The organism is Acinetobacter sp. ANC 4169, assembly GCF_002135355.1.
Taxonomy (GTDB): domain Bacteria; phylum Pseudomonadota; class Gammaproteobacteria; order Pseudomonadales; family Moraxellaceae; genus Acinetobacter.
Genome location: NZ_NEGE01000011.1, coordinates 57,672 through 115,342, shown reverse-complemented (window position 1 = coordinate 115,342; position 57,671 = coordinate 57,672). Strand labels below are relative to the sequence as shown.

The 57,671-nt window shown below is 43.2% G+C and carries 53 protein-coding genes and 1 riboswitch (2 of these 54 cut by a window edge); of the genes, 27 read left to right on the top strand and 26 right to left on the bottom strand.

The genetic code is table 11. The features are described from left to right. The 3 genes from B9T26_RS09990 to B9T26_RS09980 form a co-directional block, all read left to right on the top strand. On the top strand, window positions 1-1,284 hold the 3' portion of the coding sequence (locus B9T26_RS09990) for a DNA adenine methylase (RefSeq protein WP_086199549.1). It extends 9 nt beyond the left edge of the window; the window shows 1,284 of its 1,293 coding nt (coding positions 10-1,293); its start codon lies beyond the left edge, outside the window; its stop codon occupies window positions 1,282-1,284. A 28-nt stretch (window positions 1,285-1,312) separates the two neighbouring features. Continuing rightward, the gene (locus B9T26_RS09985) at window positions 1,313-1,972 is read left to right on the top strand and encodes a riboflavin synthase (RefSeq protein WP_086199548.1); all 660 of its coding nucleotides are present in this window, start codon (window positions 1,313-1,315) and stop codon (window positions 1,970-1,972) included. A 112-nt stretch (window positions 1,973-2,084) separates the two neighbouring features. Next, window positions 2,085-2,630 carry a VTT domain-containing protein gene (locus tag B9T26_RS09980; protein WP_086199547.1) on the top strand — a complete coding sequence of 182 codons (546 nt, stop codon included), beginning with the start codon at window positions 2,085-2,087 and terminating at the stop codon, window positions 2,628-2,630. 94 nt (window positions 2,631-2,724) lie between these two features. Here B9T26_RS09980 and B9T26_RS09975 read toward each other — a convergent pair whose 3' ends face one another. Genes B9T26_RS09975 through B9T26_RS09965 form a run of 3 tightly spaced genes read right to left on the bottom strand, consistent with a single transcriptional unit; the run spans window position 2,725 to window position 5,234 of the window. Next, window positions 2,725-3,357 (bottom strand): hypothetical protein, encoded by a 633-nt coding sequence (locus B9T26_RS09975; RefSeq protein ID WP_086199546.1) that lies wholly within the window; start codon window positions 3,355-3,357, stop codon window positions 2,725-2,727. A gap of 28 nt (window positions 3,358-3,385) precedes the next feature. Next, entirely contained in the window at window positions 3,386-3,793 is a 408-nt protein-coding gene (locus B9T26_RS09970; RefSeq protein WP_086199545.1) for a DNA polymerase III subunit chi, read from the bottom strand. Further along, window positions 3,786-5,234, bottom strand: a complete 1,449-nt coding sequence (locus B9T26_RS09965) for a leucyl aminopeptidase (protein WP_086199544.1) — start codon at window positions 5,232-5,234, stop codon at window positions 3,786-3,788. The genes B9T26_RS09970 and B9T26_RS09965 overlap by 8 nt, the downstream gene beginning before the upstream one ends. Before the next feature lie 158 nt (window positions 5,235-5,392). Here B9T26_RS09965 and lptF point away from each other — a divergent pair, with 158 nt between their 5' ends. The 4 genes from lptF (at window position 5,393) to B9T26_RS09945 (ending at window position 10,446) form a co-directional block, all read left to right on the top strand. Continuing rightward, a complete protein-coding gene (gene lptF, locus B9T26_RS09960; RefSeq protein ID WP_086199543.1) occupies window positions 5,393-6,493 on the top strand; it encodes an LPS export ABC transporter permease LptF in 1,101 nt (366 codons plus the stop codon). 1 nt (window position 6,494) lies between these two features. Next, complete coding sequence (gene lptG / locus B9T26_RS09955; RefSeq protein ID WP_086199542.1) at window positions 6,495-7,565, top strand: LPS export ABC transporter permease LptG; 1,071 nt, start codon at window positions 6,495-6,497, stop codon at window positions 7,563-7,565. A gap of 125 nt (window positions 7,566-7,690) precedes the next feature. Continuing rightward, window positions 7,691-9,238, top strand: coding sequence for a 2,3-bisphosphoglycerate-independent phosphoglycerate mutase (gene gpmI / locus B9T26_RS09950; RefSeq protein ID WP_086199541.1), 1,548 nt, complete (start codon window positions 7,691-7,693; stop codon window positions 9,236-9,238). Window positions 9,239-9,264: 26 nt separating this feature from the next. Beyond that, the gene (locus B9T26_RS09945; protein ID WP_086199540.1) at window positions 9,265-10,446 is read left to right on the top strand and encodes a S41 family peptidase; all 1,182 of its coding nucleotides are present in this window, start codon (window positions 9,265-9,267) and stop codon (window positions 10,444-10,446) included. A gap of 29 nt (window positions 10,447-10,475) precedes the next feature. Here B9T26_RS09945 and B9T26_RS09940 read toward each other — a convergent pair whose 3' ends face one another. From B9T26_RS09940 to B9T26_RS09930, 3 genes are read right to left on the bottom strand one after another with little or no spacing between them, the layout of a single operon-like run. Continuing rightward, complete coding sequence (locus tag B9T26_RS09940; RefSeq protein ID WP_413772766.1) at window positions 10,476-11,888, bottom strand: sigma-54-dependent transcriptional regulator; 1,413 nt, start codon at window positions 11,886-11,888, stop codon at window positions 10,476-10,478. A 19-nt stretch (window positions 11,889-11,907) separates the two neighbouring features. Then, window positions 11,908-13,473 (bottom strand): sensor histidine kinase, encoded by a 1,566-nt coding sequence (locus B9T26_RS09935; protein ID WP_086199539.1) that lies wholly within the window; start codon window positions 13,471-13,473, stop codon window positions 11,908-11,910. Between the two features lie 27 nt (window positions 13,474-13,500). Continuing rightward, complete coding sequence (locus B9T26_RS09930) at window positions 13,501-14,136, bottom strand: response regulator (RefSeq protein WP_086174145.1); 636 nt, start codon at window positions 14,134-14,136, stop codon at window positions 13,501-13,503. A gap of 220 nt (window positions 14,137-14,356) precedes the next feature. Between B9T26_RS09930 and B9T26_RS09925 the strand changes: the two genes are divergently transcribed. Then, complete coding sequence (locus B9T26_RS09925; RefSeq protein WP_143223013.1) at window positions 14,357-15,403, top strand: serine hydrolase; 1,047 nt, start codon at window positions 14,357-14,359, stop codon at window positions 15,401-15,403. A gap of 106 nt (window positions 15,404-15,509) precedes the next feature. On the opposite strand, the gene thrC is transcribed toward B9T26_RS09925, so the two are convergent. The 4 genes from thrC to xerD form a co-directional block, all read right to left on the bottom strand. Continuing rightward, window positions 15,510-16,649: a threonine synthase gene (gene thrC / locus B9T26_RS09920; protein ID WP_086199538.1), complete on the bottom strand. Its 1,140-nt coding sequence runs from the start codon at window positions 16,647-16,649 to the stop codon at window positions 15,510-15,512. Between the two features lie 62 nt (window positions 16,650-16,711). Then, window positions 16,712-18,016 (bottom strand): homoserine dehydrogenase, encoded by a 1,305-nt coding sequence (locus tag B9T26_RS09915; protein ID WP_086199537.1) that lies wholly within the window; start codon window positions 18,014-18,016, stop codon window positions 16,712-16,714. Between the two features lie 124 nt (window positions 18,017-18,140). After that, the gene (locus tag B9T26_RS09910; protein ID WP_086199536.1) at window positions 18,141-18,956 is read right to left on the bottom strand and encodes a DsbC family protein; all 816 of its coding nucleotides are present in this window, start codon (window positions 18,954-18,956) and stop codon (window positions 18,141-18,143) included. 95 nt (window positions 18,957-19,051) lie between these two features. Continuing rightward, window positions 19,052-19,969, bottom strand: coding sequence for a site-specific tyrosine recombinase XerD (gene xerD / locus B9T26_RS09905; RefSeq protein WP_086199535.1), 918 nt, complete (start codon window positions 19,967-19,969; stop codon window positions 19,052-19,054). Between the two features lie 171 nt (window positions 19,970-20,140). Between xerD and B9T26_RS09900 the strand changes: the two genes are divergently transcribed. The 5 genes from B9T26_RS09900 to ftsW all read left to right on the top strand — a co-directional run bounded on the left by B9T26_RS09900 (window position 20,141) and on the right by ftsW (window position 25,288). After that, window positions 20,141-20,401: a FeoA family protein gene (locus B9T26_RS09900; protein WP_086174140.1), complete on the top strand. Its 261-nt coding sequence runs from the start codon at window positions 20,141-20,143 to the stop codon at window positions 20,399-20,401. Then, on the top strand, window positions 20,398-22,257 hold the full coding sequence (feoB, locus tag B9T26_RS09895; RefSeq protein WP_086199534.1) for a ferrous iron transport protein B: 1,860 nt from the start codon (window positions 20,398-20,400) through the stop codon (window positions 22,255-22,257). The genes B9T26_RS09900 and feoB overlap by 4 nt, the downstream gene beginning before the upstream one ends. A gap of 51 nt (window positions 22,258-22,308) precedes the next feature. After that, a complete protein-coding gene (locus tag B9T26_RS09890) occupies window positions 22,309-22,560 on the top strand; it encodes a DUF6587 family protein (protein ID WP_086199533.1) in 252 nt (83 codons plus the stop codon). A 163-nt stretch (window positions 22,561-22,723) separates the two neighbouring features. Then, a complete protein-coding gene (gene murD, locus B9T26_RS09885) occupies window positions 22,724-24,070 on the top strand; it encodes a UDP-N-acetylmuramoyl-L-alanine--D-glutamate ligase (protein WP_086199532.1) in 1,347 nt (448 codons plus the stop codon). A 21-nt stretch (window positions 24,071-24,091) separates the two neighbouring features. Then, the gene (gene ftsW, locus B9T26_RS09880) at window positions 24,092-25,288 is read left to right on the top strand and encodes a putative lipid II flippase FtsW (protein WP_086199531.1); all 1,197 of its coding nucleotides are present in this window, start codon (window positions 24,092-24,094) and stop codon (window positions 25,286-25,288) included. 23 nt (window positions 25,289-25,311) lie between these two features. On the opposite strand, the gene B9T26_RS09875 is transcribed toward ftsW, so the two are convergent. From B9T26_RS09875 to B9T26_RS09845, 7 genes are all read right to left on the bottom strand, one after another. Next, window positions 25,312-25,536 carry a zinc-ribbon domain-containing protein gene (locus tag B9T26_RS09875; RefSeq protein ID WP_086174135.1) on the bottom strand — a complete coding sequence of 75 codons (225 nt, stop codon included), beginning with the start codon at window positions 25,534-25,536 and terminating at the stop codon, window positions 25,312-25,314. Window positions 25,537-25,590: 54 nt separating this feature from the next. After that, window positions 25,591-26,511: a tRNA glutamyl-Q(34) synthetase GluQRS gene (gene gluQRS, locus B9T26_RS09870; RefSeq protein ID WP_171262982.1), complete on the bottom strand. Its 921-nt coding sequence runs from the start codon at window positions 26,509-26,511 to the stop codon at window positions 25,591-25,593. A 2-nt stretch (window positions 26,512-26,513) separates the two neighbouring features. After that, window positions 26,514-27,041 carry an RNA polymerase-binding protein DksA gene (gene dksA / locus B9T26_RS09865; RefSeq protein ID WP_086174133.1) on the bottom strand — a complete coding sequence of 176 codons (528 nt, stop codon included), beginning with the start codon at window positions 27,039-27,041 and terminating at the stop codon, window positions 26,514-26,516. A gap of 209 nt (window positions 27,042-27,250) precedes the next feature. Further along, window positions 27,251-28,060 carry a 3',5'-cyclic-AMP phosphodiesterase gene (cpdA, locus tag B9T26_RS09860; RefSeq protein ID WP_086199529.1) on the bottom strand — a complete coding sequence of 270 codons (810 nt, stop codon included), beginning with the start codon at window positions 28,058-28,060 and terminating at the stop codon, window positions 27,251-27,253. 10 nt (window positions 28,061-28,070) lie between these two features. Then, window positions 28,071-28,691: an NUDIX domain-containing protein gene (locus B9T26_RS09855; protein WP_086199528.1), complete on the bottom strand. Its 621-nt coding sequence runs from the start codon at window positions 28,689-28,691 to the stop codon at window positions 28,071-28,073. Between the two features lie 77 nt (window positions 28,692-28,768). Further along, window positions 28,769-30,664 carry a phosphomethylpyrimidine synthase ThiC gene (gene thiC / locus B9T26_RS09850; protein ID WP_086199527.1) on the bottom strand — a complete coding sequence of 632 codons (1,896 nt, stop codon included), beginning with the start codon at window positions 30,662-30,664 and terminating at the stop codon, window positions 28,769-28,771. Between the two features lie 112 nt (window positions 30,665-30,776). Then, window positions 30,777-30,909, bottom strand: a riboswitch (TPP riboswitch). Between the two features lie 91 nt (window positions 30,910-31,000). Continuing rightward, on the bottom strand, window positions 31,001-32,068 hold the full coding sequence (locus B9T26_RS09845; protein ID WP_205666415.1) for a hypothetical protein: 1,068 nt from the start codon (window positions 32,066-32,068) through the stop codon (window positions 31,001-31,003). A 275-nt stretch (window positions 32,069-32,343) separates the two neighbouring features. Between B9T26_RS09845 and B9T26_RS09840 the strand changes: the two genes are divergently transcribed. Further along, entirely contained in the window at window positions 32,344-33,696 is a 1,353-nt protein-coding gene (locus tag B9T26_RS09840; protein ID WP_086199526.1) for a TolC family outer membrane protein, read from the top strand. Window positions 33,697-33,790: 94 nt separating this feature from the next. Next, the gene (gene phoU, locus B9T26_RS09835) at window positions 33,791-34,507 is read left to right on the top strand and encodes a phosphate signaling complex protein PhoU (RefSeq protein WP_086199525.1); all 717 of its coding nucleotides are present in this window, start codon (window positions 33,791-33,793) and stop codon (window positions 34,505-34,507) included. Window positions 34,508-35,105: 598 nt separating this feature from the next. On the opposite strand, the gene B9T26_RS09830 is transcribed toward phoU, so the two are convergent. Next, window positions 35,106-36,908: an ABC transporter ATP-binding protein gene (locus B9T26_RS09830; protein WP_086199524.1), complete on the bottom strand. Its 1,803-nt coding sequence runs from the start codon at window positions 36,906-36,908 to the stop codon at window positions 35,106-35,108. A 148-nt stretch (window positions 36,909-37,056) separates the two neighbouring features. Here B9T26_RS09830 and B9T26_RS09825 point away from each other — a divergent pair, with 148 nt between their 5' ends. After that, on the top strand, window positions 37,057-37,689 hold the full coding sequence (locus tag B9T26_RS09825) for an alpha-ketoglutarate-dependent dioxygenase AlkB family protein (RefSeq protein WP_086199523.1): 633 nt from the start codon (window positions 37,057-37,059) through the stop codon (window positions 37,687-37,689). A gap of 181 nt (window positions 37,690-37,870) precedes the next feature. On the opposite strand, the gene B9T26_RS09820 is transcribed toward B9T26_RS09825, so the two are convergent. Continuing rightward, window positions 37,871-38,647: an IclR family transcriptional regulator gene (locus tag B9T26_RS09820; protein WP_086199522.1), complete on the bottom strand. Its 777-nt coding sequence runs from the start codon at window positions 38,645-38,647 to the stop codon at window positions 37,871-37,873. Between the two features lie 475 nt (window positions 38,648-39,122). Between B9T26_RS09820 and B9T26_RS09815 the strand changes: the two genes are divergently transcribed. Genes B9T26_RS09815 through B9T26_RS09805 form a run of 3 tightly spaced genes read left to right on the top strand, consistent with a single transcriptional unit; the run spans window position 39,123 to window position 42,461 of the window. Next, window positions 39,123-41,219 (top strand): FUSC family protein, encoded by a 2,097-nt coding sequence (locus B9T26_RS09815; protein ID WP_086199521.1) that lies wholly within the window; start codon window positions 39,123-39,125, stop codon window positions 41,217-41,219. Next, window positions 41,212-41,418: a DUF1656 domain-containing protein gene (locus tag B9T26_RS09810; RefSeq protein WP_086199520.1), complete on the top strand. Its 207-nt coding sequence runs from the start codon at window positions 41,212-41,214 to the stop codon at window positions 41,416-41,418. Before B9T26_RS09815 ends, B9T26_RS09810 begins: the two co-directional genes overlap by 8 nt. Before the next feature lie 32 nt (window positions 41,419-41,450). Continuing rightward, on the top strand, window positions 41,451-42,461 hold the full coding sequence (locus tag B9T26_RS09805) for an HlyD family secretion protein (protein ID WP_086199519.1): 1,011 nt from the start codon (window positions 41,451-41,453) through the stop codon (window positions 42,459-42,461). Window positions 42,462-43,106: 645 nt separating this feature from the next. Here the strand turns inward: B9T26_RS09805 and ruvX are convergent. Next, on the bottom strand, window positions 43,107-43,550 hold the full coding sequence (ruvX, locus tag B9T26_RS09800) for a Holliday junction resolvase RuvX (RefSeq protein ID WP_086199518.1): 444 nt from the start codon (window positions 43,548-43,550) through the stop codon (window positions 43,107-43,109). Then, on the bottom strand, window positions 43,543-44,097 hold the full coding sequence (locus tag B9T26_RS09795; RefSeq protein WP_086199517.1) for a YqgE/AlgH family protein: 555 nt from the start codon (window positions 44,095-44,097) through the stop codon (window positions 43,543-43,545). Before B9T26_RS09795 ends, ruvX begins: the two co-directional genes overlap by 8 nt. A gap of 385 nt (window positions 44,098-44,482) precedes the next feature. Here B9T26_RS09795 and B9T26_RS09790 point away from each other — a divergent pair, with 385 nt between their 5' ends. The 4 genes from B9T26_RS09790 to B9T26_RS09775 are packed head-to-tail and all read left to right on the top strand — an operon-like array spanning window position 44,483 to window position 47,909. Continuing rightward, complete coding sequence (locus B9T26_RS09790) at window positions 44,483-45,838, top strand: COG3014 family protein (RefSeq protein ID WP_086199516.1); 1,356 nt, start codon at window positions 44,483-44,485, stop codon at window positions 45,836-45,838. A gap of 19 nt (window positions 45,839-45,857) precedes the next feature. Beyond that, window positions 45,858-46,262 (top strand): YcfL family protein, encoded by a 405-nt coding sequence (locus B9T26_RS09785; protein ID WP_086199515.1) that lies wholly within the window; start codon window positions 45,858-45,860, stop codon window positions 46,260-46,262. Between the two features lie 13 nt (window positions 46,263-46,275). Then, window positions 46,276-46,875 carry a penicillin-binding protein activator LpoB gene (gene lpoB, locus B9T26_RS09780; RefSeq protein WP_086199514.1) on the top strand — a complete coding sequence of 200 codons (600 nt, stop codon included), beginning with the start codon at window positions 46,276-46,278 and terminating at the stop codon, window positions 46,873-46,875. Between the two features lie 50 nt (window positions 46,876-46,925). Further along, a complete protein-coding gene (locus tag B9T26_RS09775; RefSeq protein WP_086199580.1) occupies window positions 46,926-47,909 on the top strand; it encodes a CsgG/HfaB family protein in 984 nt (327 codons plus the stop codon). A 63-nt stretch (window positions 47,910-47,972) separates the two neighbouring features. Here the strand turns inward: B9T26_RS09775 and recN are convergent, their stop codons facing one another. After that, window positions 47,973-49,634, bottom strand: a complete 1,662-nt coding sequence (recN, locus tag B9T26_RS09770) for a DNA repair protein RecN (RefSeq protein WP_086199513.1) — start codon at window positions 49,632-49,634, stop codon at window positions 47,973-47,975. A 520-nt stretch (window positions 49,635-50,154) separates the two neighbouring features. Between recN and B9T26_RS09765 the strand changes: the two genes are divergently transcribed. The 3 genes from B9T26_RS09765 to B9T26_RS09755 all read left to right on the top strand — a co-directional run bounded on the left by B9T26_RS09765 (window position 50,155) and on the right by B9T26_RS09755 (window position 52,311). Next, the gene (locus tag B9T26_RS09765; RefSeq protein ID WP_086174114.1) at window positions 50,155-50,478 is read left to right on the top strand and encodes a pyrimidine/purine nucleoside phosphorylase; all 324 of its coding nucleotides are present in this window, start codon (window positions 50,155-50,157) and stop codon (window positions 50,476-50,478) included. Between the two features lie 130 nt (window positions 50,479-50,608). Further along, on the top strand, window positions 50,609-51,358 hold the full coding sequence (gene rlmB / locus B9T26_RS09760) for a 23S rRNA (guanosine(2251)-2'-O)-methyltransferase RlmB (protein WP_086199512.1): 750 nt from the start codon (window positions 50,609-50,611) through the stop codon (window positions 51,356-51,358). Between the two features lie 35 nt (window positions 51,359-51,393). Continuing rightward, a complete protein-coding gene (locus tag B9T26_RS09755) occupies window positions 51,394-52,311 on the top strand; it encodes a DMT family transporter (protein ID WP_086199511.1) in 918 nt (305 codons plus the stop codon). Between the two features lie 18 nt (window positions 52,312-52,329). Here B9T26_RS09755 and coaE read toward each other — a convergent pair whose 3' ends face one another. From coaE to pilB, 4 genes are read right to left on the bottom strand one after another with little or no spacing between them, the layout of a single operon-like run. Beyond that, complete coding sequence (gene coaE / locus B9T26_RS09750) at window positions 52,330-52,920, bottom strand: dephospho-CoA kinase (RefSeq protein ID WP_086199510.1); 591 nt, start codon at window positions 52,918-52,920, stop codon at window positions 52,330-52,332. A 15-nt stretch (window positions 52,921-52,935) separates the two neighbouring features. Beyond that, on the bottom strand, window positions 52,936-53,796 hold the full coding sequence (locus tag B9T26_RS15900) for a prepilin peptidase (RefSeq protein WP_086199509.1): 861 nt from the start codon (window positions 53,794-53,796) through the stop codon (window positions 52,936-52,938). Further along, window positions 53,796-55,022: a type II secretion system F family protein gene (locus tag B9T26_RS09740; protein WP_086199508.1), complete on the bottom strand. Its 1,227-nt coding sequence runs from the start codon at window positions 55,020-55,022 to the stop codon at window positions 53,796-53,798. The genes B9T26_RS15900 and B9T26_RS09740 overlap by 1 nt, the downstream gene beginning before the upstream one ends. Window positions 55,023-55,048: 26 nt before the next feature. Next, a complete protein-coding gene (gene pilB / locus B9T26_RS09735) occupies window positions 55,049-56,761 on the bottom strand; it encodes a type IV-A pilus assembly ATPase PilB (protein ID WP_086199507.1) in 1,713 nt (570 codons plus the stop codon). Between the two features lie 270 nt (window positions 56,762-57,031). Between pilB and tpiA the strand changes: the two genes are divergently transcribed. Then, window positions 57,032-57,671 carry the 5' portion of a triose-phosphate isomerase gene (gene tpiA / locus B9T26_RS09730; protein WP_086199506.1) on the top strand. Its footprint extends 152 nt past the window's final position, so the window shows 640 of its 792 coding nt (coding positions 1-640); its start codon is at window positions 57,032-57,034; its stop codon lies off the right edge, out of view.

Here is a 57,671-nt window from a genome sequence, read left to right as displayed (position 1 = left end):
GAGTCTTCGGTTTATCATAAACGTCGTCATTCAGCACGTACCACAGATGAATACCTTTTCAATCAGCTCGTTCCTTATTTAGGCAATAAACGCCGTTTATTGCATCTGATTTTAGAGGCACTTGAGAGCACGGGAACCTTAAATACTCATAATGGTCGGGCCCCGATTTTTGCCGACTTTTTTGCCGGTTCAGGGGTGGTTTCGCGTCTGGCGCGGCAAAATGGTTATCGCGTGATTGCCAATGACTGGGAGCCGTATAGCCACGCGTTAAACAGTGCGATTTTATCCTGTGTGGAAGCACCGGCATTTAAAGAGCTGGGTGGTTATCAAAAAGCCATTGATTATCTGAACCGTCTGCCCGAAGTCAAAGGCTGGGTCACGCATAACCTGTGCCCGCGCAATGATGAAATCTATGATCCGACCCGTGACCGTTTGTTCTTCAAACGCCGCAACGGCATGCGTATTGATGCGATTCGTCAGCAGATTGCTACCTGGCAGGCACAAGGTGCCATTAATGATGTGGAAATGTCGGCATTACTGGCTCCCTTGCTGTATTCAGCCAGTTTTGTCAGCAATACTTCAGGTGTATTTAAAAGTTTTCACCATGGCTGGGGTGGTAAAACCCAAACCGCTTTGGAACGGATTGAATCCTTACTCTGGCTGACGCCAAGCCGTTTCTGTGAAATCGGTGACCCGAAAAAACCGGCAGCGGAAATGTGGTGTGTCGATGCACAGCATCTGGCCAACCAGATGAGTAATTTTGAAGTAGATGTGGCTTATCTGGATCCGCCTTATAACCAGCATGCTTATAGCAGTAACTATCATGTACTGAATGCCTTGACGTTGTGGGATCAGGTGGATTTACCGAGTCCGGATACCAAAGGCTTCAAGAGCGGGATTGACCGTGCTTGGCGTAAAGAGCGTCCAAGCCAGTACAATTCTTCCAAGCATGCCAAAGAAGCCTATGAAAAATTATTGGCAACGATTAATGCACGTTATATTCTGACCAGCTATTCGACCGATGGTAATATTGAAGCGGGTGATTTGCTGCAGGCGAATCTGAAACGCGGCCGTGTAACCTTGCTCACTCAGGATGTTCCGCGTTATCGGGTCAGCAAGCAACGTCAGTCAGAACGTGCACGTGTACTCGAGTTTATCGTCATCACCGATACCCATGCCAAATCTGGCCCGCCGCTACGCCAATTATTAGGTCAGCTGTATCATTTTGCTGAACTGGGCGGTGTGGATACCACCGGTGTAAGTACCCAATTGGCATTGTGGTAAAACAAATACAGAAAATAGAGAACAAGTTATGTTTACAGGCATTATTGAAAGTCTAGGTAAAGTGGAAAGTGTACAAAGCGTGGGTGGTGATGTGCGTTTGCGTATTGGTACCAGCCTCGACATGTCTGATGTGCATTTGGGTGATTCGATTGCCACCAATGGTATTTGTCTGACCGTGATTGAATGGGGCGAAAACTGGTATGCAGCCGATGTCTCACGGGAAAGTTTAAACCGTACCACACTGGGTAACTGGAAAGTCGGTCAGCGCGTGAATGTGGAAAAAGCCATGTTACCAACCACCCGTTTTGGTGGGCATATTGTCAGTGGCCATGTTGATGCGGTTGGTGAAATTACTCTGGTGCGTGAAGATGCCCGTTCCATTTATTATGAAGTGACGGCTCCGGCTGAAATTGCCAAATATCTGGCAGAAAAAGGTTCGGTGACTGTGGACGGCATTAGCCTGACCATTAACCACCTGCGTGGCAATATCATCAGCCTGAACTTGATTCCGCATACCGCTGAACGGACCAATATTGGTACCTGGAAAACCGGTGCTAAAGTGAATCTGGAAGTGGATGTCTTGGCTCGCTATATCGAGCGTTTAATGCTGGGTGACAAGGCTGCCGACACCAACGAACAGTCAAAAATAAGCATGAATTTTCTGGCAGAAAATGGCTTCTTGAAGTAAAACATCCTAGAATAGAAAACAGTCTGATTGAAAAAATCAGGCTGTTTTTTTATTTTTAATGTTTATTTTTAATGAGTTATGCAAATAATGTGGTTGAAGTGAGTAGCTGAAGATGCTTGATTTTCTAATGCATATTGAACAATGGTTACCTACTTTACTGGATCAGTATGGCTTGTGGATTTATGCCATTTTATTTCTGATTATCTTTGCCGAGACTGGTTCAGTATTTATGTTTTTCTTGCCGGGAGACAGTTTACTGATCGCCATTGGTGCCCTATGTTCAACTGCAGATAATGTTCATTTATCTTCTATGGGGTTGTTATTGTTTATTGCCTCAGTATTGGGTTATATCGTCAATTACTATACCGGGAAGATTTTGGGATTTAAGTTTTTCCATGAACACTCACGTTTTTTAAAACCTGAATATATTGTCAAGACCAATCACTATTTTACCAAGCATGGCGGTAAAACCATTTTGATGGCACGTTTTATTCCTTTTGTTCGTTCATTTGCGCCCTTTGCTGCCGGGGCAGGGCATATGAATGTGTTCAGTTTTATGTTTTATAACATCACTGGCGGACTGGTATGGATTGGCCTGTTATTGGGAATTGGCTATGGTGCAGGCAATATGCTCGGAATTGCAGTAGACTTATTTTAATATCTGGATAATAAAAAATAAGTCCACCGAAGTGGACGCTTTTATTTTTAACTTCTCATACTTAAAAATGGCCTAGATGAGCCGGGATCAGCAATCAGGTTTTTGGCTTTTCCGTAGATAAATTAGAATTCTTTAAAATGTACTCAATTTCTTCCTGACTGGCCTGATGTAACTTGGCACGGAATACGGTCACCGCTTGTTCAATCAGGGTTTCGGCTTCCAGTTCCAGACGTAAACGCACACTTTCCAGTTCCGATAATATTTCATGGTCAGTAATCGAGATCATGCCCTTGGCAAAATTCAAGGCCGGGCCCGCAGGGTTCTTGTGATAGCGTGCAGTATAGGTTTGTGTTTCATGTTCTAAGTTTTGACGTATAAAAGACAAGGTGTGGACTTGCTCGGCAAATTGTCTTTCTTCATCTAACTGTAATGCCCGTGCATAAGCCAGCTGTTCAGCACGCTTTTTTTCCAAAGACTGTTCTAAAGCTCGTTGCTTGCGTAAACGAGCCTCTTCAATCAGTTGAGCCTTGCGATCTACATAGGCCTGTTCAATTTTTTCATAAGATTGCTTTTGTGCTTCTTTATCTTTTTCTAGCCACTTCTGAATATTGGTTTCAGGTTTCAGCACATTGCAGACACGGTGTAGGTCATCAATAAATGCCTGACGAACAGCCTCAGGTACATTTAACCAGCGCTGTTTAAAATCTTGACCGACATTTAATGCCACCCTATCTCTCCTTATTTCTATTGATCAGCTAAAGCTTGAAAGTTCGTGGCTCAATACCTAAGCGTCGATATTGTTTAAATTTCTCACGACCCAGTTGTTTTGCCGATTCATTATTTTCTATGATTTCTATAATGTGACTAAATTTATCAATCTGTTCAAGGGCTTGATTGTTAAAATTAAACACAATCCAGTCAGCCTGTTCAGGCAATCGGGATGAAATACAAATGCTGGCCTGTTCCTGATCAATGCCATGCGGAATGAAACTGCTCGGATCAAAACTCCACAATTGTTCATCGAGCTGCTGTTGCAATTCCGGGTCGGCACAATACAACCAGATATGTGCCGGCTGTTTCAGAATCTTGCGGCACAAACGGCAAGTGCTTTGCACTTGCCGTTCATTACTTTTTTCAAACAGGTAAAAGCTGACTTTAGCCATTCGACTGCGCACGGTTTGCGAGGAATTGAACCAGTAACGGTACAGGACGGCCTGTTGCACCTTTTGCCGTGCCAGAAGTCCAGGCTGTACCGGCAACGTCTAAATGTGCCCAGCGATATTCACGGGTAAAACGTTGCAAGAAACATGCTGCAGTTACAGAGCCGGCTTTAGGCCCACCGATATTGGCAATATCGGCAAATGGAGAATCCAGCTGTTCCTGGTAATCTTCAAGCACCGGCATGCGCCATACCCGGTCAAAAGAGGTCTGACCTGCAGCCGTAATTTCGGCAGCCAATTCGTCATCTGGGGTAAATAAACCGGACAGGACTGAACCCAAGGCCACTACACATGCACCGGTTAAGGTTGCAATATCAATTACCAGGGCAGGATTAAAACGTTTGATGTAAGTCAACGTGTCGCATAACACTAAACGGCCTTCGGCATCGGTATTTAAAATTTCAACGGTTTGTCCGCTCATGGTGGTCACGATATCGCCCGGGCGGGTGGCATGACCTGAAGGCATGTTTTCAGCAGCAGCAATGGCACCCACTACATGAATCGGCAGTTTTGCTTCGCATAATGCACGCATGGTACCAAGTACAGAAGCTGCACCACACATGTCGAATTTCATTTCATCCATACCCAGACCTGGTTTGAGTGAAATACCGCCCGTATCAAAAGTCACCCCTTTACCAACCAATACTACAGGTGCTTGCTCAGTATGCGCTTTATATTCAAGGGTAATCACACGGCCCGGACGGTCTGAACCTTTGCTGACCGCAAGGAAGGCATTCATGCCCAAGTCCGCCATTTGCTGCTCATTAATCACGGTCACTTTCAGCAAGTCCGGATACTGCGCTGCCAAGGCTTGAGCCTGTTCTGCCAGATATTCAGGGAAACAGATATTGCCTGGACGGTTGCCCAGGTCACGTGCCAAACTTTGACCCGACTGTACGGCATGAATCAGACCCAACTGTTGGGGGTTTAAAGTGCTGTTTGCAGCAATCAGATTGATCTGTTGCAGTACAAATTCATTTTTCTTGGATTTGTATTCATCAAAAGCATAATTGGCCTGAGTTAAAGCCAAGGCAAATAAATAATGCTGTTCGGGTGGCAATGCAGAAATATCAATACTGATTTGTTGGAATTTTTTTTGTGACGCTTTGATAATCGTTTGTGCGATTTTTGCTAATTTAGTCGGCTGAAGTTCTGCTGCCTTATCCAAGCCAATCAGGGCAGTATTTGCACACGCTGCGACTTTCCCGATAAGAGGCAAAGATTCAGTTAGGTTGGCTTTAAATTGAGCGGCTTCTATTAAAGTATTTAAATCATTGATTTCATAAGCAGTAGCTGTCTTTTGAAGCTGCTCAGAATCGACTAATATCAACAAATATGGGCTAGATGCATTCTCTTGGAATGACGTATTAATTGTCAGTTTCATGTTCTGTATTCATGCCTTTGAAAGATTGCAAACCATTAAACCATTGAAACATTTCTATGAATAGAGTTTCAATGCGCAACAACAGTATAGGTTTTATATTTTCACCATTCGGGTAAACTAGCGCTAGTTTTTATTTGCCTTTTTTTGGAAGAATTAATTTGATTATTCGGCGTTATCTGGTCAAGCAAGTGGTGTCTACATCCTTGGTGGTGATTGCCTTATTGACCCTAATCATGATGGGTGGTCGACTGATCAAGTATTTTGGTGTGGCGGCACAAGGTCGTTTAGATGTCAGTATTTTATTCAGTATTATTGGTTACCGACTGCCAGAATTTTTAACCTTAATTCTTCCACTCGGCTTTTTTATTGGCCTGATGCTGGTGTTTGGCCGTCTCTATGTCGATCATGAGATGGCAGTCATGAATGGCAGCGGCATCAGCCGTAACCAGCTGGGGCGTTTGCTGATCCCGTTGACGGTGGTTTTTCTTGCTGTGCAAACGGCGTTAATGGTGTGGATGTCTCCATGGGGACTGCGTCAGTTTGAAGAACTGACCACCAATCAGGCCGTCAGAACCGGTTTCGATCTGGTTCGTCCCAAAGAATTTATTTCTTCCGGTCCTTATACCATTTATGCCGGAGACCTGTCGGAAGACCGTCGTAATCTTAAAGATGTGTTTTTCTATCAACGCGCCGAAAAGCCGGGTAAACCTGATGTCATGATTCTGGCGAAAGAAGCCACTCGTGTAGAAGTGGCCAATGAAACTGCCAGTATTGTCGATTTATCTGAAGGGCGCCGTTATGAGATTTTCCCCGGCACACCCAAATATACCCAGGCCGAATTCCAGTCTTACCGTTTACGCCTAGAAAGCGATAAAGAAGCCAAATTTGAAAGTGCGGAAGTCGAAGCCTTGCCGATTGGCAAGCTCTGGAACAACCGTACTGATCCGGTGGTGGCGAGTGAATTGGGCTGGCGTATCTTTGTGCCATTTTCCATTGTTGCTGCTTTAATGCTGGCGATTGCACTGTGTGAAGTGAGCCCGCGTCAGGGACGCTATTTAAAATTATTCCCGGCCTTGCTGATTTTTGCCAGTTTGATTGTGGCACTCATGGCGGTAAAAACCCGGGTCAGTAAAGATGAAATGGGCATCTGGGCATATCCTATGGTATTGCTGGCCTATGCTGTTGCCGCAGCTCTGTTTTCCCGGAAGCAGAAACTGGCACCGAAAATCAAGAAACGAATTCAGCAGGTGAGGTCTTAAAATGTTAGCACGTCGAATAGTCGCCAAACATGTGACCAAAACCACGGCTTTGGCTATGCTGGGTGCAACAGCAGTACTCTCTGTGTTGCAAGTTCTGTTTACCTATTTGGGTGAATTGGGTTCACTCAACGAAAACTATGGGGCCTGGCAGGCATTTTTATATGTGTTATGGGGTGCACCGCGTTATCTGTATGAAATTTTGCCTATTTCTGCCTTAATTGGCGCTGTGTTGGGTTTAGGCACCTTGGCTTCCAATAGTGAGCTGGTGGTGATGCGTTCGGTTGGGGTCAGCCTGTGGCGTATAGTCGGCTGGGTGATTCGCTCAGCCCTGATTCTGGTAGTTTTATCCTTTGTGTTAAGTGAATGGGTGATTCCTTATACCAATGAACAGGCCAAAAGTGTCAAAGATCACCGTAGCGTCAGTTCACTGGGTGAAGTGAATGGTTACTGGACGCGCGAAGGCCAGCGCTTTATTTACATTGATTATGCCAACGCCAAAGGACAGCTTAAGCATGTTCAAGTAGTCGATTTTGATGATAATTATCATCTGAAAGGTGTACTGAATGCGGAGCAGGGCCAGTTCATTAAAGATGGTGACTGGAAACTGCAGCAGGCAACTCAAATGGATATTCTGCCGCAAGGCAATTCTACTCTGGCGAAAACAGCACAACTGCCGCTGGCTTTGGCCTTACAACCTAAATACGTGCATATGGTCACCATTGATCCGGAAGACTTATCTCCAAGTCAGTTGGTGAGCTTTATGAGTTATATGCATGAATATAGCCAGATTCCAAAAACCTACAAGCTGGCCTTCTGGCAAAAAGTCGGTTCACCTTTTGCCTTGATTGGACTGGTGCTAATTGCCTGTTCCTTTATTTTTGGCCCTTTACGTCAGCAGTCGATGGGTTTCCGTCTGGTGATTGCCTTATTTACCGGCTTGGGCTTCTTCTATCTGCAAGATTTCTTGGGCTATGCCAGTCTGGTCTATTCACCATCACCGGCCTGGTTTGTGTTTGTGCCGATTGTGCTGATGATGCTGGTGGGCGGTTATTTATTGCGCCGTGCCCGCTAAATGCTTAAATATAAAATGGTAAAAACAATGTGCATGATCAGCTTTAGTCATGATCTGCACATAGAGTCTTGACCGAAAATTCGGTAAGATATAACGATGAAATTGTAAACAAAAGAGTGTTCATTATGACGGATGCAACTGCTGGCAAAATCCCTCACGTTTTGGTAATCATGGATGGTGTGGGTCATCGCGAAGCGGTCGAGGACAATGCTTTCCTGGCAGCAAAAAGACCTAACTTAACTGCTATGCAACAAAAGCATCCCCATGGTTTGATTTCAGGTTCGGGCGAAGATGTCGGCCTGCCTGATGGTCAAATGGGCAACTCTGAAGTGGGACATATGAACCTTGGTGCAGGCCGTGTGTTGTATCAGGATTTCACCCGTATTACCAAAGACATTCGTACCGGTGCTTTTTTTGAGCATGAAGTGTTGATTGATGCGGTAGAAAAAGCTAAAGCGGCGAATGCTGCAGTACATATCATGGGCTTGTTGTCACAAGGTGGCGTACATGCACATGAAGACCAAATTATTGCCATGGTGGAACTGGCGCTAAAACGCGGTGCAAAAGTTTATCTGCATGCTTTCCTTGATGGCCGTGATACTCCACCAAAAAGTGCTCAGCCTTCTTTAGAAAAATTAGATGCGGTTTTTGCCCAGTATCCGGGTCAGGGACGTATTGCGACCATGATCGGCCGTTATTTTGCCATGGACCGTGACAACCGTTGGGATCGTGTAGAACAGGCCTATCGCCTGCTGACTGAAGGTGAGGCAGTACGTACCGCAGCAACAGCGGTAGAAGGCTTGGAGCAGGCTTATGCGGCAAATGAGTCCGATGAATTTGTGAAAGCCACCCGTATTGGCGAACTGGCTAAAATTCAGGATGGTGACAGTGTGGTGTTCATGAATTTCCGTGCTGACCGTGCGCGTGAAATTACCAAAGCCTTTGTGGAAAAAGACTTTGCCGGTTTTGAGCGTAAAGTGGTGCCAAACCTGTCTAAGTTTGTCATGCTCACCCGTTATCAAGCTACCATTGATGCACCTGTGGCCTATATGCCAGAAGCGTTGAAAAACTCGATTGGTGAGTACTTGTCTGATTTGGGTAAAACCCAGCTGCGTATTGCTGAAACTGAAAAATATGCCCACGTGACCTTCTTCTTTAGCGGTGGCCGTGAAGATGAATACCCGGGTGAAAAACGTATTTTGATTCCATCTCCAAGCGTGGCAACTTACGATTTGAAACCGGAAATGAGTGCTTATGAAGTGACCGATGAACTGGTTGCTGCAATTAATTCAGGTGAATATGACCTGTTGGTGGTGAACTATGCCAATGGTGATATGGTGGGGCATACCGGTGTATTTGATGCAGCAGTGAAAGCCGTTGAAGCGGTGGATACTTGCCTGGGTCGTGTATATGAAGCAGTAATGGCGAAAAAAGGCCATATGCTGATTACTGCCGATCATGGTAATGTAGAGCAAATGCAGGACTACCAAAGTGGTCAGGTTCATACTCAACATACCACTGAACTGGTTCCGTTTATTTATGTCGGCCCAACTTCTGCAACCATTGCTGAAGGTGGCGTTCTTGCAGATGTTGCTCCAACATTGTTGAACCTCATGCAAATTCCTGTACCTGCAGAAATGAAAGGTCGTAATTTGATTACTTTAAAATCATAAAAATTTTTGTATAAACAGGTGGATGGATGGCTTTACAGCGTTGGAAAAAGGTTGTCATTTTAACAACGTTATTCATGTGTATGAGCCATTCCGCCCTTGCTGCGGTAAAAGGCAAGGCTCAGCCTGTTTTAGATTTTGATGAGGAAGCCGAACAGAATTATGCTGAAGTTCCGGTAGAATCAATTCAGCAATTTGTCCAGATTTATAGCATCGTCAAAGAAAATTATGTCGATGACAAAAATGACGAAACCTTATTTCAGCAGGCCATTAAAGGCCTGGTGAGTGGTCTGGATCGTTATTCACGTTACTTAAGTCCAGAAGATTATAAGCAGCTGTTGCAATATACCGAAGGCGATATTGCCTCTGTCGATTTTGAACTGGCTTATGACCAGCAGTTGCATCAATGGGTGATTCAAGGTTTAAAGGATAATGCCGACTCAGCCAAGCAAGGTTTGCGTAATGGCGTAAGCGTTTTTAAGGTTGATGATCAGGAACTGAAAAAACTCAACCATGATCAGGTCAATAGCCTGCTGAATGGTTCGATTGGCTCTACCTTAAGTTTGCAACTGGCACAAAATAGCAAGCCACTGATTTTGGTGCGTAATAAAAAAATAGAAACCGATATTCAGGCTACGCTGCTGCATAATCAGGTACTGGTTATCAAAGTTAAAGTTTTTCAGCAAGATACAGCCAATGAAATCAAACGCTTGATTGAAGAACATTCTTCTCCACGTCTAAAAGCAGTATTGCTCGATTTAAGAAATAATCCTGGCGGCTTGTTGTCGGCTGCAGTTGAATCGGCCGACTTATTCTTGAATCAAGGCATCATCGTATCAACCAAAAGCCGTTCCGAAGGCGATCAGCAGTTTCAGGCCTTACCCAGTTTTGAATTTCAGAATTTAAAAATTGGTATTTTAATCAATAACCGTTCGGCTTCTGCCGCTGAAGTTTTTACTGCTGCCATGAAAGATCACGACCGTGCCTGGGTGGTGGGTGAAAAAAGCTATGGCAAAGGGGTGGTACAAAAACTGTTCCCGCTGTCCAATGGTGCTGCTTTACAGATGACGGTATCGCATTACTACACCCCGAAAGGGCAGATGATTGAAGGTGTGGGCATTCAGCCCAATCAACAATATCTGCTGCAACATGAAATGAAAGAAGAAAACTATCTGGAACATGTTGCAGAGATCATTCTAAGCCATAAATAAACGGCCTGCTCCTCAATAAATAAAACGACCTAATCCTCGTCGGTATCCAGGCCAAATTTTTTCAGACGATAACGCAAAGAACGGAAAGACATGCCCAGTTTTTTAGCAGCCAGTGTTCTGTTCCAATGGGTTAAATTCAGGGCATTAAGTAAAATATCTTTTTCAATATTTTCCAGATAAAGCTCTAAACCTTCATCAGGTAATTTCTTGGAAGAAATCAGGATATCACTGCGCAATGTATGCTGATCTTCCGCTGCTGCTGGCACTGCTGCGGTAGGATAACGTAAAGGTGCACTTTGCAAGTGTTGTAAGTCGATTCTTTCGTCATCGCTTAAGGTAATAGCACGTTCAATAATATTACGCAGTTCACGCACATTTCCGGGATAATACTGACTCAATAAAAAGCTTTTCGCACGATCAGTCAGCTGTTTTGGTGGAATATCCCATTCCTGACTAATTTTCTGAATAAAGTGATGTGCCAATAAAATAATATCGTCACCGCGTTCACGTAGCGGAGGCAGCACCAGATCCATGACATGGATACGGAAGAACAAGTCCTGTCTAAAGCGGCCTTGCTGAACTAGGGCTTCCAGGTCCTGATGACTGGCACTAATCACGCGAAAGTCGACATCAATTTCATTGTCTGAACCGACTGGACGAATGCGTTTTTCCTGTACCGCACGCAGCAGTTTAACCTGCATGCTTAAAGGCAGTTCGGCAATTTCATCCAGAAACAAACTGCCGCCATGGGCAGATTGAATCAGGCCCTGTTTGTCTTGTGTAGCACCAGTAAAGCTGCCTTTTTTATGGCCAAACAGTTCACTTTCCATTAATTCAGTCGGAATGGCTCCGCAGTTAATGGCAATAAACGGACCTTCATTACGGTTACTGAGGCGATGTACCAGATTGGCAATCACTTCTTTTCCTGTCCCGGATTCACCGGTAATAAATACCGGTGCCTGAGAGCGGGCAATTTTATTTAAGGTCACCCTTAACTGTTGAATTGGCAGGGATTGTCCAACTAATAATTTTTGCTCCAGACTGTCTTCTTTGGTCTGCAAATGTTCAAACGGTTTGTTAAAGGCTTTTTGCAGGAGTTGTTCCAGATGCTTCTGATTCACCGGTTTGTTGACAAAATCGAAGGCGCCAGCTTTAAGTGCTGCAATGGCAATTTCCATATTGCCATAGGCAGTCAGTACCGCCACCGGTATGGAGGGAAAATGCTGGTTAATCCATTCCACCAGTTGCAGGCCATTACCGTCTGGTAAATTTAAATCGGTTAAACAGGCATCATAGCGGTATTCAGACAGGAACTTTTTAGCCTGTTCAACACGATGCGCAATATGGGTTTTGATCCCGATACGAGATAAAGACATTTGCATGAGGGTACACAAATCTTCCTCATCATCCACCAATAAGACAAGTGGTTGTTGTTCCACAATACACCCCAGCAATTTAAATTTATAAAGCAACTCGCAGGCATTCTATTCGAAAGCATGCCCCTTGTTCTTGTTCTACATAGTTCAGTTTCGCCTGATTTGCTTCGCAAAAACTATGTGATAAGTATAATCCTAAACCAGTTCCTGTGATTTCGGTACTAAAAAAAGGTTGAAATAAATAAGCCAGATCCTTGGAGGCAACGCCGGCCCCAAAATCACGGACGTCAATACGGACATTGGTTTCCTGTAAGTAAACATTCAATTCGATATGTGAATGCTCAGGTGAATTATGTCGAATAGCATTGCGAATCAGGTTAATCAGAACTTGGCGAAGTTGTGCCTCGTCGAAACGAATAAAAATTTTACCCCGGACGGTAGATTTAATTTGAGTGGCAATATCCGCCAAATCTTCCTGAATCAGTAAGGGAATAAACTGTTTCAGCTCAATGTTTGAAGGATGGGTTTCTTTATTGCGCACCATATTCAGCGTGTCTTGTACAATCCGGTCGATACGCTGAGTCTGTTTGGAAATCATCCGGCTCAATGCCGCTTGTTGATGCTGATCGCTATCACTGAAAAGTTCATTGGCTTGTACAATAGCCGCTAAAGGATTGCGAATTTCATGGGCAATGCTGGCAGACAGTTGACCTAATGCCGCGAGTTTTAATTGTTGTACGCGTTGATTGAGCTTGGTGGCATCCTGCAACACCAGCAGGGTGAGGGTTTGATGCGGAACCATCAGTTTTTGCACTTCAATATGCATATGATAATGGCTGAGCTGCGACTCAAACTGGAATTTTTCTCCGTCCTGCAGTTGATCAAATTTAAGTAATTCAAATAAATCGGGCTGTGCCTTGTATAAGGGATATTTGTCATAGGCATAGAGTGGCGGAATGCCTAAAAGCAGGCAGGCAGCAGGGTTGCTCAGCACAATATGACAGTTTTCATCTAAAACCAGATAACCCAGTTCAATTTGTTCCAGAATATAGCGATTCAGGTTTTGCAGTCGGTTTAATTCCAGAGATTGAGAAAAATTTAAATTTTCAAGTAATTGGAAGCGTTTTACTGCAATTTGACCGCTGCCATACACCCCGAAAAACAGAAAAGCCAGTACCGCGCTATTGCCAATATTATTCAGTGAAGAAAAATCAAAAATACTGCCTAAAAAAAGCTGATAAATTACACTAATTACCGCAATTAAAGTAATGATTAGCGCCTTTTTGGCATTCAGTAATAACGATGCGGCAAAGATGGTAATCACAAACAGCAGACTTAATTGCAGGTTGGGACCATCTACCGCCAAGGTGAGCAAGCTTAAAGCAATCACATCGACAACAAATAACAGCGGCAGCTGCTGGGCAATTTTTAAACGTATGCTTTTTAGCGTGATTAACTGGATACAGTTTGTAAATACGTAGCCAATCAGCACATAAAGATAAAGCTGCGGATAGTGATAATCGGTATTTAAGTACTGGGAAGTGAGTAAAAAAATCAGCAGAAGACTGGTCGCAATAATGAGTCTATACGTGCTATACCAAATGCCTAAATGATATTGGTTAAACTCAAACGTATTGGTATATTGCGTCATGCATGTCTTCTAGCAGGCCCAAGGGCATTAAGGTTTAATCAGTCCATAGCGAATGGCCAGGTGAGTCAGTTTGACATCACTATCCAGATTCAGCTTTTCAAAGATGCGGTAACGGTAAGTGTTCACCGTTTTGACACTGACAAAAAGTTTATCGGCAATTTCCTGGGCACTAATACAATTGACCACCATCATCGCTACCTGCATTTCACGTTCCGACAAGGCATCAAAAGGAGATTGCTGGGTGTCGGAAAGATAGGAGCTGGCCAGTTGTTCGGCAATGTCGGCACTAAAATATTTTCCACCTTGCATGACCTTGTTAATGGCACGAACCATTTCGGTCACAGGCGCACCTTTGGTGATATAGCCTTTAGCTCCAGCTTTAAGCAATAAGGACGGGTAGGGTTCTTCAGCCAGGCCACTTACAGCCAGTACTTTGGTTTCAGGCGCAGTTTGCAATAGACGTCGGGTGGTTTCTACCCCGCCAATTCCCGGCATGTTTACATCCAGCAGAACCACATTGGGATGATGATGGCGGACTAAGTTAATCGCTTCTTCTCCAGATTCAGCCTGACCAATCACTTGAACATCCGCATGGTCTTCGAGCATACGGCAAATTCCGGTACGTACTAATTCATGGTCATCTACCACTAAAACTGTGATCACCTAGTTCTCCCTCATATCAAAAAATGCATTTTTTTTGTTACATAAAGCAAAATAAGCTTGCAATGAAATGACAAAATTAGCAATCCTATTCTTTATCTTTCAATTAAATGTTATACACAATGTTGTGAGCAACAAAAAGTGTTCATCTTTGTGTCTAAATGTAAGCATTTTTGAGGTAATACACAAATGTATATTGCCTCCTTGAGTTGAGTAAATCACCGTGAAAAATTCGAAAAAATCTTTAATGCATATGCTGGGCATTTCAATTTTGCTTAGCATGAGTTCAACCAGTTTTGCAGAGCTGGTGATGGATGCGTCTAAAGGGGCGGGACAGGCTGCGTTGAGCTGGTCCTCTGAGGATGCCAATCAATTATTAAACGGTGATGCTTCAGCTGAAGAAGTCTCTCCCCAAGGTGCTACTAAAATCACCACTTCCATACGTAGTTCGAATGGTGTGGTGACATATTCGGCACCTAAAACGGTACAGGTTTTAAATAATTCCAATTATAGCAACCAGCCTTCGGTTAATGCCCGCGCTGCACTGGTGATGGATGGTCAAACTGGCGAAGTACTTTATAGTAAAAATAGCAATACAGCTTTTCCAATTGCATCAATCACCAAATTGATGACAGCCGTGGTAATTGCAGATTCCCGTTTAAATATGTCAGAAAAAATTACTTTACAGCAAGCTGACTTTTCATGTTCGGGTTGTAAAAGTTCAAGTTCGACTTTACGCGCGGGTGACAGCATGAATCGTGCTGAGGTGCTATTGTTTGCTTTAATGAAGTCAGAAAATCCTGCGGCAGCAGCATTGGCACGAACTTATCCGGGTGGTCGCGCGGCCTTTATTGCAAAAATGAATTCTAAAGCCAAAGAGCTTGGAATGAATTCAACTCACTATCTTGAATCAACAGGTTTACATCCGGGTAATGTATCTTCTGCGCGTGATTTGGGTATTTTGGTGAATACGGCATCTCAATATGGCTTGATTCGCCAATTCTCAACTACACCAAGCTATGATTTTAACTTGGGTTATCGTGTATTAAAATCGAACAATACCAATGCCTTGGTACGTAATGGTGGCTGGAATATCAATATTTCAAAAACAGGTTATATCAATGAAGCAGGGCGTTGTGTGGTGATGCATACCACTTTAAATAACCGTCCAGCGGTGGTGGTGTTGCTGGGTGCAGATTCATCTGCTGCACGTACAAATGATGCAACCCGTTTAATGACTTGGGTAAGCCAGTTACCAAAACGTATCTGATATTGAATTTTGGGAAGTAGTCAAATTTACTCAACGTTTGAATGCTTCTAAATTAAAAAACCCTGCAATTGCAGGGTTTTTTCTTTCAATCTAAAAATCAAACAAATTACATATTAGAAAGAATAGAGTCTTTTACTTGATCCATTGTCGCATCGATAGACAACATCACGGCATCAGAACATTGTTTAATGGCAGTATCCGGGTCTTTCAAACCGTTACCTGTGACGGTACAAACAATCACTGAACCTTCTTTAATTTTACCCGCTTTAATGTCACGGATTGCACCACCCACAGATGCTGCAGAAGCAGGTTCTACGAATACGCCTTCGTACATTGAAAGTAAACGCTGTGCTTCAAGAATCTCGGTATCAGTCAGTTCATCAAACCAACCATTTGAATCACGAACTACGGCTTTCGCATGGTTCCAGCTTTGCGGGTTACCAATACGAATCGCTGTTGCTACAGTTTCAGGATTTGCTACAGGACCGCCACGCAAGAAGGGTGCCGCGCCAGCCGCCTGATAACCCGCCATGATTGGAAGACCGGCAGGTTTAGGGCCCGTAAACTGATCCGTTTCAGCATCATAGATCACTTGTTCAAATTCTTCTTTCGGCTGGTTAGCAACAGCTTCGGTATAACCCATCCAGTGAGCAGTAATGTTACCTGCGTTACCTACAGGTAGGCAGTGGTAATCAGGTGCACGACCTAAAGCTTCAACAATTTCATAAGCAATGGTTTTTTGACCTTGCAAACGGTACGGGTTGATTGAGTTTACAATCGTTACCGGTGCTTGGTCAGCCACTTCTTTCACCAGACGCATACCGTCATCGAAGTTACCGCGGATTTGCATGGTGATGGCACCGTACATCATGGCTTGTGCCATTTTACCCATGGCAATTTTGCCTTCCGGGATGAGTACGAACGCTTTGATGCCGGCACGGGCAGCATAAGCTGCTGCAGCAGCAGAAGTGTTACCTGTAGATGCACAGATAATCGCTTTAGAGCCTTCTTCAACTGCTTTGGTTACTGCCATGGTCATACCACGGTCTTTAAATGAACCAGTCGGGTTTAAGCCCTCGTACTTCACATAAATTTCAACATTTTTGCCAATAATGCGTGGAATGTTCTCAAGCTTGATCAGTGGCGTATTACCTTCGCCTAAAGAGATTGCACGAGTAGTTGCAGACACTGGTAAACGGTCGCGATAGCGGTCAACTAAACCAGTATAACGATTGGCATTAGACATGATGATGTTCCAATTGTGTGTAGAGCTTGGCGAGAGGAACGGAAATATTCCCCTCGACCCGATTAATTATCAAGCGATTCTAAACGAATTCGTACAATTTCGCCATGAATGAAGGGCAATGCTTGAATTTGTTGCAACGCTTCATCCATTTTTGATTCAACGATAGGATCAGTTAAAATCACGATCGGAATCAGGTCTTTTAAACGCGACTGCTGCATGATGGCATCAATACTGATGCCGGCACGACTTAAAATCGTGGTGACATCGGCGAGCACGCCCATTTGATCTTCGGCATTAATACGGATGTAGTAGCCTGTGGTCATTTGTTCACGCGTTAAAATTGGTAAATCCGTGAGGGCTTCAAAGGCCAATTGCGGAATGGTTCCTGCGCCATCTTCGGTATAAATAATATCACGGACAATGTCGACTACATCCGCGACTACCGCAGAAGCGGTTGGACCTGCGCCTGCGCCTGCGCCGTAATAAAGGGTTGGGCCAACAGCATTGGCTTGTACCAGAACCGCATTTTTCACGCCGTTGACATTGGCAATCAGTTGGTCATCTGGAATTAAAGTAGGATGCACACGTAATTCAATTCCGGCATCGGTACGACGTGCAATACCCAAGTGTTTGATACGGAAACCCAAGTCTTCTGCATATTTCACATCTTGTGCAGTAACTTTGCCAATGCCTTCTGTAAAGACTTTATCAAACTGTAGTGGAATACCAAATGCACATGAAGCCAAAATGGTCAGTTTATGTGCAGCATCAATCCCTTCGACGTCAAAAGTCGGATCGGCTTCGGCATAACCCAGTTCTTGTGCTTCTTTCAGCACATCTTCAAAAGCACGACCTTTTTCACGCATTTCACTTAAAATAAAGTTGCCAGTACCGTTAATGATCCCTGCTAACCAGTCAATTTTATTGGCAGCCAAACCTTCACGAATCACTTTAATAATTGGAATACCGCCGGCAACTGCCGCTTCATAGGCAATTTGCACGGCATTGTCTTCAGCCGCTTTAAATAGTTCATTACCGTGTTCAGCCAAGAGTGCCTTGTTGGCAGTCACAATATGTTTGCCATGTTTCATGGCTTCCATGATGACTTCATAGGCCGGATGAATTCCGCCCATAACTTCAACCACAACGTCAACATCAGGTTGACGTACAATTTCCAGAAGATCGGCACTTTGTTTGATAGATTCTGGAAGATCCAAATCAGGACGTGGACGACGTGTGCCTACATGGGTGATTTGAATTTCTCGACCGGTGCGACGTTTAATCTCAGCAGCATTTTCTTTTAGTAGTTTAAGGGCACCACCACCCACAGTACCAAGACCGAGGATTGCCAGACGAACTGGTTTCACGTCACACTCCAAATATGTATTCAACTTTAAGCGAAACTAGATCATAGCTAAAAAAACCGCCAGACTCTAGGGTAGATATCACTTTATCTCTACCTATTAAATTTAGTAAATGAATTGATAAAAATTAGTTATTTAAACGCTGCACCAATTCTTCGGGCGATAGATATCCACCCAGGTAAACACCCTCGCTATTATAAATCGCCGGAGTACCATTGACGCCCATATTCAAGCCTAATTGATATTGATCTTTCACTGGATTTTTACAGGTCGCTGGAGCAAGCGGTGCACCGGCAATCGCCTGATCGAATGCAGCTTGACGGTCTTCATTGCACCATACACTTTCCATGGCTGGCATGAACTGTTCGCCACGTGGCCATGCGATATAGCGCACTTCAATACCCTGGGCATTAATTTCAGCCATATGTTCATGTAATTTATGACAATACGGACAGCTGGCATCGGTAAAGACATAGATCACATGTTTAGTCTTGCCTTTGGCTTTATAAACCAGCAGATCTTCGGTTTTTAGGTTGGCCAGCAGTTTTTTGTTGGTTTCGGACTGCAGGCTTTCACTGACATTGTGAATTTTACTGTCGCCTAAACGCAGTACATCACCCTGAATAATGTATTTGCCATCGGCAGTGGCATATACAGATGACATGCCTTCGAGAGTGACCCAATACAGATTAGGGACTTCAGTCGCTTTAATATTTAAAATTTTGGCATTGATATTGGCTTTCTTGAAATGCTGCTGCAAGGTGTTGACCAAACGTTGCTGAGCATTGCGTTCTGAAAGGTTGGATGCTTCCCCGGTTGCAGGTGCGCTAGCGGTTAAAGTATTTTGCTTTTTTTCATCATTATTCGAATTGGAGCAGGCCGTTAATCCCAAGCCGGCAACAAGCGTACATGCGAGAAAAATTTTTGAACGGGTAAATAACATAAACAACCCTTTCTTGTAGGTATAAAAAACAGGTGAATAAGCATAACAAAAAAAAATGCCTGAAATAAAACTTCTTAGTCTGATATTTACTGCCGTTAAGCGCGCGGGTGATAAGTGGCATGTAACTGTTGCATGCGAACCTGAGCCACGTGGGTATAAATTTGCGTGGTGGATAAATCGCTATGCCCAAGCAGCATCTGTACCACACGTAAGTCGGCGCCATGATTGAGTAAATGGGTGGCAAAAGCATGACGTAGAGTATGCGGTGAAAGTTCGGCCTGAATCCCCGCTTGTAGCGCATAGCGCTTAATGGCATACCAAAAATTTTGCCGGCTCATGATGCCGCCATGCTGGGTTAAAAACACATAGTCAGTGGCAGATTTATACAGGCTGGCGCGTGCTTGCTGCAGATATTTTTCAATCCATTCACAGGCTACCTGTCCCAACGGAACCAGACGTTCCTTATTGCCTTTACCGACAATACGCAAATAGCCCTGTTTTAGATTAATCAGTTCCAGTCTTAAATTGAGCAATTCAGATACCCGCAGCCCGCAAGCGTAGAGGACTTCAAACATTGCCCGGTCACGTAAGCCCAGAGCGGTATTGATATCTGGTGCATTAATTAAGGCTTCCACATCGGCTTCAGATAAATCTTTCGGTAAGGCCCGCCCAATTTTAGGGGTTTTATGGGTTGCAACCGGATTATCACTACGTAATTTTTGCTCACGCAGAAATTTATAAAAGGAACGCAGGGCAGAAAGTGAGCGGGCAATCGAGCGCGGACTTTTTCCCTGTTGGGTCAGGTTTAATAAAACATCGGAAATGTCATCACTGCTCCAGTCTGGCATGGCAACAGCACTGCATTCACTACATTGAATTAAATCAGAGAGATAGGCATTACGAGTATGCGGGCTGACGGTTTGGGCAATTAAATAATCTCGAAAGCTCTGCAAAAAACTTAAATGTTCAGGAATGTTTACAGCTGCGGGAATACGAGGCTTTTTATTGAGCATGTCACTTCTACGTTAAATGAAAACCCCAAGTTTTTCTTGGTCTTGATCAATGTAGACCAATTTTTTTGCAATGTCGAACGCGGCATACAAGATGAGAATTGGAATAAACCTTACTTGGTAATTATTCTCATTTGTTTGTATACTGTAGCAAATATTTTAGGATTAGATGCGGTGCGATTATCTGATTTGAAAGTGAAACAAACGGCCATCATTAGCAAAGTGAATCGTACTTTGGATGGTGATACAGCTCAGACCGATCTGGTAGCGAGTCGTTTAGAAACTTTAGGTTTTGTACCGGGGACAAAAGTTCAGGTCATTACCAAAGGTATTTTTGGTGGCGATCCTATTCTGATTCAGGTGGGGTTTACCCGTTTCGCACTGCGCAAAGTTGAAGCTGAAAAAATTGAAATTGAAGAGGGGATCACTGCATGAGTGATGCGCTACGTATTGCCCTTGTAGGTAACCCGAACTGTGGTAAAACATCATTATTCAACCATTTGACCGGAACACGGCAAAAAGTGGCCAACTATGCAGGGGTCACGGTTGAACGAAAGGTTGGGCAGTTTAGCCTGCCTTCAGCGCGTGTGGTTCGTGTGCTGGATTTGCCTGGGACTTATAGTCTGAATGCGACCAGCCCGGATGAAGCCATCACCCGTGATGTGGTGCAGGGCAAAATTGCCGAAGAAGGTGATCAGGATGCTTTCCTGTGTGTGGTGGATGCCACCAACTTAAAATTGCATCTCGGTCTGGTTCTGGAAATGATCGAGCTGGGACGTCCTATTCTGCTTGTGCTGAATATGATGGATGAAGCACGCCGCCGTGGCATGCAGATCAATACGCAAAAATTATCGCAGCGTTTAGGTATTCCTGTAGTGGAAACTGTGGCGGTGCGTAATGCAGGAATTGAAAACCTGATGGGCGCGCTGGATGCTGAAACATTTAGAACGCCTAACACTGAACTGAGCGATGTCAAAATTTCCGGTTCAAATCATGAAAAAATTGCCCAGATTTTAAAAGATGTGGTGGTTTTCGTTGACCATGAAGATAAGCGTTCTGATTTTCTGGATAAAATTTTCTTGCATCCAGTGTTTGGCTTAATCAGTCTGGCCGTGATGATGTTTATTATCTTCCAGGCAGTATTCGCTTGGGCTGCGCCATTTATGGATGGGATTGAAGCAGTCTTCGGATGGCTGGGAGAAACCGTGGGTGAGCATATTGCACATCCATTGCTGAATAGTCTGGTGGTGGACGGCATTATTGCCGGTGCGGGCGGTGTAGTGGTGTTCTTGCCACAGATTCTGATCCTGTTTTTCTTCATTTTGGTATTGGAAGAGTCCGGCTATTTGCCACGTGCAGCATTCTTGCTGGATAAATTGATGTTTAAGGCTGGCTTAAGTGGACGTGCCTTTATTCCATTGCTATCCAGTTTTGCCTGTGCTGTGCCGGGCATTATGGCAACCCGTAGCATCAGCGATCCGCGTGACCGGTTGACCACTATTTTAGTTGCGCCATTGATGACCTGTTCTGCGCGTTTGCCGGTCTATGCCTTACTGATTTCAGCCTTTATTCCAGCAAAAATGGTGTGGGGCATGTTTAACCTGCAAGGTTTGGTGCTGTTCGCGCTGTATATGGCGGGTATTGTCAGTGCCCTGATTGTGGCGACTGTGCTGAAATTCTTCCAGAAAGACAAATCCCAACATGCTTTGTTGATGGAATTGCCAAGTTACCGTTTTCCGGATGTTAAAAGTGTCTGGATTGGCTTGCTCGACCGCGCCAAGATCTTCTTGAAGCGTGTGGGTGGCATCATTTTTGCCCTGTCTATTTTACTGTGGTTTCTGTGTACTTTCCCACAAGCCCCAGATGGTGCGACTGCCCCGGCAATTGATTATTCCTTTGCCGGTATGCTGGGTCATGTGATGCAGCCGATTTTTGCGCCATTGGGCTTTAACTGGCAGATCTGTATTGCCCTGATTCCAGCCATGGCGGCTCGTGAAGTGGTGGTTGCAGCACTCGGTACCGTCTATGCCTTGTCTGCAGCTGATGATGATGCGGTCGCACAAGGCTTATCGACTTTAATCAGTAGCGGTGATTTGGCATGGTCATTGGCAACCGGTTTATCTTTGCTGGTGTGGTTTATTTATGCGCCGCATTGTCTAGCGACGCTGGCAACGGTAAAGCGTGAAACTGGTTCATTCAAAACTGTAACGTTTATGACCATTTATCTGTTTGGACTGGCGTATCTCATGTCATTCCTGACTTATCAAATTGCTTCACATTACTTTGGATAATTTTACTTTGGATAATTTTGTCCAAAGCTAAACAAGTGAAAGGAGACTGAAATGATTGAAATTCTCATTGTGGCTGCTTTGGTCATTTGGAGTGCTGTGGTGGTGTTTAAGAAAGTTTTTCCGAAAGCATCATATTCAGTCTTCAGCTCGCTTTCGAACGGCTGCCAAAAACAGGGCTGGACCGTTCTGGCAAAATGGTTAAAACCTGCAATGGTCTCTGGCTGCGGTGGAAGTTGTGGATGTTCGGCCTCAGACAGTCCTGCCAAGAAAAAACCTGAAGTCCAGGCAGTAAAGTGGAAATAAAATCTACTGCCGGGAAAAAAATTGAAAACCGTCATTTTTATGACGGTTTTTTTACGCACTGACACAAAAAAGCCGAGATAAAGTCAAAACAGAAAAAGCATTCAAAACAGCAAAGTGCTAACATTTTGTCAGTTTTGAAAACGTAGCAAAAAATGGGGCAAAAATGTTAATACAGCGTGGTGGGTTAAAAGTCGTTGCAGGACTCGGAATTTCAGGTGTTGCAGCAGTAAATTTCTTACATGAAAATGGCTACCGCGTTGCAGTAACAGATTCTCGAAAGACACCACCCGGGCATGACCAGATTCCGGCAGCAGTGCAAACCAGTTTTGGTCAGCTCGATCAAGAGCTATTGTTGCAAGCTGAAGAAATCGTGATTAGCCCGGGGCTTGATCCGAAACTGCCTGAAATCCAGGCTGCGCTTGCCCAAGGCATTCCGGTGGTGAGTGAAATTCAGATTTTGCGCCGTGCAACCGATAAACCGATTGTGGCCATTACCGGCTCAAATGCCAAAAGTACCGTAACCACACTCATTGGCCTGATGGCGAAAGATGCCGGCAAAAAAGTGGCTGTGGGCGGTAACTTGGGTCGTCCGGCACTGGATTTAACCAAAGATGATCCGGAACTTTATATTCTGGAATTATCCAGCTTTCAGTTGGAAACCACCTCCAATTTAAATGCTGAAGTGGCTGTGGTGCTGAATATGAGTGAAGATCATCTGGACCGTCATGGCGACATGTTTGGTTATCATACGGCAAAACACCGCATTTTCCAGGGTGTGAAAAAAGTGGTCTATAACCGTGATGATTCTTTGACCCGTCCACTGGTTCCAGATAACACACCCATGCAGAGCTTTGGTTTGAATGCACCTGATTTAAATCAATATGGTATTTTAAAAGAAGATAATGGCAGCATCTGGCTGGCACGTGGTCGTGAACGTTTATTGAACAGTTCAGACATGTACATTCAAGGTACGCATAACGTTGCCAATGCCTTGGCATGCCTGGCTTTGGGTGAGGCAATTGGCTTGCCTTTAGAGAGCATGCTGGAAACGCTGAAAACTTTTAAAGGCTTAGAGCACCGCTGTGAATTTGTCAAAGAAGTGCACGGGGTTCGTTATTATAATGACTCTAAAGGAACCAACATTGGCGCAACCTTGGCGGCTATTGATGGTCTGGGTGCAGCGATTGAACCACAGGGCGGAAAAGTCGCTATTATTCTAGGTGGTCAAGGTAAAGGGCAGGACTTTAGCGCACTTCGTGAGGCACTGACGAAATATGCCAAAGTCGCTGTGCTGATTGGTGAAGATCGACCAGTCATTGAAACCGCAATTGAAGGTACAACCACTTTAATTCATGCCGAATCTTTAAAAGAAGCGGTAGAATTGTGCCAGCAACATACCCAAGCCAATGATGTGGTGTTATTGTCACCTGCATGTGCAAGTTTTGATATGTTCAAAGGTTATAGTGAACGCGGACATCAATTTGTCGATTGTGTGAATGCACTGGCTTAAAAGAACGATAAGGAAAGTTGTATGGCTGGGTTAGCTCAGACGACCATAAATAAAATTAATCAGGTCTACAATGAGTGGGGACCGAAAATCCCCGCTGAAGTTACGCCACGTAATGTACTGATTTTTTGTGTAATCACCTTGCTGTGTATTGGTTCAATCATGGTGGCATCGGCATCGATGCCCTATGCAGACCGATTACATGAAAATGCATTTCACTATGTGATCCGACACGGCATTTCCATTTTTGTGGCAGCTGTTGCCGCATTTTTGGCTTATAAAGTGTCGCTGAATATTTGGTTTAATAATACCTTTCCACTGTGGATCATGACCATTCTGCTGCTGGCGGTGGTATTGGTCGCCGGTTCCGAGGTCAACGGTTCCACCCGATGGATTCGTATCGCCGGTTTTACCTTGCAGGCATCTGAAGTGGCCAAGGTAATGATGGCGATCTTCACTGCGGATTATGTGGTGCGAAGGGCAAAAGAGGTGAGAAACAGCGCTTCCGGCCTGTACCGCTTAGTCGGCGTGATGATCATCACTGTAGGCTTAATCCTGCTGGAGCCCGATCTGGGTGCGACTGCGGTTATCGTCCTGATGATTTTAGGCGTTTTCTTCCTGGCTGGCGCACCGCCGATTCAGTTTATTTTCTTCCTGATCGCGATTGTATTAGCTTTGGCGGCTGCGATTATCTTTGAGCCTTACCGTTTACAACGTGCCTTATCCTTTACCAACCCTTGGGCGGATCCCCTGGGCACCGGTTATCAGTTATCTAATGCACTGATGGCCTTTGGTCGGGGTGAATGGATGGGGGTAGGACTGGGTCATAGTATTCAGAAAATGTCTTATTTACCTGAAGCACATACTGACTTTATGTTGGCTATTTTAGGTGAAGAATTCGGCTTCTTCGGGATCAGTACGGTATTGATCTTGTCCTTTATGATGGTGGTGTGCTGTATCAAAATCGGACACCGTGCCTTGCAGCACCAATACTTGCGTGCAGGCTATCTGGCCTATGGCATCAGTATTATCTTCTTGCTGCAAATCCTGGTAAATGCCGGGATGAATATGGGCATGCTGCCGACCAAAGGTTTGACCTTGCCGTTTATTAGTTATGGTGGTTCATCGTTAATTATGTGTGCAGTGATGATCAGCCTGATTTTGAAGATTGATGCCACCACACAAAAAGCCAATCCAAGCAAAGAAGAATCCAGCTTCTAGCCCCAAGCTGGCAATCAATTCGGCTAGGCATGGTTCAGTACCGTGCTTGGCATTTCAGTTCCACAATGCAGACATTTCACAAATTCTCCTTTTGCTTTTGAAAGGGGAATCAGTGGAATAAAAAATAAAGAAAAATAATTGCGTTGCTGTTTCAATTCATAAGCGCTGCGTGTTCTGCAGACTGGACAAAGAAACTGACTTTTCTCCACTACCTTGGTTTTAGGACCAATGCCAAATATAAAAAACATCTTCGGCCCGCCATTTCTGTTGTAGATTTTTTTAGCTTAACGCTAATCTAGATTTTATAAATAGCTGCCTTGTAGCTCGGTTGTATGTGGAATCAAGTCAATATTCCATTGAGCAATAGCCTGTTTCAGCATATTTTCTGGCGTGTCTACATCAACTTCTGGCTGATGCAAAGCGCGAATGGCCTGCTGTAGTAATTCAGGTGCGCGCTTGAGATCAAGCGCTTGCGCCAGATTCTGTTTAGAGAGTTTTTGCCCCTGATCATTCATCGCCAAAGGCAGATGCATATATTCAAGTTTGCGATAGCCTAGTAGCGAACCGAGCCAGATTTGCCGTTCGGTATTGTCTAGCAGGTCAGCCCCACGAACCACATGAGTCATGCCTTGTAAGTAATCATCGACCACCACAGCCAACTGGTAATTGATAATGCCATCACGACGTTTCAGCACAAAGTCACCGAGGTCTTGTTGCAGGTTGCAACAATGCTTGCCTTGCAGGCGATCAGTGAAGCAAATCTGTTGATTGGAGACTTTCAGACGGATGGCTTGCTGCTCAAAAGGCAGATGTAAATCTCGGCAGGTTCCGGCATAAATATGATTGGAACCGAGCATTTTACGGGTGCATTGGCAGGCATAGACCCAACCTTGCTGATGCAGCTGCTCAATCACAGACTCATAAATATCGAGGCGGTCTTTTTGGAAAATGATCTCGGCATCAGGTTCGAACTGGAACGCATCGATTGAACGCAGAATATGTTCTTCACTACCGGGGTAAATGCGAGGAATGTCGGTATCTTCAATCCGGACCAGCCATTGACCCTGATGGGCACGGGCATCGCAATAACTGGCCACAGCGGTAATGAGTGAGCCAAAATGCAAAGGGCCGGTTGGCGATGGCGCAAACCGGCCCATATAAGCCATCCTGTTATCCCCCTCCTTTATTAAAGGAGGGGTTAGGGGAGGATTATTGGATAACATCATTAACCGTTATTTTGTTTCTCTTTGATTTCTGCTAGCGTTTTGCAGTCAATACAAAGGGTAGCTGTTGGACGTGCTTCAAGACGACGCAGACCAATTTCAATACCACAAGTTTCACAGAAACCGTAATCATCGTTTTTAATCGCTTCAATTGATTGTTCAATCTTGCGAATCAGCTTACGTTCACGGTCACGAGTACGGAGTTCAATAGCAAACTCTTCTTCCTGGGTTGCACGGTCATTCACATCAGGCAAAGCTGTATTTTCGTCTTGCATGGTGTTTAAGGTGCGGTCTACTTCAGACATCAGCTCTGCTTTCCAGGCCAGTAAAATCTGGCGGAAATGCTCAAGTTGTCCTTCAGACATGTATTCTTCATTTTTTTTAGGCTGATAAGGTGCAATACCAAATAAGCTAGCAGTAGAACCACTTTCTGACGCTTTTGGCTTCGTTTTACGCACGCGTTTTGTAGATTTTTCATCTACAACATCAGTTTGTTCGTCCAAGACTTGATTTTGGTTGTCATTCGCCATATAGGGCATTCCTCATCATATACGTATTATCTATACGCAAAAAATATGGTGATATGCAAGTGTTTTTATCCAACCCTAAGGAGATTTTCCTTCGAGGGTCGTCATCATATAGACTTTTTTTGCTTTTTGATAGTCTTTGATGCTTGGATTCTATCGACCATGCTTCCTTTAGAAGGCATAAAGTAATAGAAAAAAAACAAAATGAAAAGTTAATAACCTGAAATTTCACTATTAATTTGTTGTCGTGCTGTTAGAACCCGATGAATTTGGGTTTCAAGCTCACCATTGGCTTTCAGATGCAGGACACGAAAACCTGGCGCTTCATCATCCAGGGCAAAATCTTCACTTAAGGGTTTGAACTGAACACAGGTGGATGGGGTAGAAAAAAACTGGATGTGCTGCCATTCATGCCAAGAATCCTGATGCACATGACCAAAAATAACCGCTTTGACATTAGTGTGTTTGGCCAGAATGTCGGTTAAATTTTCAGTGTTTTTCAGGATGTGCTGATCGATCCATTTTGATTGCATTTCAAAGGGATGATGATGACATGCCACGATCACGAATTGCTGTTGCAGTTTTGCTAAAAGCCTATCCAGTTGTTGCAGTTGCTCTTGCTCAATCCAGCCATCGGTTCGGTCTTGTACTGCACTGTTTAATAGCACAAAGCTCCATCTGCCAAAATGAATGGCCTGCGCCTCGTCCTTATTTTGGTAGAAAGGGAATAGATCCAGATCGTCATGGTTACCCGGAATTTGATAAAACGGGATTCCCAGCGTCTGCATAAAAGATAAATAACGGCTATAGGTCTCTGCGACCGGGACTTGAGCCAAATCACCGGTATGGATAATGGCATCGGTATTCGGATAGCGTTGCTGAATTTGCTTGATGACTGCATGAAAGCTGTGCTCAGGATTCATATGCACAAATTCTAAATCATCCTGATTCATCAGATGTGTGTCTGAAATCTGAATAATGGTCCAGTCTTGCTGGTCTTGATTATGCGGGTATAAAGTCATGTCCGACTCCTTAGACATTCCTTGTTGTTTTAATATGTTGTTGCAGCCATTGCAAGGCCATTATGACCGGCGCATTCTTTAAGCGACCATTGCTCATTAAAGTGGCTATTTGCTTATAATCAATAATATGCAATTGAATGTTTTCCCCTTCATCCGGCATGCCAAAGACTCCACCGTGTTGAGGCAGATGCGCTTCAGCACTGTATAAATGGAACAGTTCAGAACAGGCGCCTGCCGAAGGATAGAAGCTGAATAAGTGCTGTAACTGATCAATCTTACAACCCGATTCCTCCAGACTCTCACGGCGTATACAGCTTTCCGGCGATTCATCACCATCCAATACACCGGCAATCACTTCCAGTTGCCACGGAGAATCTGCATCGTCCATCGCACCGACACGGAATTGTTCAATCAAGGCAAATTTTTGCTGCGCATCATTATAAATCAGCACACCCGCAGCTTCAGGCCGGTGAATCAGTTCACGTTGCATGACCGGAGTGAATTCGCTCTGGTTAAATAAACGATGGCAGAGATTCACTTTTTCAACCTGAATGAAGCCACGAAAAAGATATTCACGGGACTGAATTTTGACTTGGTCGCTGTTATATGTGGCTTGTCTAATAATATTCATATAGCTCAGTCAGGATGAAAAGCATACATTCATCCTAACTGAGAATTTCATGAAAATAAAAGATTTTTTTTTAAGAATTACAGCTTGTGGTACAATTTTTGACCACGTTCATGGTAGCTGGTTTTCATGGCATTCAAACCTGCTTCAATCTCTGGATTCTGTTCTTGATGCTGTCCCTCGTTACGTTGATTTTTCGCATAATCCCTCACATTTTGAGTAATCTTCATCGAACAGAATTTAGGGCCACACATGGAACAGAAATGTGCAGATTTATGTGCTTCCTTCGGCATGGTTTCATCATGCATGCTGCGTGCAGTATCCGGGTCCAGACTCAAATTGAATTGATCTTCCCAGCGGAATTCGAAACGCGCTTTGGATAAGGCATTATCCCGCACCTGCGAACCCGGATGTCCCTTGGCCAAGTCGGCAGCATGGGCGGCAATTTTATAGGTGATGATGCCGTCTTTGACATCTTTCTTGTTCGGCAAACCTAAATGCTCTTTAGGTGTGACATAGCACAGCATGGCCGTACCGTACCAGCCAATCATGGCAGCACCAATCGCTGAAGTAATATGGTCATAGCCCGGAGCAATATCGGTGGTTAAAGGGCCTAGTGTATAAAAGGGTGCTTCCTTACAGACTTCCAGTTGCAGATCCATATTTTCTTTGATCATGTGCATGGGCACATGGCCCGGACCTTCAATCATCACCTGTACATCATGCTCCCAGGCACGATGGGTCAGCTCGCCCAAAGTGCGCAGTTCACTAAACTGTGCTTCGTCATTGGCATCCTGAATACAGCCAGGACGCAAACCATCACCCAGACTAAAGGACACGTCATAGGCTTTCATAATTTCACAGATCTCATCGAAATGAGTATAGAGGAAATTCTCTTGATGATGGGCCAGACACCACTGCGCCATAATGGAACCGCCACGCGACACAATTCCGGTTAAGCGGTTGGCAGTCAGCGGCACGTATCTTAAAAGCACGCCGGCATGAATGGTGAAGTAATCCACGCCTTGTTCAGCCTGTTCAATCAAGGTGTCTTTAAAGATTTCCCAGGTTAAATCTTCGGCAACGCCATCGACTTTTTCCAAAGCTTGATAGATTGGAACGGTACCAATCGGAACAGGGGAGTTACGGATAATCCATTCACGGGTTTCATGAATGTTTTTCCCGGTCGATAAATCCATGATGGTGTCAGCACCCCAGCGCGTCGCCCAGGTCATTTTCGCCACTTCTTCATCAATGCTGGAACCGAGGGCAGAGTTGCCGATGTTGGCATTGATTTTCACCAGAAAATTACGCCCGATGATCATCGGCTCAATTTCAGGGTGGTTAATATTGGCCGGAATAATCGCACGGCCTTCAGCCACTTCCTGACGCACAAATTCGGGGGTGATTTCAGTCAGATTTTTGGCCCCGAAGTTTTGACCGGCATGCTGACGTGCATCTACACCTTCCTGCTGGCGCTGGTTTTCACGAATGGCGATATATTCCATTTCCGGGGTAATGATACCCTGACGTGCATAGTGCATCTGGGTCACATTTTTGCCCGCTTTGGCACGACGCGGCTGTTGAATATGGGCGAAGCGGATGTCTGCGGTGCGAATATCTTTCAGGCGTTCCTGTCCAAAAGCCGAGCTCAGGGTATTTAAACGTTCAGTATCCTGACGTTCTTCAATCCATGTTTCACGAACATTGGGCAAACCTTTATTCAGGTCAATGGCAACATTCGGGTCGGTATATACCCCTGAAGTGTCATAGACCATAATGGCAGGATTGTGTTCGCCCCCCAGACCGGTCGGGGTCTCGGTCAAGGCAATTTCACGCATGGGAACCTGAATGTCGCTACGTGAACCTTGGACATAGACTTTTTGGGAAGCGGGTAAAATTCGGGTGAGATCTTTAGCATCTTGCTCATGTTGAGCAGAAATATCAGTTGCAGAGAGATTCGTTAATTGGTGCATTGCGGTGATCCTTGTGAATGACATCAACGAATCAAGCACGACCAAAAACGTGGCTGCTTTATCCGGGTAAATTCTATTGAGAAGAATTAACATGGATAAATTGAGGGCTTAGGTTTTTTGATGGCTTGATTCCTACGCAGGTCTTAACCTGATCAGGTTCAACGGTACTCACCCTCAAATGCCATATTTGCATATAGAACTTAGGTGATCTCAGCAAGTTATTACTCGCGCTCCGTCAAGCTATGCGTCAATATTAACATGCCGTACTAGCAAAAAACATTCACATAAAATATCGCTTTTGAGTGGTTTTACTGATCATGTATAGAAAACAAATACTTAAAGGCAAACTGCATCACTAAAACAGTCACGTGGATTGGAAAGACTGAGATTTGCCAAGCCCAGATACTGATCCAGCTGTTTAACAGCCAGTTGATTTTCAGTTTGGGACTGCTGTTCCTCCGGGCTGAGCTGAACAGGAATCTCTTTGAGGCGTTGCTGTTCAGATAATTGTAAAAAATGCAGAAATTTTGTGGCTTGAGTGGCTAAATGCGAGTTTTTGACCTCGGCCAGTTTTTCAATTTCATCTAGCGAACTGCTTTGTATTGCATACTTGTCAATATAACTGTCTGAAACCGGAGAGTCTTGGGTGCCTTTAAATAAAAACAGGGTATACATCTGCAATAGATATTCGGCATCTTTACGATAGCTGCTTTTAGGATATTGATCTAAATAGTCTTCCCAAAATAGGGCCCGAGACGCAATTTCATGCGGTTCAACAATTAAGATATGCTCTGACAATACCGGCTGCATATTTTGTGTGGCCAAATTTTCAATAAAGACCTGTTCGGCTGGTGGTATATAAGGGGCGAAAATTCGGGCTAGATATTCGGGGCTGCGGCGATAATTGACCCGGCCCTTACCGCTATCAAACAGTTCAATATAAGCTTGTCCCTTATGTTTTAATAAATACTGGTCACGTAAAGTCAGCTGTTCAAAATGGTTTTGTTGAATGGTTGGATGCTGTGACAAATCAAAGGCATAGGCTTCGAATGCAGATTGTTGTGCAGCTGTTCTGTCGACTGTTAAGAAATTGTTATACATTTTAGTGGACAGGGCCAATAAATGTTGTTGTTCGGCAAATGTAGATAGCGGCAAGCATAACTTTAAATCCTGATTGATTTGTTCCAGGGCAAAAGTGGTACGTTCCGCATTAATGGCCAGCATGTTTTTTTCAAGATTTTTACATAATAACGATAAATCTACCGTTTCATCTTGTTGTGATTGTTTTTGTACCTGTTCTGGGATAGGTTGAGGCTCGGGTTTTTGACACCCGAACAGAAGCATAAAAATAAAAAAGGGAAAGCATTGCTTAACAGAAAAATTTGTTTTTAAAGGCACAGTCATTCTATATCGGGTACATGCGGCAATGATTTGTAGGGTGTCTGGATATTTTATAACTGAAAAAGTTTTTGTCTGTGTAGTATTGTGAAGGGTTTTGGTTACGCGCTGTGATCATTGACGAGTATGATGGAGATGGATCGAAATCGCATGTGCAGATTGTAAAAATTAATAAAAATCATACGGAAAATTGAGAAGATCGTTTTAATATTGCATAGCTTTTATTATAAATATGCGTGTCTATGGATGGTCGCTAGTCTAGTAGGGATTTACTATAAAAAATGAATATTAAAGTAGTCATTGGTGCATGTGCATTGCTGTTTAGCACATGGGGTCATGCTTTGGATTTGGTCGAAGCCTATCAACGGGCAAAAAGTAGCGACCCAAATTGGCAAGCCAATCTTTTACAATATGAAGCAGATCAACTCAATTTAGGCATTGCCAAAGGGAATTTGCTGCCTACAGTCACTATTTCTGGAAATGTGGCACGTAAAAGTCAGCAGACCAGTGACACCAGTATTCCGGGTTTTCCTTCAGATGCATTTGCAGCCTCATCTTCCACAACTCGACAAATTGCCATCACTGCACGCCAGCCGATCTTCCGTTGGGATGCCTGGGAAGGTTTAAAGCAGGTCAAAACTTCGGTCAGTTTGAGTGAAATTACGTTACAGTTACAGCGCCAAGAACATATTTTAAATGTCTCGGAAAGTTATTTTAATGTATTGCGTCAGCAGAGTTTAACTGTGGCCAATCTGCAAGAAGAAAAAGCCCTATTCGAACAGCTCAATGTCATGAATGCCAAATCGAAAGAAGGTCTGGTGGCAAAAAGCGATGTCAGTGAGGCCAATGCGCAATATGAAAGTGCCCGGGCTAACCGGATAGCTACACATGTGCAACTGGTTTTGGCACAGGAACAACTGGCCCAGTTAATTGGACCTTATCAAGAAAATTTGGCAGTACTCAGAGACGACTTTCAATTTCAGAAACCCTATCCTGCGGATCTGGATGCCTGGACAGCTTTGGCACTGAGCCAGAATCTGTCCGTTCAGCAGGCGCGTATACAGCAGCATTATGCAGAAGACCAGAAACGGGTAGAAAAAGCGGCCTTATATCCTCAAATTGAGGCGGTCGGTACTTATGGGTATATTAAACAATCCCCGCAAAATGTGGTGTCCAGTGATGGCCAGTTTGATCAGGTTGGCGTAGAGATGAACTGGAACGTTTATACTGGTGGAAGAACGCAAAAGTCCATTCAAAAAGCCGCGGTAAATGTGAAAAAAAGCGAATCTCAACTGGATGCCATGATTCGCAAAGCCAATACCGATGTGAAAAAATCTTATATGCAGGTGGAAACCGATCAAGCTAAATTACAGGCACGAAAAGCGGCAATGGATTCTTCAGAAGTGGTTTCACGGGCCTCTCAAGCACAGTATCGGGAAGGCTTAAAAACCATGGTCGATGTGCTGTTAGCCCAACGTAATGCTTTTTCTTCCAAACAGGATTATTTAAATGCAAAATATGATTATTTAATTCATGTCCTGCGTTTAAAAGCATCGGTCGGTAAATTGACCGAAAAAGACCTGGAAGAAATGAATGCCTGGTTGATTGACAAGTCGTTCAAGCCAGCCAGCTAATCTTGCGGTTTTTGTCATGAAAGCTTCATATTAGATATGCTTTAATATTGAACAAGATCATACATTTTAAAATCGCTGTTGTGGAGTACGCCCCTTGCCAAATAATCCGGTGTTAAATCACCATATTTCTTCGCAATTTAATGAAGAGTTGCAAGATGTAAATACCAAGTTCATGACCATGGGGGGCTTGGTGGAACAGCAAGTGGCCAATAGCATTCATGCCTTGTTGGATACCGATGCCGCTTTAGCGATTGATGTGCAGTTTCAGGATAATGTGGTCAATCGTCTGGAAACTGAAATTGATGAAGCCTTGACCCTGATTCTGGCACGCCGTCATCCTGCCGCGATTGATTTGCGTATGGTGATTGCCATGTCCAAGGCCAATACTGACTTGGAACGTATTGGGGATGAGGCGGCTAAAATTGCCCGTATTGCACAAAATTTATGTGAAGAGGGCAGTTCACCGCGCGGCTATATGGAAACCCGACATATTGGCAATCAGGTGCGGGTCATGATTCATGAAGCGCTGGATGCCTTTGCCCGCCTGGATGTCGATCAGGCTTTACGTGTGCTGCTTGCCGATGCTGATATTGACCGTGAATATCAGTCTGCAACACGTACTTTAATGACTTATATGATTGAAGATCCGCGGCATATTTCCCGCGTCATTAATGTAATGTGGGTGCTGCGTTCTCTGGAGCGGATTGGCGACCATGCCCGCAATATTTCCGAACAGGTCATCTATATGGTCAAAGGTCTGGATGTACGCCATACCAGTGTCGAAGAGATTGAACAAAAAGTTCAGCGTTAATTGAAATAGTCTCAAAAAACCCATCTCAATGATGTAATGCCAGTCAGTTAAGAAATTGACTGGCATTTTCTTTTTTAAGTTCATGACTGTAGTTGATATGTGGAAAAGTCATCCGCAACTGTTTGAGGCAGGACTACATTAAAAAATGATTGTTTCTGCGATAAATTTGCTAGTTGATAGTGGCTGACGAGTTTTGCGGATGACATATGCCTTTGGTTACTTTGGGCGAAACCAAAGTAACAAATGAGCTGCAAGACTTTGATTTAAAACGGTAAGACTCCGCCATGACTTACTAAAAAATTAAAGATTTTATTTCGAGACTCCTTAACTGATCAGCATTAATCTCAATGATGGGTTTTTTATGGCCAATGAATTCACGGTCAGGTCATCAATAAGGGTTCAAGCTTGAAGCTCAGCGCAAATAACATATTGCTGCGGTCGATTGATTTAAAAAAGGAATTCTCCAATTTTTGCTGCTTAAAATGGATGCTCTTACAAAGTTTTGCATCTCATTTTCCTGCTCAGAAAAGTAACAAAGGAGTTTCAATCATAGAATGGATCATCAGAGCACGCTTTTATAAAAACATTCATAACATAATCAGCTATGTGTCTCTTCTTCCGCATCTTCTTCAAAAGTTTTGGCAATCTTTTCAATATTCAGGCTTTTGGCCATGGCATCAAAAATCTCCTTATACACCCCGTCTTGATGATAGAGCGCATCATGCTCGCCGTGTTCAGCAATGCGACCTTCTTTCATCACATAGGTGTAATCGGCATCAATAATTTGCGACAAACTGTGCGAAATAATAATCACGGTACGGCCTTGCTTAATCTGATCCAGACTTTGCTTGATTTGCTCCGAAGCAATCGCATCCAGACTGGCAGTCGGTTCATCCAGAAAAATAATCGGTGGATTTTTCAGGAACATTCGGGCAATGGCAATCCGCTGTTGCTGGCCGCCAGAAAGTTGCAAGGCATCAGCCTCATAGCCTTGCGGAAGCTGTAAAATCTGTTCATGAATGGAGGCTTTTTTAGCAGCCTCTATGACTTCTTTCAAACTGGCATCGGTTTTCCCATAACGGATATTGTCAAAAATCGAGCCTTGGAAAATGTGGTTTTTTTGCAGTACCAAACCAATATGATCGCGCAGATATTGGGTATCAATATCTTCAAGATTGATGCCATCCAGTTGCACCTGTCCCGACGCCGGTTGATAAAACTTATCCAGTAAGCTAATCAGTGTGGATTTGCCTGCACCGGACAATCCCACCAAAGCGGTAATTTTATTGGGCTGAATCAGCATGTTGATATTCTTTAAAGCATGATGACCATTGGGATAATAGAATTCGACATTTTTCAGTTCAAACTGGCCCTTAATCACCGGTTTTTGGCTGCCACTCGGCTCAATTTCATGATCGGCTTCCAGAATCCTGAAGAAGCTTTCCGAATAAATCATCGCATCATTCACTTCATCATAAATGCGGTGCAAGGAACGGATCGGGGCAGAGACGTTATTGAATAAAAGCACGTGATACATGATCATACCAATACTCATCTGCCCATCCAGAACGAAATAAGCGGTCAGGATGATGATCAGCACGATGCCAATCTGTTCAATAAAGGTTTTTAAACCGTCGAACAAAAAACTGGTTTGCCGGGTTTGCATCTGGTTATGGGTCAGTTCTTTTTGCAGCTTGAGCTGTTTGTCCGATTCAATCGATTCACGGTTAAAGGATTTAATGACGGTAATCGAGTTAATAATGCTAAGAATACCCTGGCTTTTTTTCTCACGGCCATCACGTAATTTACGCCGCCATCCTCCCAGTTTTTGTGCCTGTATATAGGTCAGCCAGAAATAGACCGGCACAATACTCAGCGCCACCAGTCCCACATAGACATTGGCATAGAACATCAGTCCCAGTGCCACAATTGCGCTGGTAAATAACGGCAAAATATCAATAAAGAAGATTTGTACCAGCCGGGTAAGTGAACCAATGCCACGGTCGATACGGGTTTGTAATTTACCGGCCTGATTGTTGTCTTCATTAAAGAAAGCCAGTCTATAGGTCAGGAATTTTTCAATGATGCCTTGGGCCAAGTCCTGCGAGACAAAAATACGCAGCTTTTCACCATAAAATTTTTGTCCAAACTGAACCAAGGCATTGATGACTTCTTTACCCAATAAAATGGCAGAGATGGTGAGCAGAATATGCCAGCCTTGAGCCAGTCCGAGACCAGATTCAATCAGCCGGTTAATGCTGTCGACTGCATAGCGCAAGGTCAGTGCATTGACCTGGGCGGTAAGAGAACCAATCAGGGTTAAAATTAGGGTGGCGATGACCAGCAAGCGATATGGTCGTACAAAGGGGCGCAGTTTTTGAAATAAGTGCCATAAATTCATATGCAATTTTTTTATTTTCTAGTTTGATTTGAGTCTAAGCCCGATCAGGCCATGTCACAAGCACATACAATGTTTTCTATTGTGAACAGAAATCATCCGCTAGAATAAAGTGAATTTTACATTTATTTTAGACGATGCATTTTTGCCGATGAACTTTGAATTGTTTGAGCCGGAAGCCCGAATCAATCTCTTGCCTTATGATGGTGTGGTAGAAGACTTTGGCCTGATTTTGACGGCTGAACAGAGTGAAAAATATTTGCAGTATTTTTTGGCTCATCTAGCCTGGCAACATGACGAAGTGGTGCTGTACGGACAACATTATAAAACGGCACGCAAAGTGGCCTGGTATGGTGATGAAAATTACCAATATCATTATTCAGGTACATTCAAGCAAGCCCATGTGTGGACACCGGGATTATTTCGTTTAAAACAACATATCGAAAATTTGGTCGGGCATTCGTTTAATTCTTGCTTAGCCAATTTATATGAAGACGGTATTCAGGGTGTGGGCTGGCATAGTGATGATGAGCCTGCTCTGGTTTCTAAAGCTGGTTTGGAAACCGTGATTGCTTCATTAAGTTTTGGAGCTACCCGAAAATTCAGTTTTAAGCATAAACACAAGCCAGCAAAAGTTGATCTGCTGTTACATAGCGGTCAGTTGATTGTGATGCGTGGCAAGACCCAGCAGTACTGGAAACATACTTTAAGGAAATCGACGAAAATTATTGAGCCACGGGTGAATCTGACTTTTCGTTATTTTTACCCGAATGAGCAACATTAAAGGTCAATAATGAACGCATAAAAAAGCCCATCCGGTGATGGGCTTTTTAATTTGAGGAGCGCTTTTTACATCGCATTACGTTATCATGGAATAATGAATGCTGAAGAACAATAATCATATTATGAGAATATATTGTTAAATTCAATATATTTTACATTAAAATAAATTACATTTCCTCAAATTAAAATGTGTCTTCCTGATGGGTCAAGGCCATAAATTTCTTTTCAATCAAACTGGCATTGTCTTGTAAAATTTCAATCAACTTCTGGAAGTTGGTAAATTCAAAGCGGTTTCTAGAACCCAATAAGGTCAAGGCCAAAGGCGGTTCCTTGCTGGAGAATTTCACTGGAATAGAAAGACTGGCCAGATTTGGATCAACTTCTCCACTCGAGAAATAATAGCCCTGCTTTTTAATCTGCTTCATCTGCAACAGAAACTCTTCTTCGTTATGCGCAAATCCAACTTCAGACAGCTCGCTGGCAAAGCGCTGGTAGTAATCCAAAATGCGCTGTTTAGGTAAATGCGCCAAAATCACTTTGGCAGAGGAACCTTTATAGATCGGGCGAGGACAACCACGGCCATAAATCAGCGTGGTCAGATCTTTATACAGTTCATGATGAATATCGATACATGAATCGTAATTTAAATGCGTGAGCAGACAGCCGAATTCAGTGCGCTCTACAATTTGCTGCATAAATGGAATACTGATTTGCACCAAGGGATCTGTGGTGCGGGAAATATAATCCAGGACTGCAATCTTAGAACCCAGGGTGTAGTCACCTGAGGTACCACTTAAGCGCTGCAATAATTCTGCTGAAACCAATTCTTTTAAATAACGGTAGCTTGTGGGTTTAGAGAGTCCTAATTCCTCACTAATGATATCGACATTAATGATAGGACGAGACACCGAAAAAAGATCTAAAACGGTGAGAATCTTACCAAAACTAGAAAGTGCCATAAGTACCTGCTTGGTCAAAGCATATAAAAAAGAAATGAATGAGTATTACTTTATAACAAATAAATAGGCAAAGCAGGGCTTTTGTTAAGCTAATGCTGGATTTGTTGGTAGCTAAAAATATTTTTCATTTAAGCTGAGAAAATAAGGCAATATCTATTTAATAGATCTTATTAATTTATGTCTTATTATCATAATAAGATATTATTGTTGACTTGATGTGTTTTATTTGAAAAAATACTCAAATTAAATATCTAATGATGAATTTTTAACCTTTCTGGGTTGACTGTTTTCCTGTTTTATTCCGCATCAACAGGATGATGTGGAATCTTCTCCATTCATTTTGAATGACACTCATCTCTGATGACATGTTGAAACATGCCTATTTTTACACGATCCATCTTCCAGGTAGATCGTGCCTTGTAGTCGTCATTTAAAAATTAGGAAGAAGGCATAAACCCTAATTTGAGATCAACCCATGTTGCTTACCAAACAAATACTCGCATTTCGTCCCAGCAAGATGGACTGGATTTTTGCGATTAAAACGTTTCTGGCAGGCATGCTTGCGCTGTATGTGGCTTTTGCACTGAACTTGGCTTATCCCATTTGGGCGATTGGGACAGTCTTTGTCATCGCCAATCCTTTTTCCGGGATGACTTCTTCGAAAAGTTTATATCGTGCACTGGGTACTTTATTGGGGGCTGTGGTTTCGGTGGTGGTGACTCCGCTACTCATCAACACGCCGTGGCTGTTTACTTTGTTTTTGGCCGCTTGGGTAGGTGGCTGCTTATATATCTCGATGCTCGATCGAACTCCGCGTAGCTATGTATTTATGCTTGCGGGCTATACCACCGTAATTATCAGCTACAACATTATTTATAACATCGACACAACCTCGATGTTTGATATGGCCGTGGGGCGCTTTTTAGAGATTATGGTCGGGGTGGTCTGTAGTGCCATCGTGACCACGACAATTTTTCCGCTGCATATTGGACCAGCCGTGGCCTCAAAGGTGTCTAAAACGTTTAAAGACACCAAAGACTTGTTTGACCAGATTTTGCTGAACCCATCCAAACTGGAAAATTACAGTAGCGCACTCAGTCAGATTGCCCGTGATATTGCCGAAATTCATGTCATGGCGGTGCATTTGGCTTATGAAAAATCCACCTTGCAGGGCATGACCAAGCCGTTACAGGAAATGTTGCATCAACTGAGCATGCTGGTGGCAAATCTGGTGGCAATGGCGGAACGGATCAAGCAATTGGATCAAATCGACAGTCAATATCGTGCTCAACTTCAAGCCATACATGATCATAGCGCGGCATTTTTAAAAGATGATCAAGACATTCAGGAACAGACTTTAAATCTGTTACCTGACAATTTTGAGCAAGATTTTACCGACTTGATGGCTGCTGCACCTGCTGAACAGCAGGTGATTTTGGCCAGCCTGAAAATGGATATTCGTCATTTCATTCAAAATATCCGTGCCATCAAACTGATTTGGCAACGCATTCAACAAGGCGATGCTTCACTACCTGAAAGCGTAACGCCACTGACTACGACCTATCCTAATTTACACCGTGACCATGGGGTTGCGGTACGGGGCGGGATTTCCGCTTTTATGGTCGTGATCATTGCTACAGGATTTTGGATTTTAAGTGGCTGGAAAGCCGGATTTATGATGGCTGAAATGGCGGCCATCAGTGCCTGTATTTTGACGGCTATGGATAATCCAGTACCGGCATTGAAGATGTTTGTGCGCGGCAATATTTATGCAGGGCTGATGGTGTTTATTTATGCTTACGGCATTTTTCCGCATGTCAGCTCATTTTGGGAATTGGCACTGGTACTGGCACCTTTTGTGATTTATTGCCTGATGATGTTTCCGCATCCACCACTGACTGGAATTGCCTTGCCCGCATTGATGGGAACCATCATGGGCTTGAACTTGCAGAACCGTTATACGCTGGATCAGGTGTTTTTCTTTGATGCCACCATTGGTTCTGTGCTGGGACCGATCATTTCAATTTATATCATTCATCTGGTTCGGGCGATGTCCCCTGAAATCACGGTACAGCGGATTTTATCACTGCATTACAAGGCAATTCGTCAGGCTTTATATATTCCTTACGGTGTGCAGTTCCGGATTCATCTGCGCAGTATGCTAGACCGGATTGGGGTATTGAATACCAAGATGGTTCAGTCAGAAAAATTAAAGACCCAGATTAATTTGGCGCTGGTGGAAACCAGTGCAGTGATTGATCTGACCCGTCTGCAAGAGTTGATGCACCGACTTGATTCGGATCAAGCCATTGTGGCCAATCTGGAAGATCTGCAACAACGTCTGGATGACTATTTCCGTGCCAAAGAAAATGCACAAAACCAGTTGCTTCCAGAGCTTCATCAGCAGGTCATTTTAAAAATTGGCACATTAAAAAAAGAGGCACAGCAACTGGATCATACTGAAATTTCCCAGCGGATTCAGATGTCCTTAAACAATATTCGCAGCAGCTTGTGTCATGAAACGGCACAGTCCAATGAATACACAGCAATTGGAGAAGTAGCCCATGGGTGAGTTAAATGTCTATGGGGTTTATGTCCCGATTCTGCTAATTCAGGCAGTGCTGGCCTACGTTTTACTGCGTGTATTGATGCGCATGCTCGACCGTTTTGTGGAGCAGGGCTGGATTCCGCTGCCGAATATTTTTTATTTCTGTGTTTATCTGGTGCTGCTGTGGCTGGTGCATTGGGGTTTTATTGTCTGCTTGGGCTAAGCAATATCTTTTGAAATGAATGAGGTTTTTCCATGACATCTTTAGACTTGCGTAAAGTCGTCCGACCGCTGCTCTTTGCTGTGGTCGCTGTCGTTGCAATTTTGGCAGTAAAACATATTTGGGATTATTACAATTCTGAACCCTGGACCCGTGATGGACGGGTACGTGGCGATGTGATTCAAGTCTCTTCAGATGTTTCCGGTTTGGTCACGAAAGTGTTGGTGCAGGATAACCAGACGGTCAAAAAAGGTCAGGTGCTGTTTAAAATTGATGTTGCCCGTCAAGCTCTGGATGTCGAGCAAGCCCGATCAGACTTGTCTAAAGCTAAAGCCGGTTTGGCGGCTGCCGAAGCAGAATTGGCACAGGCCAAAGCCAATGTGGTGAAGTCCCAAGCCAATAGCAATCTGGCGGATAAAAATGCCAGTCGCTATGCCAATTTAATGGACGGTGCGATTTCAAAACAAGAACAGGATCAGATCTTTGCAACGCGTGATCAGTCACATGCCGAACATGAGCAAATACTTGCCGCGATTGAACAGGCCAAAGCCAATATTGTGCAGCAAAAAGCCTTGATTGAAGTCGCGACCAGTAATCTGCACCTGTCCGAACTGAACTTAAACCGTTCCGAAGTCGTGGCACCGGCGGACGGCACCTTGTCTAACTTTGAATTGCAGGAAGGTAATTATGTCAAAGTGGGGCAGGCGGTGGCTGCACTGTTAAACCGTCAGCAACTCTATGTAGTGGGCTATTTTGAAGAAACCAAACTGGATAAAATTTATGTCGGTGCTCCGGCAACCATCCAGTTGATGGGCGATTCGCAAAAACTAAAAGGTCATGTTCAGGGCATTGCTTCCGGGATTGAGGACCGTGAACGTACCACGACTACAGGATTACTTGCCAATGTAAATCCAACCTTTAGCTGGGTGCGTCTGGCACAGCGTGTTCCGGTGAAAATCATGATTGATGAATTGCCGAAGAACCAGTTGGCCTTTGTGGCAGGACGTACTGCAACAGTGCATATTGAGAAAAAAGATCAGCCATAAATTTAGCCTTGTTCATTTCAAAAAAAGCATACGAGAGATTAATGCTGATCTAAGGAGTTGATAACAACTCCTTAATTTTCTAACTGGTTCATGACAGAGTCTTACTTCCTTAAATCAAATTTTTGGAGCTCGTATGTTACTTTTGTTTTGGCAAAAGTAACCAAAACCATTTGTCATCCGCAAAACTCGTCCATTACCATCAACTAAAGAATGTATCGCAGAAACAACCACTTTTTAATCTTGCGGTGCAATGCACCTCATGCCTCAAACAATTGCGGATGACGTTTCCGTGTATCAAACAAAATGCTGAATTTATAATAGGGTCTGTTGACATTTCATAAATGGCTTGCGTTGTAGGCTAAAATTGAGCAAACAAGGAATGAAATGCAAAGAATGATGGTTCCATTTTTAAATTTCATGACGCAGTTTGAGATAATTTTAGCCACAACCCTTGGGGACTAGAGTATTTTTTGACGCTACGTCGTTATGAACTACGCATTTAGAATAACTAAATTTTGTAGTTCATGCCTAGTATCCTCTAAAAAATACTCGTCGTCGCAAACATAGACGAATTGTCAACAGACCCTAATAATGCCAGTCAATTATTGAACGGACTGGCATTATTCTAAAAGATGTTTTTTATCTTTACGGTGCGACACCTTCAGGATTTCGATACCAGCTTTCTATAAACAGCGCTGCTGCAATACTGTCTGCAGCCAGTTTTTTGGCGCGACCTTGAGCTTGGTAATGATCCAGTTCATCGCGTGCTTCACGGGTGGTGAGGCGTTCATCCACCATCAAGGTTTCAATATTGGTTTGATGACGCAAGCGACGGGCAAATTTACGCGAACGTGTTGAAAGTTCCGATTCGCTATCATCCATATTTAGCGGTAAACCGACGAGAAATAAGGTGGGTTGATATTGTTTGACAATTTTCAGCAAAGTATCCCAATTCGGAATGCCATCTTTCATGGGAAACAGGGCAAGCGGATTGGCACTTTCAAGCATGGATTGACCCACTGCCATGCCCATTTTTTGGGTACCAAAATCAAATGCCATAATCATGTGCGGTTGTGTTAAATCAGGCATGTCCAATCTCTGATGACAACCAGGTTCGGTCGACACCCATCTTTTTATAGGCAGCATCCCAGCGGTCGTCATAAGGTAAATTAAAAATTAAATCCATATCTGAATCACAGATGAGCCAGTCACCACGTGCCAATTCTGCTTCCAGTTGATTTTTACCCCAGCTGGCATAACCCAAGGCAATCTGGTAGCGTCCTACACCTTCATTATGCGCAATCGCATCCAGAATATCTTTAGAAGTGGTGATACAAACATTTTCACCCACCGCAATGGATGAATGCCAAGTTGGCTGACCGGTATGCAGCACAAAACCGGCTTCAGGGCGCAGCGGTCCACCTTGCAAAACTGCATGGGGATTGACATTATCTGCTTCAATTTCCAGGTCATTCAACAATTCTTTGATTGAAAGACCTGAAGGGCGGTTAATGATAATGCCTTGAGCGCCGTCTTCATCATGGCGTGCCAAATAAATCACCGTATTGGCAAAAAAATCATCGGCTAAATCAGGAGGTGCAATGAGACAGCGATGTGTCAGATATTGTTTAGTCACCTAAGCGTCTCCGAGCCTTTAGTCCATCATTTGAAAAATATTTTTAAATTTGGTGTAGCGGTCACTCTATATGTAGAGCTTTCTTGACTATAACATTGACCTTATAAATTTCTATAAGGAATTATAGGTTGAATATATAAATTTATGTTTTTTTCGCGCTTAAAATCTTATTTTGAGATAAAAATAACATTGAAATATCGATTTTGATTTAACAAAACTTAATAAAATATTGATTTGTTATTCATTTTTACAATTTTTGTGGCCAATATTTAAAATATCTTAATTTAGTCAAAATAATTATATGTTTTATAGAAAAATATTGATTTGATCCAAATTGTTTTGATTTGTATTATGTGTGTAATAAAAAAGTAAGTTGAATATTATTATGTCGATTCAAATAAACAAGAAAGTTATTACTTTATGTCTTACTTCATTGTTCGCTTTAGAAACACATGCAGCGGTATTTGGAACTTATGAAGAAGATGGATCTCTTTTTAGAAGTTCTTTAAATGCGGAACTTAATTCATCCGTAGCGGCGAAGTTTGACAGCAAGAAAAATTCTAAAGATGCGGTTTTATATTATTTAGAGCAGGCACGAATTTTACAGGTCAATCAACAGTATCAAGAAAGCCTGGATATTTATAAAAAGGCATTTGAATTGATCGATCAGCAAAACAACAGAAGTAAAATTAGTGTAACCCGTATGGGATTCAAAGCCCTTTCGATGGTCAGTAATGAGTCTGTAGTACCTTATTTGGTTCCTCCTTATGAGCAGGTTTTAGCACATATTTCTCAAGCAAAAAATTATATTGCGCTGAATGATAGTGAAGCCGCAGGGGTGGAAATGCGTGTTGCACAGCAAATTCAGCGAGAAATTGAACTGGCGCACGAGAAAGAGTTTGCTCAGAAAAAAGAAAAACAGAATATCAATAAACAAATTGATTATTCAACTTTAGATGAAGCTTTTGCTGGTTTGGATCCAATTGCAGGCCGAATTAAAAATACCTATCAAAATGGTTATGCTTTTTACATGGCCGCTAATTTGTGGGAAGCCACAGGCGATTATAACAATGCCTTGGTAGACTTTAAAAAAGCTTATGAATTGCAAGGTGATTCAAACGTTGCCAAAGATGTGACCCGTGTTGATAAAGTCTCAAGTAACAATGCGAAATCAGTACCTGTCATTGTGTTTATTGAACAGGGCACGGTACCGAAAAAGATCGAAAATAAACTTGCTTTTCCCATGCCAAATGGACTGGTTAATATTGCATTTGCCACCTATGAGCCGAGTACTTATGTGCCTCCGCAAAGCTTAAAAATTAAGCTGGGTGATCGACAAGTGCAGCAAAGTGCTCTGGTCAGTGATATTGGTGCTCTGGCAGTAAAAAACTTGAAAGAACAAACCATCAGTACTGTTACCAGTCAGATTGTACGGGCAACGACAAAATATGTAATGCAACAACAATTGGGCCAGCAATTGGGATCTTTAGGGCAGCTGGCTGGAAACTTAATGAATGTTGCCACTGAACGTGCCGATTTAAGAGCATGGTCGACACTGCCAAGTAATACACAGGTGGCACGTTTTGAGGTGAGTCCAGGAAAACATAATCTGCAAATTATGGGACAACAGTCCTCCAGCCCAACAATTAATGTTGAAGCAAATCCAAACCAAACCGTTTTTGTTTATGTCAGTGATATAAATAATAAAATTTCAGCCAGTGTAAGTGCTGTAACTCGTTAATTTTAAAAGAGCGTAATTGATGAAAATATATCTAAAACTGGGGGTAGCAAGCCTTTTAGCTGCTTCGCTCATTGCTTGTACAGCACCCAATTCACTATCTACCCAAACTGCGGCAGATGGCAACTATAGCGTAAAAACCGTGAGCAATAATCCAAAATTGGTCACGCAAATTGCCGTTGATCGGATCAATATGGGATACGCTGGCGATTTGAAAAAAGCGTCGATTGCAATCAAAGACCGCTGGTTTGTGAGCCGTAATTTTGAATACAAAATTGTTTGGGTGGATGCAAACGGTTTTGAAGTCAATCCGGAAGGTTCACGCTGGAAGCCGATTCAGTTAACAGGCCGTGAAATAAAGACTGTTCAATCTATTGCACCTAACCCATCTGCTGTTGATGTTGTTGTTTATTTAAGAAAAGATTAAGGATAAATTTTCCATGAAATTAAAATTAGCCCTGGCTACTACAGTTTTAGCCACTTTGGTATTGAGCGGTTGTGCTACGAATAACGTCAGTTATGGAGATGCGCAGTCAGTTGAAACCTTAACTAAAGATTTCGGTTCTACCGATTTGCAGATGATTGCGGACAAAATGGTTGATGACATGTTGACCTTTCCGGTGATTGTTCAATTGACTCAAAACCGCCGCCCAGTGATGTTTGTTGACCGCATACGTAACAAAACTCAAGAACATATTGATACCGAGTCAATCACTGACACCATTCAAAACAAACTCATCAATTCAGGTAAATTCCGTTTTGTAGATATGACTTCTGCCAATGCATTAGCTCAACAGTTGGCATACCAAAAGCAAAGTGGATTGGTGAACCAAGCGAACTCTGTAAAAGCCGGTGGTCATATTGGCGCTGAATATATGTTAAACGGAAACCTGTCGAGCATTGTTAAAAATGCAGGGGGTAAAAGTGATGTGTATTACAAATTTACTTTAAAACTTCAAAATGTACAAACGGGCATTGTGGAATGGACCAGCGAGAAAGAAATTCGTAAATCGTCGAAACGTGCGGCCTTCGGTTTATAATTCAAATACGCAACTGTGCAATTGCACAGTTGCTTAAGAAGATAATAATGATGAATAAAATATTTTTAGCCTTATTGCTGGCTGGCTGTGCGACCAGCTCTGCATTTGCAGCATTAAAAGAAGTAGTCAAAGAAGCGTCGGGTAGTGGCGCTACCCAGCATCAAGCTATTTCAGAAGCATTGCTGGTTGCAGTTCAATCGGTGAATGGTGCGACTGTTTCCTCACGGGTAGATTATGAAACCACTGTCAATATGTCAGTTTCCAATAATAAATGGACGTATGCTGGTAAAGTTTCTCCAGTATTTAGCGTAGATAATACGGGTTCAGGATCGGTCACTAAATTCCAGGTGCTCAGCGTGACCGGATCAAAAAACAACTACCGTGCGAAAGTACGTGCGCATGTTGTGCAGTACCAGTCATCCGTTCAGGATCAGCATTTACGCCGCATTGCTGTGCTGCCATTTCAATTTTACGAAAAAAATAACCGTTCTGCCAAAGTGGATTCTGCAGAAGATTTTGCATCAGAATTGTCTGATCAGTTGGGTATCTATTTGGCCCAGACGGGTCAATTGAGCTTGGTGGATCGTCATTATTTAAGCGAAATGCAGTCTGAAAATGAGTTTTTATACTGGGATGGTGCACCGCAAGAATTGGCACGTATAGGTCAGAAAGTGGGTGCAGACTATTTGTTGGTGGGCCGTATCAACAATGTCTCGGTTGCCAATGGTCAAGACATGTATGGTCTGAATCAAGGTTCAGATCAAGTACGTTTAACCTGGCGGGTTATTGAGGCAAATACCAGCAAAGTTGTTGCAGCAGGCACCTTCAATCGTGTCATTGCAGATAATGCAATCCAAAACATGCTGAATAATTCATTGAATGACTCAAGCACAGATAAAATTGCGCAAAGTTTGAGCCGGGAAGTGTTGGTTGGGATGAAACTACAACCTGCATCTTATCAGAATCAAGAGACAGGTTTTACTCCAACCTATGACATGACCCCGGGGTCGAGTGAAAAACCAATCAAATGGTAAGTCGTCATTAAATGAACTGATTCACATTGAAGTCCAGAGCCAGTGCAGCATGTACTGGCTTTTTTATACCTGTTGAAACTTAAGTTGACGTAATTGCTTGGCATGTTGCAGGGTCGTATCATTAATCTCGACTCCACCGGTCATACGTGCCAGTTCATCAATACGCTGTTCTTCGGAAAGATTGAGAATGGTACTGCTGGCTGGATCGGTTTGACGTTTCTTCACCAGAAGATGCTGATCCGATTGTGCTGCAACCTGGACCTGATGGGTAATACATAAAATCTGTACATGCTGGGCCAGATCTGCCAGTAAACGGCCGACCATTTCTGCTGTACCGCCACTAATACCGACATCAATTTCGTCAAACACCAAAACTTCCGATTCGGTTTTTTCCGCATTCATGACTTGCATGACCAGGGCAATACGTGACAGTTCGCCACCAGATGCTACACGGGCCAAAGGTTGCGGTGGAATTCCTTTATTCGCAGTAAACAGCAATTGAATAAAACTGAGACCTTCAGCACCGGCTTGTTCCAGAGGCTCAAATTTGAACTCAAAATAGGCTTCCGGTAAAGCTAGCTGTTTTACCTGTTCAGTCAGATGTTTGGCTAAAGGAACCGCTGCACTACGACGAATCTCATCTAAATGTTGTGCTTTGGCTATAAAGTCCTGATGCGACAATTCTACCTGTTCGGCCAATGTTTCAGGGTCTTCAAGCTGATGCAACTGCTCAAGTTCAGCCTGCCAGGTCTGATATTCTTGTTTCAAGTTTTCTGGCTGGCTGCGGTATTTACGGGCCAAACGGTGGAAAACTTCCAGTTGTGTATTCAGTTCTTCCATCCGTTCCGGATCGAAGCTTTGACGATCTATAAACTGACGCAAATTTGCCGTTGCATCCTCAATTTCACTTTGTGCATTGATGAGTGAATTATAGATTTCGGCAAGCTGTTCACTACGTCCAGAATGTGACTCCAGGCGGCGAATAATGGAAGACAGTTCCTGGGTAATATTCTGTTCCGCTTCATCCAGCACATTTAAACTGCTGCCACAGTCCAGCATGATATGTTCATGATGGCTTAAGCGGTCAAACTCCTGCTCAATCTCTTTATAGTCAATTGAGGTAATCTCTTCGAGTTCTTCCAGTTGCAACTCTAAAGTTTCAATACGCTGTTTGCGTGTGGCTTGCGCATCTAAAGCTGCCTGATGCTGGCGAATATCTTTTTGCCATGTGCTGTAGGCATCACGTACCTCTTGAGCTGGCTGATAAAAATTGCTGTAACGGTCGAGCCAGTGTTTTGGATAAGGCGGTTCGAGCAGTTGTTGCTGGCTATGCTGACTATAAAGCTGTACCAGTAAGCGGCCAATTTCTTTCAGTTCAGACAGGCTGCTTGGACGGCCATTAATCCATGCCTTACTGCGACCAGTGGCAAAAATGACCCGACGTAAATGAATTTCACCCGATTCATCATCCAACTCATGTGCTTTTAACCATTCGGCTTCAGGACTCTGTTCCTGATAGCTAAAAATAGCAGTCACATCGGCTTTATCTGAGCCGAAACGGACATAATTGGTGTCGGTACGTTCACCGAGGCAGGCTGAGAGCGCATCCAGCAATAACGATTTACCGGCACCTGTTTCACCGGTCAAGACATTGAAACCTTGTTCAATATCAATGGCTAGATGATCGGCTAAAGCAAAATTGATCAGAGTTAAATGTGTCAGCATAAACGCATCCAAGCTGCGAAAAGTTTTAGTCTAAGATAGTGAAATTTTGTTTTGGTCACAAGACAGCTTTTATTTTAAAAGGACTTAAAACATCAATATCTTACCCTATATTGGCTGTGAACATGAAACTCGCCGTTCAAGATTGCCGATCATTTTTCTGCTCTGCTAATTCATGTTATTAAAAAAGATAGATGTTTGAGTCACCAATCTATCTAAATCAGCACAACTTGAAACTGTTCAAAACTTCAATCGGGTGACATTTGAAGATCTAAGACAGAATCACAACCCCACTATTAGCCTTTGGTCGGGGAAACATTATCCATCATTTGGGCTTATAATTTCATGGTTATCGCTATTCATGTACACGGCATTCATTTTTCACTGATACAGAAACAACAATATTTGTAAAAATTTGAAAAATATTGATTTAGCTGTATGAAACAGCGATTGATTAGTTGAATGCTCAGCTTTAAACTAGCTCGAGCAAAAATTATAAATGCGCATTATCTGGAGAATACGCATGTCAAATCAGTTTGATCACGTTTCGGTTGTCAAAAAGTCGAATGTTTATTTCGATGGCTTATGTATCAGTCATACCGTACAGTTTGAAGATGGCACAAAAAAAACATTAGGGGTGATTTTGCCAACTGAACAGGCACTGACCTTCCAAACCCATGTACCTGAACGTATGGAAATCATTTCAGGTGAATGCCGTGTACAAATTGGAGACAAAATCGAAAGTGAATTGTTCCGTGCCGGCCAGTCTTTTTATGTACCAGGCAATAGCCGCTTTAAAATCGAGACCGATGAAGTCCTCGATTATGTCTGTCATTTTGAAGGCTAGGCATTAGCCCAGATAAGACAAAGAAATTTTAACTTGAATCGGTTAAACTAGATTCAAGCGTTAATCCTGTAAAGCCTGCTTTGCAGGATTTTTCTTTTTGTATTGTTACCATAGATTTTAGAGGCCGTTCATGGCAAAACCAGAATATTATTATGGCGTTCACTCAGTGGAGTCATTATTAGAACTCGAGCCTGAGCGCGTATTGACTCTATTTACGTTAAAAGGTCGTGATGACCAGCGTTTGAAAAACGTCTTGGCTTTAGCTGAACCTTTTGGCATTAGTGTGCAGCAAGCCAGTCGCGACAAACTGGAAAAACTGGCAGGTCAGCCTTTTCATCAGGGTGTGGTTGCTGCTGTACGTCCACATCCGGTATTGAATGAACAGGATCTGGATGAAGTGCTCAAGCAAAATCCTCAGGCACTTTTGCTGGCACTGGATCAGGTCACCGATCCTCATAATTTGGGCGCATGTATTCGTACAGCTGCTGCCATGGGGGTTGAAGCAGTAGTGGTTTCGCGTGATCGTTCCGCCAGCTTGACACCAACTGCACGTAAAGTGGCTGCCGGCGGCGCAGAAAAGGTGAAGTTTATTCAGGTGACCAATTTGGCGCGTACTTTGGGTAACATCAAAGATGAATTTAATGTGCGTGTAGTCGGAACTATGCTGGATGAAAAAGCCTTAGCAGTGGATAAATTTGATTTTACCGGGACGGCCGTTTGTGTGGTGATGGGGGCTGAAGATACAGGTTTACGCCCGATTACCCAGTCGCAATGTGATCAGACTGTATATATTCCAATGGCAGGAAACTTGCAAAGCTTAAATGTCAGTGTTGCCACAGGGATGGCACTGTATGAAGCTTGTCGTCAACGTAACGTGTAATTATTTTTCTCCTTCAAATTTAAAAGTTGTTTGCTATGTCTCCCCGGTCTCAAGGTTATCTTTATGTCGCCATTACCATGTGTATTTGGGGGGGATTTACCATTACTTCCCGTCTGAATGCCCAGTGGGGAATTAGTGCCTGGGATATCACCGCCTTACGTTTTGCCTTGGCATTTTGTATTTTGATGCCTATTTTGCTCTATAAAAAAGACACTGCTTTTTTATGGAAAAAACAGCCTTTTATTTTGGCAATGATCGGCGGGGTCGGATATTGTCTGACCTCATACAGCGCATTCCATTACGTGCCTGCAGCCCATGCCGCCATTTTTCTAAATGGTTGCCTTCCTTTGTGTACAGCGCTTGCTGCATTTTTTCTGTTTAAACAGCCCTTTGATAAACATACCTGGATCAGTCTGGGCATTATGCTGACTGCGATCAGCGCGATGAGCTTTTTAATGTATCAGGAAACAGGCGTGGCTTTTGGTTTTGGCGACCTGCTGTTTTTGTTGAGTGCAATCTGGTGGGGTGTATTTACCGTGCTGTTAAGGCAATGGAAACTCTCTGCATGGCATTCTATGGCAGGCGTTGCCATCTGGTCGGCAATTGTGTATGTGCCGATTTATTTGCTGTTTTTGCCAAAAAATTTAACTGCACCAGAGCCTATGCATTTACTGTTACAGGTAATTTTTCATGGTATCTTTGTGGTGATTGTGGCTACATTGACTTATGTAGAAGCCATTAAACGTCTAGGCGCATTCAAGGCGGGAAGTATCGTGACTTTGGCACCGTTTATGGCTGCAATTTTAGCAGTACCGCTATTGGGTGAACCTTTAAGTCTGGCCATTATTTGTGGCTTGATTGGTATGGCGATTGGTGCTTTGCAGCCGTGGCGATGGATAGCTCACAAAGACAGCTTGCAGCAGCAACTTGATCAGCAAAAAAAGCAGTCCTAATCGACTGCTTTTTTTATTTCAGCGTTTTAAATAAGCCTCATGCAGCGATTTTAAATGGCTGTATAAATGCTCAAGATGGCCATCATTCAGCACAATATCATCTGCCAGACTACGCTTTTGCTCACGTGGCATTTGCGCCTGAATAATCTTTTTAATTTGCTCGATCGATTGGTGATCACGCATAGCAGCCCGCTGAATCTGCAAGTCAATCGATGCATCTATGAGCAAGGTATGATCAGTCAGTTCATGCTGGTTGGTTTCAAACAGCAGGGGAGAAACCAATATCACATAGGGACTGGTCGCAGCATGGAGTTGCTGAATAATCGACTGGCGAATGGCGGGATGGGTAATGCTTTCCAGTATTTTACGCGCATCTGGATCTTTAAAAATATGTTCGCGTAATGCCCGACGATTCAGTTCGCCATTTGCTAAAAGTACCCAATCCCCAAAAGCAGCATGAATTTGCTGTAAAGCGGGTTGGCCTTTTTTAACAATCTCTCGCGCGACAATATCGGCATCGACTACCATAATGCCCTGGGTTTCAAACCATTGACTGGCAGCCGATTTTCCACTGCCAATTCCTCCAGTTAAACCCAAGATAAAAGTCATATATATACCTAAAAATTACTGTCCCAAATAGATTTTCATAATCTGCTCACCCCAAATGAACGCAATCCAGCCAGCAATCGCAATATAAGGACCGAATGCAAAAGGTTGGTTCTCTTTGCGTATTTTCAGCAGAATAATACCAATCACTGCACCAACGAAAGAAGAGAGCAATACGATCAGCGGCAGCAGAAATGGCCCCATCCAGGCGCCTAAGGCAGCAAGAAGTTTAAAGTCTCCATAGCCCATACCTTCCTTGCCCGTTAGGATTTTAAACAGATAATACACAATCCAGAGACAGAGAAAGCCAATAATGTAGCCCCAGATTGCAGAACTTGGACTGGTATAGATACCATAACTATTAATGCCTAGACCCAAGGCTGCCAGGGGTAAAGTATAGCGGTCAGGTAAAAGTTGGGTATCAAAGTCGATAAAAGTCAGTGCAATCAATGTCCATGTGAGAACTAGACCAAACAACATTTGCAGGGTGGGGCCAAATACGGCCACAATGATCAGGGAGCATAGTGCAGTCAATAGTTCAATTAAGGGATAACGACTACTGATCGGATTTTTGCAAGAACCGCATTTACCGCCTAAGGCCAGCCAGCTGATGACGGGAATATTTTGATACCAGCGAATTTCAGTCTGGCATTTCGGGCAGGTAGATGCCGGTTGGCTTAGCGTCAGTTTGGATTCATCAATAATGGCTTGTTCAGGATGCAGCAATATTTGACAATCCTGTCGCCACTCTTGCTCCATCATCTTGGGAGTTCGATAGATGACGACATTTAAAAAACTGCCGATACACAGACTAAAAAGCCCAACTGCAAGATAAAGTGCAGTTGGGTTAATCATAAAATAAGCGATAAATTCTTGCATTAAACCACAGAACCCATTTGGAAGATTGGAAGATACATGGCAATCACCAGACCACCGACCAGTACACCCAGCACTGCCATAATTAGGGGTTCCATCATGGAGGTTAAGCCATCTACAGCATTGTCGACTTCGTTTTCAAAGTGTGTTGCGACTTTATCGAGCATACTGTCAAGAGCACCTGATTCTTCTCCAATCGCGACCATCTGTACTGCCATTGCAGGGAATTTATTGGTCACACGCATGGCAAATTGTAATTGTTGTCCTGTAGCTACATCGTCACGGATTTTCATGACCGCAGTTTCATAAACCACATTATTGGTTGCGCCCGCAGTGGATTCCAGTGCATCAATCAAGGGCACACCGGCAGCAAAGGTGGTTGCCAAAGTTCGACTGTAACGTGCAATAATGGCTTTATAAACGAGGTCACCAAAAATAGGGGCTTTGAGTGCGGCTTTATCGAGAAAATCACGAAACTTTTTACTACGTTTTTTTGCTTCTAAAAATGCAGTTATCGCAACACCCACAGCTAAAATTAAAATAAACCAATACTTCTGCATCCATTCAGACATGCTGACGACCATTTTGGTAAAGGCCGGTAAATCTGCTCCAAATGAGCTAAAGACATCTTTGAATACGGGCACGACTTTAACCATCAAAATAATGGTCACAATTACGGCAACACAAATAACAGTGGCTGGATATTTCATGGCTTTTTTGATTTTCTGTTTTAAGAGTTCGCTTTTCTCTTTATAAATTGCGACGCGATCAAGCATGGTCTCCAAAGCACCAGACTGTTCACCGGATTCCACTAGGGAGCAGAACAAATTATCAAAATATTGAGGGTATTTTTTAAGGGCACCGGCAAAAGTATTCCCGCCCTCTACTTCGCCTTTAATCCCTAATACCACTTCACGCATGGAAGGATTTTCAAGGCCTTCTGCAACAATTTCAAAGCTTTGGACCAGGGGAACACCTGCTTTCATCATGGTCGCGAGCTGGCGGGTAAAAATAGTAATATCCAGCGTGGTTACTTTCTTTTTCATCAGCCCTTCGAGAATATTTTTACGTTTTTCCCGAATGTGTTTAATGGTAATGCCTTGCTTACGTAAGGTCACTTTAGCAAGTGCCATATTACGTGCAGGTAACTCCCCTTTAAGTTTTTCCCCTTTACGATCAATGCCTTCATAACTGAAGGTGGGCATCATCTGTGCTTTTTTGACAGCCATGCGTTTATCCTTATTTTAAATTTCATTTATTCACTGGTTACACGATTGACTTCCTGAAGCGAAGTCACCCCCTGCATAACCTTAACTAATCCTGAACGTCTTAAATTATTAAACCCCGATTTTTCAGATGCTGCTGCAATTTCCAGTGCATTACCATCTTCCATAATAATTTTCGAAATTTCAGGTGTCACTTTCATGACTTCATAAATACCGACACGACCTTTATAACCTTCACGACACTCGGAACAGCCTACAGGCTGATATACTTGAAATTCTGGATGTTTAAGATCTTCCTCAGTAAAACCCATTTCTAATAAGCTGGGTTCTGGAATATCTGCAGGCACTTTACATTGTGAGCATAAACGACGTGCTAAACGTTGTGCAATCACCAAGTTGACAGAGGTCGCAATATTAAAGGATGGAACGCCCATGTTGCGTAAACGCGTCAAGGTCTCTGGTGCACTGTTGGTATGCAGTGTAGACATGACCATATGACCCGTCTGCGCGGCTTTTACGGCAATTTCGGCAGTTTCCAGATCTCGAATCTCACCCACCATGACAATATCTGGATCTTGACGTAGAAATGATTTCAACGCTGCAGAGAATGTTAAGCCCACTTTGGCATTGACGTTGACCTGATTAATTCCTTCCAGGTTAATTTCCACTGGATCTTCGGCAGTTGAAATATTGGTGTCTTCACGATTCAGAATATTTAAGCCAGTATAGAGTGATACGGTTTTACCTGAACCTGTTGGACCTGTAATCAGCAGCATACCCTGAGGTTTGTCTAAGGCCTGCATAAACAGCTCTTTCTGCTCTGGCTCATAACCCAATGCATCAATACCGAGCATGGCACTGGAGGGATCCAGAATACGCAGCACCAGTTTTTCACCAAACAGGGTTGGTAAAGAGTTGACACGAAAGTCGATGGCTTTGCTTTTTGAAAGCTTAAGTTTAATCCGTCCATCCTGAGGTAAGCGCTTTTCAGAAATATCCATTTGAGACATGACTTTTAAACGCGATGCCAAACGTGTAGCCAGTTGCAAAGGTGGATTGGCAATTTGACGTAATACACCGTCAATACGGTAACGGACACGATAAGATTTTTCATAAGGTTCAAAATGCAAATCTGAAGCGCCCATACGAATCGCATCAATTAACAGTTTATTAATATATTTAACGATGGGAGCTTCATCCCCTTGAGGGCCATCATCTTCATCGCTAGCTTTATTTACATCTTCTTGTTCCAGATCCAGATCGATATCTTCATCAGAGAATTCGAAGCTATCCGCTTGGGCGAAGTTTTGTTCGATCAGTTTGTGTAATTTTGGATATTCTACAATAACCGCTTCAATATTCATTTTACTACTGAAGCGGATTGCATCCATGGCATCTATATTGGTGGGATTACTGGTTGCGACGTAGAGTAAATTCCCTCGTTTGAAAATGGGCAAGACGCAATGTTTGCTAATGAGTTTTTCATCCAGCCCTTCGCGGATAATTTGAGCCGAATCATAGGCACTCAAATCAAAAAGAGGTTCTCCAAATTCTTGAGAAATTTTTTCTGCAATATCCAGGGAGGAAATTTTCAACTGATCAATTAAAAAAGGGACAATATCTTGATTGGCTTTTTTTGCATTCAATATTGCACTCTGCATATTTTCAGCAGAAACTAAGCCATCTTCGACTAAACGCCGAATAAAACCTGTAAATCTTGGTGAACCTTGTAATGCTGCCATGCTTTAATATGCCTGCTTAATCAATCTGTTTATAATTGGTATCATTAAATTATACTTTTGTTATATAAAAATACCATATCTGAAAGTGTTGTCATCTACTTAATATCAGATAAAACTTTGAACCAGTCGTAATTACAAGACTAAGTTTTTTTTGTAGCAATTTTGAAAAACAACAAACTTATAAAAAAGGCTGGTGAAAATTATCTAAAAAATGCTGAATTCCGTGTAGAATGTGCGCGGTTTAATGAATTGTTTTTAATAGGTTACTGTATGTCGGGTTCGGCTATTACTCCTTGGGTTGTCGGCAATTGGAAAATGAACCCAATGCAAGCAGATGCCAAAGTATGGGTAAATGATTTTAAAAAATTATTGCAAAATAATGAAATTAAAGAACAAGATTGTTATTTAGGTGTGGCACCGACGATGCTTGCTTTAGCTGGAGTGAAGAGTGAATTAGCAGATTCAGTCCGGCCCATTTATAGCGTTGCCCAAGATGTTTCCCGTATTTCTGGAACAGGGGCATATACCGGTGAGGTGAGTGCTGAGTTGCTGAAAGATCATCAAATTGACTTTGTACTGATCGGTCATTCAGAACGTCGGGAAATTTTTGCTGAAACTGCCCAGATCCTGAATGAAAAAGTTAAAAATGCTTTAAATGCGGGATTAACCATTATTTATTGCGTAGGTGAAAGCCTGGAACAGCGTGAAAATGGTCAGGCAGAGCAGGTGGTATTGCAACAAATCTGTGATATTGCCGCAGTTGTTCAGGCTGAACAGTGGAAAAATATTGTGGTGGCTTATGAACCCATTTGGGCGATTGGTACCGGCAAAACAGCTTCACCTGAAGACGCACAGGCGATGCATGCCAAAATTCGTGCAGGTTTGACTCAAATTACACCTTTAGGTGTAA

Coding starts and splice junctions, on each gene's coding strand:
- B9T26_RS09985 (WP_086199548.1), top strand. CDS start 1,313: ATGTTTACAGGCATTATTGAAAGTCTAGGTAAAGTGGAAAGTGTACAA.
- B9T26_RS09980 (WP_086199547.1), top strand. CDS start 2,085: ATGCTTGATTTTCTAATGCATATTGAACAATGGTTACCTACTTTACTG.
- B9T26_RS09970 (WP_086199545.1), bottom strand. CDS start 3,793: ATGGCTAAAGTCAGCTTTTACCTGTTTGAAAAAAGTAATGAACGGCAA.
- B9T26_RS09965 (WP_086199544.1), bottom strand. CDS start 5,234: ATGAAACTGACAATTAATACGTCATTCCAAGAGAATGCATCTAGCCCA.
- lptG (WP_086199542.1), top strand. CDS start 6,495: ATGTTAGCACGTCGAATAGTCGCCAAACATGTGACCAAAACCACGGCT.
- gpmI (WP_086199541.1), top strand. CDS start 7,691: ATGACGGATGCAACTGCTGGCAAAATCCCTCACGTTTTGGTAATCATG.
- B9T26_RS09945 (WP_086199540.1), top strand. CDS start 9,265: ATGGCTTTACAGCGTTGGAAAAAGGTTGTCATTTTAACAACGTTATTC.
- B9T26_RS09935 (WP_086199539.1), bottom strand. CDS start 13,473: ATGACGCAATATACCAATACGTTTGAGTTTAACCAATATCATTTAGGC.
- thrC (WP_086199538.1), bottom strand. CDS start 16,649: ATGTCTAATGCCAATCGTTATACTGGTTTAGTTGACCGCTATCGCGAC.
- B9T26_RS09910 (WP_086199536.1), bottom strand. CDS start 18,956: ATGTTATTTACCCGTTCAAAAATTTTTCTCGCATGTACGCTTGTTGCC.
- xerD (WP_086199535.1), bottom strand. CDS start 19,969: ATGCTCAATAAAAAGCCTCGTATTCCCGCAGCTGTAAACATTCCTGAA.
- feoB (WP_086199534.1), top strand. CDS start 20,398: ATGAGTGATGCGCTACGTATTGCCCTTGTAGGTAACCCGAACTGTGGT.
- B9T26_RS09890 (WP_086199533.1), top strand. CDS start 22,309: ATGATTGAAATTCTCATTGTGGCTGCTTTGGTCATTTGGAGTGCTGTG.
- murD (WP_086199532.1), top strand. CDS start 22,724: ATGTTAATACAGCGTGGTGGGTTAAAAGTCGTTGCAGGACTCGGAATT.
- ftsW (WP_086199531.1), top strand. CDS start 24,092: ATGGCTGGGTTAGCTCAGACGACCATAAATAAAATTAATCAGGTCTAC.
- B9T26_RS09875 (WP_086174135.1), bottom strand. CDS start 25,536: ATGTTTTTTATATTTGGCATTGGTCCTAAAACCAAGGTAGTGGAGAAA.
- gluQRS (WP_171262982.1), bottom strand. CDS start 26,511: ATGTTATCCAATAATCCTCCCCTAACCCCTCCTTTAATAAAGGAGGGG.
- dksA (WP_086174133.1), bottom strand. CDS start 27,041: ATGGCGAATGACAACCAAAATCAAGTCTTGGACGAACAAACTGATGTT.
- cpdA (WP_086199529.1), bottom strand. CDS start 28,060: ATGACTTTATACCCGCATAATCAAGACCAGCAAGACTGGACCATTATT.
- B9T26_RS09855 (WP_086199528.1), bottom strand. CDS start 28,691: ATGAATATTATTAGACAAGCCACATATAACAGCGACCAAGTCAAAATT.
- thiC (WP_086199527.1), bottom strand. CDS start 30,664: ATGCACCAATTAACGAATCTCTCTGCAACTGATATTTCTGCTCAACAT.
- B9T26_RS09845 (WP_205666415.1), bottom strand. CDS start 32,068: ATGACTGTGCCTTTAAAAACAAATTTTTCTGTTAAGCAATGCTTTCCC.
- B9T26_RS09840 (WP_086199526.1), top strand. CDS start 32,344: ATGAATATTAAAGTAGTCATTGGTGCATGTGCATTGCTGTTTAGCACA.
- B9T26_RS09830 (WP_086199524.1), bottom strand. CDS start 36,908: ATGAATTTATGGCACTTATTTCAAAAACTGCGCCCCTTTGTACGACCA.
- B9T26_RS09825 (WP_086199523.1), top strand. CDS start 37,057: ATGAACTTTGAATTGTTTGAGCCGGAAGCCCGAATCAATCTCTTGCCT.
- B9T26_RS09820 (WP_086199522.1), bottom strand. CDS start 38,647: ATGGCACTTTCTAGTTTTGGTAAGATTCTCACCGTTTTAGATCTTTTT.
- B9T26_RS09815 (WP_086199521.1), top strand. CDS start 39,123: ATGTTGCTTACCAAACAAATACTCGCATTTCGTCCCAGCAAGATGGAC.
- B9T26_RS09810 (WP_086199520.1), top strand. CDS start 41,212: ATGGGTGAGTTAAATGTCTATGGGGTTTATGTCCCGATTCTGCTAATT.
- B9T26_RS09805 (WP_086199519.1), top strand. CDS start 41,451: ATGACATCTTTAGACTTGCGTAAAGTCGTCCGACCGCTGCTCTTTGCT.
- ruvX (WP_086199518.1), bottom strand. CDS start 43,550: ATGCCTGATTTAACACAACCGCACATGATTATGGCATTTGATTTTGGT.
- B9T26_RS09790 (WP_086199516.1), top strand. CDS start 44,483: ATGTCGATTCAAATAAACAAGAAAGTTATTACTTTATGTCTTACTTCA.
- B9T26_RS09785 (WP_086199515.1), top strand. CDS start 45,858: ATGAAAATATATCTAAAACTGGGGGTAGCAAGCCTTTTAGCTGCTTCG.
- lpoB (WP_086199514.1), top strand. CDS start 46,276: ATGAAATTAAAATTAGCCCTGGCTACTACAGTTTTAGCCACTTTGGTA.
- B9T26_RS09775 (WP_086199580.1), top strand. CDS start 46,926: ATGAATAAAATATTTTTAGCCTTATTGCTGGCTGGCTGTGCGACCAGC.
- recN (WP_086199513.1), bottom strand. CDS start 49,634: ATGCTGACACATTTAACTCTGATCAATTTTGCTTTAGCCGATCATCTA.
- B9T26_RS09765 (WP_086174114.1), top strand. CDS start 50,155: ATGTCAAATCAGTTTGATCACGTTTCGGTTGTCAAAAAGTCGAATGTT.
- rlmB (WP_086199512.1), top strand. CDS start 50,609: ATGGCAAAACCAGAATATTATTATGGCGTTCACTCAGTGGAGTCATTA.
- B9T26_RS09755 (WP_086199511.1), top strand. CDS start 51,394: ATGTCTCCCCGGTCTCAAGGTTATCTTTATGTCGCCATTACCATGTGT.
- coaE (WP_086199510.1), bottom strand. CDS start 52,920: ATGACTTTTATCTTGGGTTTAACTGGAGGAATTGGCAGTGGAAAATCG.
- B9T26_RS15900 (WP_086199509.1), bottom strand. CDS start 53,796: ATGCAAGAATTTATCGCTTATTTTATGATTAACCCAACTGCACTTTAT.
- B9T26_RS09740 (WP_086199508.1), bottom strand. CDS start 55,022: ATGGCTGTCAAAAAAGCACAGATGATGCCCACCTTCAGTTATGAAGGC.
- pilB (WP_086199507.1), bottom strand. CDS start 56,761: ATGGCAGCATTACAAGGTTCACCAAGATTTACAGGTTTTATTCGGCGT.